Origin of the sequence: Streptomyces sp. NPDC001231 (assembly GCF_042896885.1) — a bacterium.
Lineage (GTDB): Bacteria > Actinomycetota > Actinomycetes > Streptomycetales > Streptomycetaceae > Streptomyces.
This window is the reverse complement of record NZ_JBIAXS010000028.1, coordinates 56,694-112,323: the sequence shown is the minus strand read 5'-3', so window position 1 is coordinate 112,323 and position 55,630 is coordinate 56,694. Positions and strand designations below refer to the sequence as shown.

The 55,630-nt window shown below is 70.9% G+C and carries 53 protein-coding genes and 6 pseudogenes (2 of these 59 only partly in view); 33 read left to right on the top strand and 26 right to left on the bottom strand.

The genetic code is table 11. The annotated features are described in order from the left end of the window. On the bottom strand, positions 1 to 718 hold the 5' portion of the coding sequence (locus tag ACFY3J_RS29600; protein ID WP_384185977.1) for an NAD(P)/FAD-dependent oxidoreductase. The gene continues 488 nt to the left of window position 1, outside the view; 718 of the gene's 1,206 nt are visible here — the first part of the coding sequence; the start codon lies at positions 716 to 718; the stop codon falls past the left edge of the window. Between the two features lie 299 nt (positions 719 to 1,017). Between ACFY3J_RS29600 and ACFY3J_RS29595 the strand changes: the two genes are divergently transcribed. Then, complete coding sequence (locus ACFY3J_RS29595) at positions 1,018 to 1,935, top strand: class I SAM-dependent methyltransferase (protein WP_384185974.1); 918 nt, start codon at positions 1,018 to 1,020, stop codon at positions 1,933 to 1,935. Between the two features lie 311 nt (positions 1,936 to 2,246). Here ACFY3J_RS29595 and ACFY3J_RS29590 read toward each other — a convergent pair whose 3' ends face one another. After that, a complete protein-coding gene (locus tag ACFY3J_RS29590) occupies positions 2,247 to 3,146 on the bottom strand; it encodes an oxygenase MpaB family protein (RefSeq protein WP_384185972.1) in 900 nt (299 codons plus the stop codon). Positions 3,147 to 3,341: 195 nt separating this feature from the next. Here ACFY3J_RS29590 and ACFY3J_RS29585 point away from each other — a divergent pair, with 195 nt between their 5' ends. Beyond that, positions 3,342 to 3,578, top strand: coding sequence for a hypothetical protein (locus tag ACFY3J_RS29585; RefSeq protein WP_384185969.1), 237 nt, complete (start codon positions 3,342 to 3,344; stop codon positions 3,576 to 3,578). A gap of 250 nt (positions 3,579 to 3,828) precedes the next feature. On the opposite strand, the gene ACFY3J_RS29580 is transcribed toward ACFY3J_RS29585, so the two are convergent. Continuing rightward, positions 3,829 to 5,151 (bottom strand): LuxR C-terminal-related transcriptional regulator, encoded by a 1,323-nt coding sequence (locus ACFY3J_RS29580; RefSeq protein WP_390842089.1) that lies wholly within the window; start codon positions 5,149 to 5,151, stop codon positions 3,829 to 3,831. A gap of 98 nt (positions 5,152 to 5,249) precedes the next feature. Between ACFY3J_RS29580 and ACFY3J_RS29575 the strand changes: the two genes are divergently transcribed. Next, positions 5,250 to 6,335, top strand: coding sequence for an S-(hydroxymethyl)mycothiol dehydrogenase (locus tag ACFY3J_RS29575; RefSeq protein WP_384185963.1), 1,086 nt, complete (start codon positions 5,250 to 5,252; stop codon positions 6,333 to 6,335). Continuing rightward, on the top strand, positions 6,332 to 6,964 hold the full coding sequence (locus ACFY3J_RS29570) for an MBL fold metallo-hydrolase (protein WP_384185960.1): 633 nt from the start codon (positions 6,332 to 6,334) through the stop codon (positions 6,962 to 6,964). Before ACFY3J_RS29575 ends, ACFY3J_RS29570 begins: the two co-directional genes overlap by 4 nt. A gap of 256 nt (positions 6,965 to 7,220) precedes the next feature. Here the strand turns inward: ACFY3J_RS29570 and ACFY3J_RS29565 are convergent, their stop codons facing one another. The 8 genes and pseudogenes from ACFY3J_RS29565 to ACFY3J_RS29530 all read right to left on the bottom strand — a co-directional run bounded on the left by ACFY3J_RS29565 (position 7,221) and on the right by ACFY3J_RS29530 (position 13,974). Next, positions 7,221 to 8,501, bottom strand: a complete 1,281-nt coding sequence (locus ACFY3J_RS29565; protein WP_384185957.1) for a M14 family metallocarboxypeptidase — start codon at positions 8,499 to 8,501, stop codon at positions 7,221 to 7,223. Continuing rightward, a complete protein-coding gene (locus ACFY3J_RS29560) occupies positions 8,498 to 10,558 on the bottom strand; it encodes a Xaa-Pro dipeptidyl-peptidase (protein ID WP_390842088.1) in 2,061 nt (686 codons plus the stop codon). The genes ACFY3J_RS29565 and ACFY3J_RS29560 overlap by 4 nt, the downstream gene beginning before the upstream one ends. 247 nt (positions 10,559 to 10,805) lie before the next feature. After that, positions 10,806 to 11,429, bottom strand: coding sequence for a GyrI-like domain-containing protein (locus ACFY3J_RS29555; protein WP_384185953.1), 624 nt, complete (start codon positions 11,427 to 11,429; stop codon positions 10,806 to 10,808). A 142-nt stretch (positions 11,430 to 11,571) separates the two neighbouring features. Further along, positions 11,572 to 11,817: pseudogene (locus ACFY3J_RS29550) on the bottom strand (MFS transporter); the annotation flags it as partial. A gap of 13 nt (positions 11,818 to 11,830) precedes the next feature. Further along, positions 11,831 to 11,974: a hypothetical protein gene (locus tag ACFY3J_RS29545; protein ID WP_384185951.1), complete on the bottom strand. Its 144-nt coding sequence runs from the start codon at positions 11,972 to 11,974 to the stop codon at positions 11,831 to 11,833. A 141-nt stretch (positions 11,975 to 12,115) separates the two neighbouring features. Beyond that, a complete protein-coding gene (locus tag ACFY3J_RS29540; RefSeq protein WP_384185949.1) occupies positions 12,116 to 12,448 on the bottom strand; it encodes an oxidoreductase C-terminal domain-containing protein in 333 nt (110 codons plus the stop codon). Then, complete coding sequence (locus tag ACFY3J_RS29535) at positions 12,445 to 12,870, bottom strand: FAD-dependent oxidoreductase (protein WP_390842087.1); 426 nt, start codon at positions 12,868 to 12,870, stop codon at positions 12,445 to 12,447. The genes ACFY3J_RS29540 and ACFY3J_RS29535 overlap by 4 nt, the downstream gene beginning before the upstream one ends. Before the next feature lie 186 nt (positions 12,871 to 13,056). Beyond that, positions 13,057 to 13,974, bottom strand: a complete 918-nt coding sequence (locus ACFY3J_RS29530; protein ID WP_390842086.1) for a cytochrome P450 — start codon at positions 13,972 to 13,974, stop codon at positions 13,057 to 13,059. On the opposite strand from ACFY3J_RS29530, the gene ACFY3J_RS29525 reads away from it, so the two are divergent. From ACFY3J_RS29525 to ACFY3J_RS29505, 5 genes are all read left to right on the top strand, one after another. Continuing rightward, positions 13,973 to 14,215 carry an ATP-binding protein gene (locus ACFY3J_RS29525; protein ID WP_390842085.1) on the top strand — a complete coding sequence of 81 codons (243 nt, stop codon included), beginning with the start codon at positions 13,973 to 13,975 and terminating at the stop codon, positions 14,213 to 14,215. The genes ACFY3J_RS29530 and ACFY3J_RS29525 overlap by 2 nt on opposite strands. Positions 14,216 to 14,339: 124 nt before the next feature. After that, positions 14,340 to 14,663, top strand: a complete 324-nt coding sequence (locus tag ACFY3J_RS29520) for a recombinase family protein (protein ID WP_390842084.1) — start codon at positions 14,340 to 14,342, stop codon at positions 14,661 to 14,663. A gap of 22 nt (positions 14,664 to 14,685) precedes the next feature. Next, the gene (locus ACFY3J_RS29515) at positions 14,686 to 14,895 is read left to right on the top strand and encodes a ferredoxin (RefSeq protein ID WP_384185934.1); all 210 of its coding nucleotides are present in this window, start codon (positions 14,686 to 14,688) and stop codon (positions 14,893 to 14,895) included. Then, on the top strand, positions 14,885 to 16,240 hold the full coding sequence (locus ACFY3J_RS29510) for an NAD(P)/FAD-dependent oxidoreductase (protein WP_384185931.1): 1,356 nt from the start codon (positions 14,885 to 14,887) through the stop codon (positions 16,238 to 16,240). The genes ACFY3J_RS29515 and ACFY3J_RS29510 overlap by 11 nt, the downstream gene beginning before the upstream one ends. 42 nt (positions 16,241 to 16,282) lie before the next feature. Further along, positions 16,283 to 17,467: a cytochrome P450 gene (locus tag ACFY3J_RS29505; RefSeq protein WP_390842083.1), complete on the top strand. Its 1,185-nt coding sequence runs from the start codon at positions 16,283 to 16,285 to the stop codon at positions 17,465 to 17,467. Positions 17,468 to 17,621: 154 nt separating this feature from the next. Here the strand turns inward: ACFY3J_RS29505 and ACFY3J_RS29500 are convergent, their stop codons facing one another. Genes ACFY3J_RS29500 through ACFY3J_RS29485 form a run of 4 tightly spaced genes read right to left on the bottom strand, consistent with a single transcriptional unit; the run spans position 17,622 to position 21,335 of the window. After that, on the bottom strand, positions 17,622 to 19,088 hold the full coding sequence (locus ACFY3J_RS29500; RefSeq protein WP_390842082.1) for a glycosyltransferase 87 family protein: 1,467 nt from the start codon (positions 19,086 to 19,088) through the stop codon (positions 17,622 to 17,624). Beyond that, entirely contained in the window at positions 19,085 to 19,957 is an 873-nt protein-coding gene (locus ACFY3J_RS29495) for a class I SAM-dependent methyltransferase (protein WP_390842081.1), read from the bottom strand. The genes ACFY3J_RS29500 and ACFY3J_RS29495 overlap by 4 nt, the downstream gene beginning before the upstream one ends. Then, on the bottom strand, positions 19,954 to 20,610 hold the full coding sequence (locus ACFY3J_RS29490) for a DUF2064 domain-containing protein (protein ID WP_390842080.1): 657 nt from the start codon (positions 20,608 to 20,610) through the stop codon (positions 19,954 to 19,956). The genes ACFY3J_RS29495 and ACFY3J_RS29490 overlap by 4 nt, the downstream gene beginning before the upstream one ends. Next, positions 20,607 to 21,335, bottom strand: coding sequence for a glycosyltransferase family 2 protein (locus ACFY3J_RS29485; protein ID WP_390842079.1), 729 nt, complete (start codon positions 21,333 to 21,335; stop codon positions 20,607 to 20,609). Before ACFY3J_RS29485 ends, ACFY3J_RS29490 begins: the two co-directional genes overlap by 4 nt. 113 nt (positions 21,336 to 21,448) lie before the next feature. On the opposite strand from ACFY3J_RS29485, the pseudogene ACFY3J_RS29480 reads away from it, so the two are divergent. Together ACFY3J_RS29480 and ACFY3J_RS29475 are read left to right on the top strand one after the other, a co-directional pair. After that, positions 21,449 to 21,985 (top strand): annotated as a pseudogene (locus ACFY3J_RS29480) (winged helix-turn-helix domain-containing protein); the annotation flags it as partial. Next, positions 21,983 to 22,133 (top strand): annotated as a pseudogene (locus ACFY3J_RS29475) (two-component sensor histidine kinase); the annotation flags it as partial. The pseudogenes ACFY3J_RS29480 and ACFY3J_RS29475, both read left to right, overlap by 3 nt. Before the next feature lie 89 nt (positions 22,134 to 22,222). Here ACFY3J_RS29475 and ACFY3J_RS29470 read toward each other — a convergent pair. From ACFY3J_RS29470 to ACFY3J_RS29435, 8 genes are all read right to left on the bottom strand, one after another. After that, the gene (locus ACFY3J_RS29470; protein WP_390842078.1) at positions 22,223 to 23,275 is read right to left on the bottom strand and encodes an NAD-dependent epimerase/dehydratase family protein; all 1,053 of its coding nucleotides are present in this window, start codon (positions 23,273 to 23,275) and stop codon (positions 22,223 to 22,225) included. 285 nt (positions 23,276 to 23,560) lie between these two features. Then, a complete protein-coding gene (locus ACFY3J_RS29465) occupies positions 23,561 to 23,818 on the bottom strand; it encodes a hypothetical protein (protein ID WP_390842077.1) in 258 nt (85 codons plus the stop codon). A gap of 58 nt (positions 23,819 to 23,876) precedes the next feature. After that, positions 23,877 to 24,287, bottom strand: a complete 411-nt coding sequence (locus ACFY3J_RS29460; RefSeq protein WP_390842076.1) for a hypothetical protein — start codon at positions 24,285 to 24,287, stop codon at positions 23,877 to 23,879. After that, complete coding sequence (locus tag ACFY3J_RS29455) at positions 24,284 to 25,420, bottom strand: molybdopterin-dependent oxidoreductase (protein WP_390842075.1); 1,137 nt, start codon at positions 25,418 to 25,420, stop codon at positions 24,284 to 24,286. Before ACFY3J_RS29455 ends, ACFY3J_RS29460 begins: the two co-directional genes overlap by 4 nt. Positions 25,421 to 25,794: 374 nt before the next feature. Further along, positions 25,795 to 27,618, bottom strand: a complete 1,824-nt coding sequence (locus ACFY3J_RS29450; RefSeq protein ID WP_384185905.1) for a glycoside hydrolase family 15 protein — start codon at positions 27,616 to 27,618, stop codon at positions 25,795 to 25,797. Between the two features lie 279 nt (positions 27,619 to 27,897). Next, positions 27,898 to 28,578 carry a class I SAM-dependent methyltransferase gene (locus ACFY3J_RS29445; RefSeq protein ID WP_384185903.1) on the bottom strand — a complete coding sequence of 227 codons (681 nt, stop codon included), beginning with the start codon at positions 28,576 to 28,578 and terminating at the stop codon, positions 27,898 to 27,900. After that, positions 28,575 to 29,078, bottom strand: coding sequence for a hypothetical protein (locus tag ACFY3J_RS29440; protein ID WP_390842074.1), 504 nt, complete (start codon positions 29,076 to 29,078; stop codon positions 28,575 to 28,577). The genes ACFY3J_RS29445 and ACFY3J_RS29440 overlap by 4 nt, the downstream gene beginning before the upstream one ends. A gap of 2 nt (positions 29,079 to 29,080) precedes the next feature. After that, positions 29,081 to 30,514, bottom strand: coding sequence for a molybdopterin-dependent oxidoreductase (locus ACFY3J_RS29435; protein WP_384185898.1), 1,434 nt, complete (start codon positions 30,512 to 30,514; stop codon positions 29,081 to 29,083). Positions 30,515 to 30,719: 205 nt separating this feature from the next. Here ACFY3J_RS29435 and ACFY3J_RS29430 point away from each other — a divergent pair, with 205 nt between their 5' ends. Continuing rightward, a complete protein-coding gene (locus ACFY3J_RS29430; RefSeq protein ID WP_384185895.1) occupies positions 30,720 to 31,160 on the top strand; it encodes a GtrA family protein in 441 nt (146 codons plus the stop codon). A 320-nt stretch (positions 31,161 to 31,480) separates the two neighbouring features. On the opposite strand, the gene ACFY3J_RS29425 is transcribed toward ACFY3J_RS29430, so the two are convergent. Beyond that, positions 31,481 to 32,113, bottom strand: a complete 633-nt coding sequence (locus ACFY3J_RS29425; protein ID WP_390842073.1) for an SGNH/GDSL hydrolase family protein — start codon at positions 32,111 to 32,113, stop codon at positions 31,481 to 31,483. On the opposite strand from ACFY3J_RS29425, the pseudogene ACFY3J_RS29420 reads away from it, so the two are divergent. Beyond that, positions 32,103 to 32,947, top strand: a pseudogene (locus ACFY3J_RS29420) (alpha-galactosidase); the annotation flags it as partial. The gene ACFY3J_RS29425 and the pseudogene ACFY3J_RS29420 overlap by 11 nt on opposite strands. A gap of 18 nt (positions 32,948 to 32,965) precedes the next feature. Further along, on the top strand, positions 32,966 to 33,328 hold the full coding sequence (locus ACFY3J_RS29415) for a GH36 C-terminal domain-containing protein (protein ID WP_390842099.1): 363 nt from the start codon (positions 32,966 to 32,968) through the stop codon (positions 33,326 to 33,328). 15 nt (positions 33,329 to 33,343) lie between these two features. Here ACFY3J_RS29415 and ACFY3J_RS29410 read toward each other — a convergent pair. Both ACFY3J_RS29410 and ACFY3J_RS29405 read right to left on the bottom strand, forming a co-directional pair. Continuing rightward, positions 33,344 to 33,487: pseudogene (locus ACFY3J_RS29410) on the bottom strand (IS5/IS1182 family transposase); the annotation flags it as partial. 317 nt (positions 33,488 to 33,804) lie between these two features. Next, positions 33,805 to 36,057, bottom strand: a complete 2,253-nt coding sequence (locus ACFY3J_RS29405) for a carbohydrate-binding protein (RefSeq protein WP_390842072.1) — start codon at positions 36,055 to 36,057, stop codon at positions 33,805 to 33,807. Between the two features lie 777 nt (positions 36,058 to 36,834). On the opposite strand from ACFY3J_RS29405, the gene ACFY3J_RS29400 reads away from it, so the two are divergent. The 19 genes and pseudogenes from ACFY3J_RS29400 to ACFY3J_RS29310 form a co-directional block, all read left to right on the top strand. Next, on the top strand, positions 36,835 to 37,167 hold the full coding sequence (locus ACFY3J_RS29400; RefSeq protein ID WP_384185892.1) for an NAD(P)H-binding protein: 333 nt from the start codon (positions 36,835 to 36,837) through the stop codon (positions 37,165 to 37,167). Next, positions 37,164 to 37,556: a hypothetical protein gene (locus tag ACFY3J_RS29395; RefSeq protein ID WP_384185890.1), complete on the top strand. Its 393-nt coding sequence runs from the start codon at positions 37,164 to 37,166 to the stop codon at positions 37,554 to 37,556. The genes ACFY3J_RS29400 and ACFY3J_RS29395 overlap by 4 nt, the downstream gene beginning before the upstream one ends. A 44-nt stretch (positions 37,557 to 37,600) precedes the next feature. Beyond that, a complete protein-coding gene (locus ACFY3J_RS29390) occupies positions 37,601 to 38,605 on the top strand; it encodes a zinc-binding dehydrogenase (protein ID WP_384185887.1) in 1,005 nt (334 codons plus the stop codon). A 246-nt stretch (positions 38,606 to 38,851) separates the two neighbouring features. After that, a complete protein-coding gene (locus ACFY3J_RS29385; protein ID WP_384185884.1) occupies positions 38,852 to 39,610 on the top strand; it encodes a hypothetical protein in 759 nt (252 codons plus the stop codon). Continuing rightward, positions 39,607 to 40,113: a DUF302 domain-containing protein gene (locus ACFY3J_RS29380; RefSeq protein ID WP_384185882.1), complete on the top strand. Its 507-nt coding sequence runs from the start codon at positions 39,607 to 39,609 to the stop codon at positions 40,111 to 40,113. The genes ACFY3J_RS29385 and ACFY3J_RS29380 overlap by 4 nt, the downstream gene beginning before the upstream one ends. Positions 40,114 to 40,184: 71 nt before the next feature. After that, positions 40,185 to 40,985 (top strand): DUF427 domain-containing protein, encoded by an 801-nt coding sequence (locus tag ACFY3J_RS29375; protein ID WP_390842071.1) that lies wholly within the window; start codon positions 40,185 to 40,187, stop codon positions 40,983 to 40,985. 677 nt (positions 40,986 to 41,662) lie between these two features. Then, positions 41,663 to 43,717, top strand: coding sequence for a glycoside hydrolase family 27 protein (locus ACFY3J_RS29370; RefSeq protein WP_390842098.1), 2,055 nt, complete (start codon positions 41,663 to 41,665; stop codon positions 43,715 to 43,717). Between the two features lie 233 nt (positions 43,718 to 43,950). Continuing rightward, a complete protein-coding gene (locus ACFY3J_RS29365; RefSeq protein WP_390842069.1) occupies positions 43,951 to 45,243 on the top strand; it encodes an ABC transporter substrate-binding protein in 1,293 nt (430 codons plus the stop codon). A 2-nt stretch (positions 45,244 to 45,245) separates the two neighbouring features. Beyond that, entirely contained in the window at positions 45,246 to 46,142 is an 897-nt protein-coding gene (locus ACFY3J_RS29360) for a carbohydrate ABC transporter permease (protein WP_390842097.1), read from the top strand. Then, positions 46,142 to 47,065: a carbohydrate ABC transporter permease gene (locus ACFY3J_RS29355; protein ID WP_390842067.1), complete on the top strand. Its 924-nt coding sequence runs from the start codon at positions 46,142 to 46,144 to the stop codon at positions 47,063 to 47,065. The genes ACFY3J_RS29360 and ACFY3J_RS29355 overlap by 1 nt, the downstream gene beginning before the upstream one ends. Continuing rightward, positions 47,062 to 49,185, top strand: coding sequence for an alpha-galactosidase (locus ACFY3J_RS29350; protein ID WP_390842065.1), 2,124 nt, complete (start codon positions 47,062 to 47,064; stop codon positions 49,183 to 49,185). Before ACFY3J_RS29355 ends, ACFY3J_RS29350 begins: the two co-directional genes overlap by 4 nt. Before the next feature lie 82 nt (positions 49,186 to 49,267). Next, on the top strand, positions 49,268 to 50,026 hold the full coding sequence (locus ACFY3J_RS29345; protein ID WP_384185869.1) for an SDR family NAD(P)-dependent oxidoreductase: 759 nt from the start codon (positions 49,268 to 49,270) through the stop codon (positions 50,024 to 50,026). 49 nt (positions 50,027 to 50,075) lie between these two features. After that, a complete protein-coding gene (locus ACFY3J_RS29340) occupies positions 50,076 to 50,837 on the top strand; it encodes a FadR/GntR family transcriptional regulator (RefSeq protein WP_384185866.1) in 762 nt (253 codons plus the stop codon). Beyond that, complete coding sequence (gene dgoD / locus ACFY3J_RS29335; RefSeq protein WP_384185863.1) at positions 50,834 to 51,985, top strand: galactonate dehydratase; 1,152 nt, start codon at positions 50,834 to 50,836, stop codon at positions 51,983 to 51,985. The genes ACFY3J_RS29340 and dgoD overlap by 4 nt, the downstream gene beginning before the upstream one ends. Next, on the top strand, positions 51,979 to 52,776 hold the full coding sequence (locus ACFY3J_RS29330) for a hypothetical protein (RefSeq protein ID WP_384185860.1): 798 nt from the start codon (positions 51,979 to 51,981) through the stop codon (positions 52,774 to 52,776). Before dgoD ends, ACFY3J_RS29330 begins: the two co-directional genes overlap by 7 nt. A 26-nt stretch (positions 52,777 to 52,802) precedes the next feature. Continuing rightward, complete coding sequence (locus tag ACFY3J_RS29325) at positions 52,803 to 53,438, top strand: bifunctional 4-hydroxy-2-oxoglutarate aldolase/2-dehydro-3-deoxy-phosphogluconate aldolase (protein ID WP_390842063.1); 636 nt, start codon at positions 52,803 to 52,805, stop codon at positions 53,436 to 53,438. Then, complete coding sequence (locus tag ACFY3J_RS29320; RefSeq protein WP_384185855.1) at positions 53,435 to 54,349, top strand: SMP-30/gluconolactonase/LRE family protein; 915 nt, start codon at positions 53,435 to 53,437, stop codon at positions 54,347 to 54,349. Before ACFY3J_RS29325 ends, ACFY3J_RS29320 begins: the two co-directional genes overlap by 4 nt. Before the next feature lie 10 nt (positions 54,350 to 54,359). Beyond that, positions 54,360 to 55,337, top strand: a complete 978-nt coding sequence (locus ACFY3J_RS29315) for a sugar kinase (protein WP_384185852.1) — start codon at positions 54,360 to 54,362, stop codon at positions 55,335 to 55,337. A 274-nt stretch (positions 55,338 to 55,611) separates the two neighbouring features. Further along, positions 55,612 to 55,630 (top strand): annotated as a pseudogene (locus ACFY3J_RS29310) (RNA polymerase subunit sigma-24); its annotated part runs 518 nt beyond the window's last position; the annotation flags it as partial.

Genomic DNA, 55,630 nt, shown 5'->3' with positions numbered 1-55,630 from the left:
ACAGGACCGCGTCGGCGGCGATGCTCTCCCCGCCCGCCAGCTCGACCGCGTCGGGCAGCACCTTCACCACCTCGACGCCGACGCGCACCCGGACGCCCAGCCGGTCGAGCGCGGCGTGCACGTACGCCTTGGCCTTCGGGTTCATGGCCGCACCAGGCTCGGTCCGGCCCAGCAGCACGACGTTCAACTCCGGGTACCGCTCGGCGATTTCCGCGGCCGACTCGATGCCGGCCAGCCCGCTGCCGACGACCACCACCGTGCCGCTGCCGAGCCGCCCCAGCCGGTCGGCCAGCAACTCGGCATCCTGGGCACTGCTCAGGGTGTACGCGTGGTCCTCGGCCCCCGGTACCGCCGAGGTGTCGGCCACGCTACCCAACCCGTACACCAGCGTGTCGTAGGGCAGCACCCGGTCGTCGTCGATCCGCACGGTCTTCGCGTCCGCGTCCACCGCCGTCACCCAGCCCCGTACGAACCGCGCACCCGTACCGTCCAGCAGCTGAGGGATTCTCAGCTCGGCGAGCCGCTGCCCGGTCGCCGTCATCTGCAGCCGCATGCGCTCGGTGAACCGCTCCTGCGCGTTCACCACCGTCACCTCCACACCCCCGCGCCGCTTCACCCGGGCCGCAAGCTGGACGGCCGCGGCCATGCCCGCATACCCCGCCCCCAGAATCACCACGCGCCACGCGGTCGCCGTGCCGGTCTCCTGCTGTGCACTCATCGTTCCGTCCTCCTCGGCTCGCCTGCTGACGCCCACCAGATGGGTGCAGGCGTCCTGGACGTGACACGGGCCGGATGTGACGCGCGACACAGCTCGGATCGAGGGCTCGCCGGAAGGCGGCCGAAGGGGGCGAAGGAGCCCGCAATGACTCCCGAACTCATCGACATCGATCAAGCAGCGGTACCTCCGCGCGACTCCCGAAGGCACGTACAAACGCTTCCCGTTTCTCAGGGGCGGTTCGTGAGCTCCGCTTCTCGTTGAGGTTGAGGCCGGGTGGGGGTGGTGTTGAATATGGCTCCATGAGCGAGAGCGGGCGTGCGGCGAGCCGGACGGCGGTGCTGGTCTGCCAGGGGCGTGCGGCCGCGAATGGGAGGGCTGCTGCAGGTCAGTTCGCGGATCCGGTGGCGGTAGCGCTGCTGCGCGTCGCGGAACGTACGCCCGTGGACGAGGTACGCGCGAACACTCCGCCGAAGGGCTGGCAGGAGCGCACCGTGTACGAGAGTGTGCGGGCGTGCGCCGAGGTGGTCGTGCCACGGACGGTCGCGATCGACGAGGCACTGCGCGCCCACGTGACCGGCCAACTCGTGATCCTCGGTGCCGGCCTGGACACGCGCGCGTGGCGTCTGCCCGAACTCGCGCGGACAGATGTGTGGGAGGTGGACCATCCGGCCTCCCAGCAAGACAAGCGAGCCCGCCTCGCCGAGGCCGCGCCACTGCTCCGAGGACCGGATGAGGGCGATCTCCTCGCCGCCGGGCTACCGGCCATCGCCCGTTCCGTGCGGTTCACGCCGGTCGATTTCGCCGTCGATGATCTCGGTGCGGCGTTGGACGCCGCCGGGCACGACCCAGCCGCGCCGACGACATGGTTGTGGGAGGGTGTCGTCCCGTACCTCACGCGCGACGAGGTGCGCGCCACAGTGGCCGCACTCGCCGCCCGGACGGTCCCGGGCAGCGCACTCGTCGTCAACTACCAGGCGCCGTCGGCGAGGGCGGCCGCAGGGCGGCTGCTGACCCGCGTGCTCGGCAGTTCCGTCACTTCGGGCGAGCCGTGGCGCTCGCTGTGGAGGCCGCAGCGGATGGCCGCACTGCTCGCGGAGTACGGCCTGCGGGTGGTGTCGGACGACGACCTCCTCACCCTCGCACATACCCTCGGCAGCCCGGCACGCGGGCGGACATCGTTGCAGTCGGGTCGCGTAGCCGTCGCAGAGAGCCATTGACGTGAGGATCGCCCTTCAGCTTTTTCTCCGTAGCCGTTCGCCGAACGGCTGCGCGTCTTTATCGCCCACCCTCAGGCCATCATGAATGTGCGGCGCAACTGCGGGATCGGGGTGGAGCTTGGTGTGGCTCCCTATACCGGGAGTCGGTTCGAGCGTCTGGCCGGTGGGGGAGATCGGCCTGAGACCGTCGACCGGATCATGGCGGAGCTGGGGCAGGGGGGAGTGGCGTAAAGGGGGCCGTTGGGGTTCGCGGCACGCGAGGCGGTCGAGGAGATCATTGGCTTTACGGGCAAACGATGCCTGCCGCGGCACTAGACATCCACCGGCGGCACCGAGGCCAAGCGGCGCTGCGCAGCGGCTTGGATCTCGGAAGGACCGCGTGCCCATTCGATCGTGCGGCCGGCCACCGTCGCCACCGGCCGGTCCCAGCAGGAGCGAACCGCCGCCGGACGGCACATGCCGAGTTCGGCCCGCGCCCAGTCCGGAAGGAGCCCGACCGCGGCATTCATCAACAGACGCACGACCAGCCGCTCACGTCCGGTCCGGCCGAAGCCCCGGAGAAACCGCACGGAGTCCGACGCGGCTCGGGTTGCACGGAGTTGGGGGCGTATTCGGTCCAGGTAGCACCCGACCTCCCGAGCGTTGCATGGCACCTTCTCCGCGCCCAGCAACTCGGCGACCGGGGCGACCTGGCGGTAGTACGCGTCGCACTCGGCAGGCGTCAGCCGCAACCGCTGCGGCGCGTACGTCTGGTAACCCGCCAGGAAACTGCGCACCTCCGCGATGTGCACCCAGGCCAGCAGTTCGGGGTCGTCCGCGCGGTAGGGTCGGCCGTCCGGGGCGGTGCCGCGCACCCGGGTGTGAATCCGGCGCACCAGGGCGATGGCCTCGTGCGCGGCCGGCGCGGAGCCGAAGGTCGTCGTGGTGACGAACCGCGCGGTGCCGATGAGCCGGCCGACCGGGTCGGACCGGAAATCCGAGTGCTGCTCGACCCCGGCCATGGCCAGAGGGTGCAGTGACTGGAGCATCAGCGCCGCGAACCCGCCGATGAGCATGCCGGTCGCATGTCCGTGCACCCGCCAGGCAGGATCGCCCGGGACGATCCCGAGCAGCCCGGGATCACCGGCCGGACCCTCGTACCGTTCCAGTTTGAGGTCCCCACCATGCACGGTCGCCTTGAGCTCCTCGGCGATCCGGGTTCTCAGCCCCACAAACACCTCCGTGATCCGACGCAAACCGCCACTGCACCGCCATTCTCTCCGGTCGACCCGACGACGGGCCGGGGGTGGCCACGACCCCGACCATGCCCCCGCCCGCGCCGCGTGCAGCCCCGACCATGCGTGGTCAGCCTGGGCGGCAGCGTGTCCGAAGTGACAGAAAAATCGAACACACGATCTAATGCTGGTGTGGATGCGACCGACTTCCCCGATGACCTTGTCCAGGTGCAGTACGCCTGGAACGCCACCTACGATGCGCTCGCCGCGCCCCGGCCCCGTGACACCACGGCCCTGCGCCGCCGCCTGCTGCGCCTGTCCGTACGTCTGTGGTGGCACCCCTACTGGAAGACCGTCCCCTCGGTGCCGGCGGCGCGCATCGGGCTGCGGCAGCTGGCCCGCACCCGGGGAGCCGTCCGGACCGCATGACGAACCGGCGGGTGCCCTCGGTCGACCAGGAGCAGTGTCGCGACACGGGTTGCGCCTACGGTTGCGTCACCTGTTGCGGCTAGGGGGTGCGCCCGGCCCCGGACATCCCCGTCGCGGTCGTTTTCGCCCATGCCCTGGCCGGAGCCGAGGGAGAGGGACGGGCGGGATGGGCGGCGCGGACGCAGCCAGGGATCGGCGTGCACTCGCCGTGGCTGCGCGTCGGCCGGGGCCGTGCGGCGTCCGGGCCGGTCTAATGCGGTGCACCCAGGTTGGTGCCCGCGGCGAGCGCGGCTGCTTCTCCGCGTGAGGTCACGTCCAGTTTTCGTAGCAGGCCTGCGACGTGGAACTTGACGGTGCTTTCCGTGATGCCGAGCTCGGCCGCGATCGCCTTGTTGCGTCTGCCCTGGGCGACCAGGTGGAGCACCTCGCGCTCGCGGCGGTTGAGGGCTGCCAGACGTGTCTCATCGCTCCGATTGGCGGGAGGCTCGAGAGGGAGCCCGATTGTCGCGTGGCTGCCCCATCCCGGGACCGCGTCCAGGGTGACCGTGGCACCCAACGTCCGTGCACGGCCCTCAAGTTGCCGCTGCAGGGCCGGCACGTCGAGTTTCCCGGACTCCTGGTCACGTACGTCGACCATCAGCGAGGTGCCCGGGCAGCTCCAGGCGATGCGCAGGCGCGTCAGGTCAGGCTGGGCGATGAAGGCCAGCACGGTGGCGCGCGTCATCGCGCGTGCCGCGTAGGCGATCTCGCCCGGCAGCGGGCGTCCGTCCTTCGGCGGGGCCACGAACTCGATGTGCGCCTCGTGATGGCGCAGCGTCTGCCGGAGGTCCTTGCGCAGCGTCGCGAAGGCCGCATGGGCAGTCTCCTGCGACAACTCCTGATCGGACTTCTGCAGGGAACGCAACGCGATCAACGCGGCGGACGCCGTATCGGTGGCAGCCAGCCGTGCCCTGGCGTCATCGAGCTCGGACGAGCGCAGCGTGGACAGGATGGCCACGAGCGAGGTTTCGTGTGCGGCCACCATCTCCGTGATGGTGCGTGCCCGTTCGCTGGACGCGGCACGGGACTCCGCCAGGTAGTCGGGACTGGCCTGGGCGACCTGCTGCCGGATCGATATTGCCACGATGCCGAAGACTGCCGACAACTCGGTGGGGTACGGGACCGGCCTCTGAGAACTCTGCGGAACGAGCAGGAGCAGCGTGTCCCCCCGGTCCCGCACCGTCCACACCGGGCGCTGGGCACCACCGATCCTGGCAGTGGTGCTCAGCGCCCGGCCGGGCTCGACGACCCGCTTGAGGTCTTCGAGCTCATCGATGGTGACCTTGTGGATCAGATCGGCGGCTCCGGCGACCTTGCGTGGACGTCCCGTGCACTCGCGAGTGAAGATCACGAGCACTGCGTGCGGCCACCGGTGGGACAGGAGCCGTGAGAAACGGGGAGCGATGTCGTGCAACGGGCCGTCGATGACTTCCCGCAGCATGAGAAGACCATCGGTCGAGGCCTGCGGATCTGGCATTCCGCCGACCCTACACTCTCCACCCCACTGTTCGAAGGTCGAGGATTTCCTCTCCACAAGACCAGGCTCCCGGTGATCTCCACGGGGTTAGGTTCGCTGAGGCATGCACCGGATTGCATGCGCCTTTATCCACGAACGACGAAGGAACAGATCCGATGCCTCAGCAGGTCCGCGGCGTGATCGCCCGTTCGAAGGGAGCTCCGGCCGAGCTCACCGACATCGTCATCCCGGACCCGGGTCCCGGAGAGGTCGTCGTTGCCGTGGCGGCGTGCGGGGTCTGCCACACCGACCTCACCTACCGGGACGGGGGGATCAGCGACGACTATCCCTTCCTGCTCGGCCACGAGGCGGCCGGCACCGTCGAGAGCGTCGGAGCGGGCGTCGACTCCATCAAACCCGGCGACTTCGTCGTCCTGAACTGGCGGGCGGTGTGCGGGCAGTGCCGCGCCTGCAAGCGCGGCCGCCCGCAGTACTGCTTCGACACGTTCAACGCCGCCCAGAAGATGACGCTGCTCGACGGCACAGAACTCAACCCCGCCCTGGGCATCGGCGCGTTCGCCGACAAGACCCTCGTCCACGCAGGGCAGTGCACCAAGGTGGACCCCTCCGCGGACCCCGCGGTCGTCGGCCTCCTGGGGTGCGGTGTCATGGCCGGACTCGGGGCGGCGGTCAACACCGGAGCCGTGAGCCGGGGCGACTCGGTGGCGGTGATCGGCTGCGGCGGCGTGGGCGACGCCGCGATCGTCGGGGCCCGCCTGGCCGGCGCCTCGAAGATCATCGCTGTCGATCGGGACGACCAGAAGCTCACATGGGCCCGAGAGCTCGGCGCCACCCACACGGTCAACGCCACCGACCAGAACATCGTCACCGCGGTCACGGAACTGACCGGCGGCTTCGGCGCCGATGTCGTCATCGACGCCGTGGGCCGTCCCGAAACGTGGAAGCAGGCGTTCTACGCCCGCGACCTCGCCGGGACCGTCGTCCTCGTCGGCGTCCCAACCCCGGACATGCGCCTGGACATGCCGCTTCTCGACTTCTTCTCCCGCGGCGGCAGCCTCAAGTCGTCCTGGTACGGCGACTGCCTGCCCGAACGGGACTTCCCCATGCTCGTCGACCTGTACCAGCAAGGCCGGCTGCCGCTGGACAAATTCGTCACCGAACGCATCAGCCTCGACGCGGTCGAGGAAGCCTTCCACACCATGCACACCGGCAACGTGCTGCGTTCGGTGGTGGTCTGGTGAGCGGCGCCCTGCGTATTGAACGCGTTGTCACCAGCGGGGTCTTCGAACTCGACGGGGGCACGTGGAACGTCGACAACAACATCTGGCTCGTCGGCGACGACCACGACGTCGTCGTCGTGGACGCGGCCCACGACGACGCCCCGATCGTGGAAGCGGTGGGCAACCGCCGCGTAGCAGCGATCGTGTGTACCCACGGGCACAACGACCACATCTCGGTCGCGCCCCAACTTGGTGACCGCCTCGACGCGCCGGTCCTGCTGCACCCGGCAGACCGACAACTGTGGGAGATGACCCACCCGAGCCGAACGTTCCAGGAGACGGTCGACGGCGAACGAATCGCCGTGGCGGGGACGACCCTCGAAGTGATCCACACCCCCGGACACTCGCCCGGCTCGGTCTGCCTCCACCTGTCCGAGGCCCACGCTCTGTTCTCCGGCGACACTCTGTTCGCCGGTGGACCAGGTGCAACAGGCCGATCGTTCTCGGACTTCCCGACGATCATCACGTCCATCCGCGACCTGCTGTTCCCCCTGGCCGAGAACACCCACGTCCACACCGGACACGGAGACACCACGACCATCCAGAACGAAGCACCCCACCTGGATGAATGGATCCGCCGCGGCCACTGAGCCCTCGGCCCAGGCGGCAATCACTTTCCGGTGCGGGACGCCCTATGGCTGGAGCGGGTAGAGCCGCCCGGCTGGTGGGGTGCCGGTGCACAACTTCGGCCACGGCGGCGCCGGGGCGCCGTGGCGTGGGGTTGCGCCCGGGAGGCGGCCCGGCTGGTGCCCGGGTGCCGGGCCGCCTCGGTCTGGTCGAGCAGGCCCCTGTCCGCGTCGTGCGCCCGAAGGGCAGGCACGACGCGGACCCAGCTGCGGTCGGACGTCAGCACTTGTCCACGGGCGTGCCCGCCACGAGCTCGTACTGCGCACGCGCGTCGAGCAGCAGCGGCACCAGCGCGCGCATCGACTGCCGCAGTGGCACGAACGCGCCGTCGCCCTCGGGCCGCACCGTCACGCCGTGCAGGGCGAGTTCGTCCTTGACGTCGGTGTACTGGGCTGCGGTGAGTCGGTAGCCGCAGGGTGCGTTGTTCAGTACCTCGGACGGCTGTGCGGGTTCGTTGTCCGCGCCGCCGAGGTAGACCGGGCCGCGGTCGCTGTAGCCCGCCGCCCTGGCGGAGTGGGTGGCCGACACGATCTGGCCGTGCCGCTCCCTGGTGAAGTCGAACAGGCCGCCGAGAGGGGCGAGTTGGGATTGCACGCGACGACGGTGGTTCAGTGCCGGGTCGGCCTTCTCGGCGTCACTGAGCGCGTCGACGCGGCTCTCGATGAGAAGGCCGACGGAGTGTTTGACCCCCGCCATATTGCGCAGGATGCGTTCCTGCCCGTCGCCGGCGGTCTGCTTGAGGGGCTCATCGGTGACCGGGTCGGTCCAGATGCCGTACGTGCCGGTCGAGTACCCGGCACCGTTCGCGGCCGGCCGTACATACGAACCCGACAGGGCTTCGCCCGCCTCGTGCACCTTGGGGTCGGTGTTGAGATTGCGCGGCCACAGGTCGAAGAGGTCCTTGTCGTAGTACTGGGGTGTGGCGCCGTACTCGTGCAGGTCGTAGATGACGTCGGGCTTCTGGTCGCGGATCACGGCGGCCATGGCCCGCCCTTCGGCGGTCTGCAGGGCAAGGTGGTCGCGGTTGATGTCGACGCCGTCGGAGTTGCCCCGGGTGTTGGCGGCGCGGCCGTCCGGGTTGGCGGTGGGCACGACGAGGAGGGTGCTGTGGGCGAGCCAGTTACGGGTCCGCGCGTCCTGCGCGAAGGAGAGGTCGCGGATGGTGGTCAGACAGGCCTCGCGTCCTGAGGGCTCGTTGCCGTGCTGGGAACAGATCAGCAACACCGTTTCGGCGGTGCGGTGTTCGCCGATTCGTACGAGCTGGAGCGGGCGCCCCTGCCTGGTGGTGCCGATCCGGGACACGGACATTCGGGCGCTGGCCTTGTCGACGGCGGCGAGGAAGTCCTGCTCCTCGGGCTGGCTCGTCCAGCGCGCACCGCCGGAGGTCTCGAATCCGGTACGGGGCGCCGAGTCGACGGCCTGCGCGGGCGTCGTCACCAGGGGTGCGGCAAGCGCGGCCGTCGCGATGGCCAGGGCGAGGGTGCGGGTACGGGGTGTCATCTGAGGCTACCTCCCGGGATGCGGTGGGCCGGGCGCGGCGGGGCCAGGCCCTCGGAACGGGACGCGTGGGGGGTGACGGACGCGGACGAGCCAGAGGTGCCCCCTGCTCGAGCGGAGCCGAGAGCTTGGGGGACCTCGGTGGCGCGTACGAAGGCCTCGCCGCCGCCGGTGAACGGCACCCGGGCCGAGGTACGGGCCAGGTCGAGGGTGAGGGTCGGGGTGCTGGGCGGCGGGTCGATGAGGTCCTGGTCGGTGCCGGCGACGATCAGGGCGAGGCGGTGTCCGGCCGGGACGACGTGGTCGCTCGCCGCGAGGGACAGGGTGATCGTGCAGGGCTTGCCGGGGGTGAGGGGCCGGCCCTTCCCGGGGTCGGCGTAGGTGCCGAGGTCGGCCCAGCCGCGGCTGAAGACGACGTGGTTGACGTCGGTGGTCTTCGCCTTGGTCTCCTTGAAGCAGGAGCTGTCGTCGCTGGTGCTCGCGCCCCAGCAGGTCCGGTCGGTGAGGGTCGTGATGCCCTCGCCGGTGCCCGCGTAGTCGCGGATGGTGGCGGGTCCGAGGTCGACGAGGACGGCCGACAGGTGAGCGGTCGTGGTCGTGGGGGTCGCGGTCACGGTCACCGTGGACGAGCCGGACAGGCGCAGGTCGTGGGCGAGCGGCGGCGTCACGAATCCGGCCTTGGCGGTGGTCTGTTGGTCGATCCCGGCGGCCCAGTCGTCCTCGCTCAGCTTCGGGTCGTCGGTGAAGGTCTCGGTGGCGCCTGCGGGGGCGCGGTGCAGGCCGAGGGTGCCGACGCCCGGTGTGCTGCCGTTGCTGGGACGCAGGGTGGCCGCGGTGGTGGAGCGGGGCGGCCAGACACGGTCGGTGGACCAGTGGTCCGGGGTGCGCTCGATGTCGGCCATGGGTTCGCGGTCGACGCCGTTGTCGTAGCCGAGGAGTTCATGGTCGAACCAGCGGTGCAGGGTGCGGACCCACTCCGCGCGCCGGAAGTCGAAGGGGTCGACATGGCCGGTCTGCGACAGCCAGATCTTGCGCTCGACGCCTGCCTTCGCGAGGGCGTCCCACCACTGTCCGAAGTGCTTGGTGCGCACGTTCAGGTCCTGCATGCCGTGGATGACGAAGACGCTGGCCTTCACCTTGTGTGCGTCCTTGACGTAGTCGCGCTCGTTCCACAGCCGGGTCCAGTCGCCGGTGCGCGGTGCCTCGTCGACCAGGCGCTTCTGCACGGCGGCGCAGCGGGCGCGGGCGGCCGGGCTCTCCACGTAGTCGGACAGCCAGTCGGGTCCTGAGTCGTAGAGCGGGGCGCCCTGCGCGAAGTAGTAGTCGTACCAGGAGGAGATGCCGCCGATCGGGACGATCGTCCTGAGGCCCTTGACGCCGGTCGCGGCGACGCCGTTGGCGATGGTGCCGTCGTAGCTCTTGCCGATCATTCCGGTGGCGCCGTTGGTCCAGGAGGCGCGGACGCGGTCGCCGCCGGTGCGGGTGGCGTAGCCGCGGGCGCGGCCGCCGAGCCAGTCGACGACGGCCTTCGCGGACTGGATGTCGGAGCGGCCGCCGACGTCGACGCAGCCGTCGGAACGGTTCGTGCCGGCCAGGTCCACGGCGACGAAGGCGTAGCCGCGGGGCACGAAGTAGTTGTCGTAGAAGAGCGGGAACTGGACCGGGTCGCCGTGCGCGTCGTAGGTCTTCTTCTGGCTTTCGTTGCCGCGCCCGCAGCAGGAGTAGTAGGGGCTCGCATCCATGATCACGGGTATCTTGCGGCCCTGGGCGGCGGGTTCGCGGGGCCGGACGATGTCGACGGCGACGCGGTCGGTGCGGCCGTCGCCGTCACCGTCGAGCCCGGTGTCGACCCAGACGGTTTCGCGGATCGCGTCGGCGTACGAGTGGACAGGCCGGCTCTCGCGCGGAGTCGGGGCAGCGGCTGCTGCGACTCGCTCGGTACCGGGGGCGCCGTGTGCGGCACCCGGAGACAGGAACACGGTCATTAAGGCGGCGGTGGCCGCGGACGCGGACGCCAGTGAGCTGCGTCTGAGGCGCGTGCGGCGGGCGGATACCGGCATGCGTGGAAGGTACATCGGTCAACTGCTGTGCAAAAGAGGGCAGTATGCGATTGAGAAGTGTCCGGCCGCGGGGAGCCGGCTCGCGCGGTTCTCTCGCATGCTCTCGGTGGAGCGGCACCCAACTGGCCTCGCAGCCTGTGGCACTTGCCATGGCAACGGCTGGCTGACGGCACTGAACCCCGGGTACGAGGAGTACCTCCCGGCCTGTTCACCACCGCCCCCGGGACCACCGACGACGGCCGTGGAGCTACCTGTCGAGGTGTTCGACTGGCTGACGCAGGATGGTCTTCAGCTTCTTGGGGGCGGTCTTGCGGGGGTCGCTGAGGTAGATCTCATGGTGCAAGCCCGATGGCCTCAGGCCGTTGGCGTCGAGGTAACTGTGGTGGAGTTCGTGCAGCACTGGTGCCTCGTCGTCGTAAGAGCCGATGTGCAGCATCTGGGCGCTGGGGCCTTCGTGGAGGGTGAAGTGCCGGAGTTGGGAGATCGTGGGGAGCTTCTTCTTGGCCAGCGCGGTCTGCTTGGCTTCGTTGATCATCTCCTTGGCGATCCAGGAGGGCATGTTGATGAGCATGGTCCAGTTCCAGCTGTCCTTGGCGCCACTGGTGAAGGCTTCGGGCCGGTCCGCCCACCACAGCCCTTCCAGTGGAGCGACGACGAAGTCGCCGCCCGCCCTGCGCTTGCTGGCGAACTTGAGGGTGTAGGCGACCGCGTAGAGGGCCTCGACCGCGCTGGCGTAGGCGGGCGCCGTGTTGGGGTTACCCGCACCGTCGATGGCGATGAACTGCTGTTCCGGAACGTCCACAATGGCCCACGCCGTGTTCTTGGGCGCGTAGAACTCTTTCTGCTCTCGCTTGACGTCGTACGGCGCCATGGGTGCCTCACTTCCTGGAAGGTGCGTATCGCCCAGCGATGCCCGGTGACGGGCCCCGATATGGCCCTGCAAACGCCATTCTCCGCCTCATCTTCACCACTCGCGGCCACTCCGCTGACAGGCTGTCAGAGGTGAGCGACGTGATCGAGAACTGCAGTCCACCGCGGGCGATCGCGTCCAGCAGGGTGGCCGCGTTGCCGCCGGTGAAGGCGGCGTTGCGGAACAGCCGCAGCGAGAACATCGGTTCGGCGACTTTCGTCCCCATGATGCAGAAGACGGCCAGGGTGAGCGTGCCGCCAATGAGGTCGGCGAGCACCCAGGGGTTGGTCCAGCCCATGGTGTGTCCGCCGTACCGCTGGATGTCGTAGGTCATGGCGGCCAGCAGTGCAGCAGGTTGCCCGTCAGCATTCACGGCAGGTAGCTGACGTTGCCCGGTCGCAGGGGGCAACGCGGCTGCCGGTGAAGATTCCCGGCAGTGAGATCAGCGCGATCGAGCCGTTGATGGTCGCGATCAGCACGCCGAGCGTGATGTTGGTCGGCGCCACCCATTTGTAGCGGGGGTGGTCGGCGCCGATCCAGGCACGACTGCCACGGGGCCGAATGCCGGGGGCGCTGCCTGCCGGGAGGGGTTTGGTCGGTGGTCACCGGCAGTCCTCCCTCCTTGCTTCCTGTGTGGGACGAGCGGGTCAGTTCACGGTTGCCGGGCTGAGTGCTCGTGTGGCCGCGAAAGCCGTCCAGGGAGCGCGGTCGACGACCAGGTGGCGCAGCTTGCCCGCCTGGCGCGGTGCGGTCCAGCCGAGTACGCCGACCACCCTCCCGCGGTGCCCGTAGGCGGCGGCGAAGTGGCCGTCCGACCTGTCGCCGTGGACGATCCGCAACTGCGTGTCCGGCGGGAAGATCCCGTACGCCTGGATCCTGGTCTTGTACTGATCGGTCCAGAAGTAGGGCACGGGAGCGAACGGAGTCGCGTCGCCGAGCAGGTTGCCTGCCGCGGCCATGGCCTGTTCGGTGGCGTTCATCCGATGCTCCAGCCGCATGCGGGTGCCGAAGTGCGCATCGGGCCAGGAGGCGGCGTCGCCGGCTGCGTAGATCCCGACGCATCGCACCCCACTCCGTCTCCCAGCCGCAGGCCCGAACCTTCCAGCCAGCCGGTCGCGGGTGCGGCGCCGAGGGCCAGGACGACGACGTCGGCCGGCAGCGTGGTGCCACCGCCGAGGTCCACTCCGGTCACCCGGCCGCCGGCGCCGCGCAGCCGGTGTACCGGCACTCCGCAGCGCAGGCGTGTTCCGTGGTCCCTGTGCAACTCGGCGACGAGCGCACCGATCCGGTCCCCGAACGGGCGCCGCACCGGGACCGGCTCCGGCTCGATCACGGTCACCTCCAGGCCCATGGGCCGGGCGGCGGCGGCCAGCTCGGTGCCGAGGAATCCGGCACCGACCACGAGCACCCGGGGCCCGGCTCGCGGTGCGCAGGGCGATCGCGTCGTCGAGCGTGCGCAGGACGTGGACTCCGGCCAGATCGCTGTCGGGCAGGCGCCGGGGGGCCACGCCGGTGGCGATGACCAGAGCGTCGAAGCCGATGCTCTCGCCGTTGTCCAGGCCTACCCGGCGGCCCGGGACGTCGAGGGCTACGGCGCGTTGTCCGAGCCGCAGGTCGGCCCGCAGCCGCGCGAGATCCTCGGGGAGCGCAGGGTGGCGCGTTCGGGCCCCAGGCGCCGGTCAGGGTCTTGGCGCAGGAGTTCCCCGACCGCCGAGGCGACCGTCTTCGGGTCGTCGCTCTCGCGTAGCCGGGCCAGCTGGTCCGGGTTCTGCAGCAGGGCCAGGGTGCCCAGTGCGATCATGTTCGCGGTGGTCTCATGCCCGGCGGTCAGCAGCAGCATCCCCATGCCGGCCGCTTCATGCCGGGAGAGCTCACCGGACCTCACCCGCTCGGCCGGCGCGGAGAGCACGTCGTCGGCCGGGTGGGCGAGTTTCACGCCGATCTGCCGGTCCAGGTGATCGAGCAGCTGCTGTGTGGCCACCCGCGCCTGCTCCACGGTGCTGGTGCGCTTGATCAGGATCATGCTGTTGGCCTGGAAGAAGTCGTGGCCGGCGTACGCGACGCCGGGCAGCTCGCAGATCACCAGTGACGGCACCGGCAACGCGAACGCCTGGACCAGGTCCACCGGCTCGGACCCGGAGAGCGTGGTGTCGATCAGGCTGTCGACGATCTTCTGAATGGCAGGCCGCAGCGCCTCCACCTGCCTGATGGAGAAGGTCGCGGTCACCATTCGGCGAAGCCGGGCGTGCTCCGGATCGTCCATGTTGATGAAGGTCCGCGACTGCCTCCGGTGCTCCTTTTGGGCCGGGCTGAGATGGAGGTAGTGCGGGAGGGCGCTGTCCGAGCTGATCCGCGGATCGGTGAGCAGAGCCCGTACGTCCTCGTAGCGCGTGACCAGCCACGGGCTGCTGCCGTCCCACAGTCGCACCCGGCTGATCGGGACCTGGTCCTGCAGGTCGCGCAGGGTCGGCGGGGGGTCGAACGGGCAGCCGGCCGCCCGGGGCATGGGGAAGTCCGGTACCTCTGCCGATCTGAACTTCGCACTGAGCCGCGACCCGGGCACCCGGAGAGTGCACATCGAGGTGTCCGACGGAGGCACTGCCGCCATGGACGGCGACTGGGCAGCCAGCTGCACCCCTGACGCGCGCCGCGGACCGGAGATTGTCGATCAGCTCACCGCCGCGCACGGCGACCGTGAGGAACCGGGACGCGCTGTCCACTGGGCCGACGTCACCAGCGTGCCCTGACTCGACCGCGCGGCAGCAGGCTGCGCCGGATGGCGGCACCAGCTGTCGCATGGAGCAGACTGCTTCCGAGGGCGGCGATTCTCATGATGACCCGTTGCGAGAGTTCTGCGAGAGGGGTGGCCCGTTGACCCACGCCGGCCGTCGAGACGGCCAGGCGATCCGGATCGGGCACGCCCGTTGCTCGACCGCGCAGCAGAAGTTGCAGAGCCGGCTCGATCCGCTCGAACCGGTCTGCAAGCTGATCTTCTCCGAGAAGATCAGCACGCGCATGAGGACCCGGCCGGAGCTGGAGAAGGCGCTGAAGCCGGCGTATGACATCAAGGAGGCGGCCCTCGACCAGGAGGTCATCCTCACCGTCCACAAGCTCAAGCGCCTGGCCCGCAACGCCGCCGGGCTGGTCCCCGTGCGAGCCTCCGATTCTCGGCTCATGCTGGAAGGGACGGGGTGAGGCGACTGAGGGAGTGGTGGGGATGCGCACCGTTGTGGACCTCACGCGCTGCCAGGGCTATGCGCAGTGTGTGTTCCTCGCACCCGAGGTGTTCGAGCTGCACGGGGAGGAGGGATTGCTGTACGCCACGGCCGTGCCCGACGACCAGGTGGAGCGCGTGCGGCAGGCCGCGGCGGCGTGCCCGGTCCAGGCCATCCTCGTCGGCGAGGAGGTGGGCGGCGGTGCCCGATGATCTCATGGACGGCCGTATCGTCATCGTGGGCGCGTCGCTGGCCGGGCTGCGGGCCGCGGAGGCGCTGCGTGAGGAGGGCTTCACCGGCTCACTGACCGTGGTCGGGGACGAGCCCCACGCTCCGTACGACCGACCGCCGCTGTCCAAGCAGGTGCTGCTCGGCCAGGCGACGGCGGACACCACCGAGCTGCCCATGCGCCGGGACCCGGATGCCGACTGGCGGCTGGGAGTACGCGCCACCGGCCTGGACCCTCTCGCGAAACGAGTGGTGCTCGAAGACGGCGAGTCGCTGCCGTACGACCGGCTCCTGATCGCCACCGGGACACGCGCGCGGCCCTGGCCCAACCCGAAGGAGGCCGCCCTGGACGGGGTGTTCACCCTCCGCACGCGTGAGGACGCCGCGGGGCTGGCCGAGCGGCTGGCCGCCGGGCCGCGGCGGGTGCTGGTGATCGGCGGCGGCTTCACCGGCTCGGAGATCGCCTCGGCCTGCCGGGAATTGGGGCTGGACGTCACGGTCACCGAACGCGGCCCCGCACCTCTGGTGGGCGCCCTCGGCGGCACCCTGTCGAAGCTCGCGGCCGTCATGCAGCGCAACCATGGCGTGGACCTGCGCACCGGGGTGACGGTCACCGCCCTGCGCGGGAACGGCAGTTTCACCGGCGCGGAGCTGTCCGACGGCAGTCGCGTCGACGCGGACGTGTGCGTCGCGGCATTGGGGGCACTCCGCAATGTCGAATGGCTTGCGGACTCCGGACTGGCAGCGGGTCCGCGCGGAATCGCCTGCGACGCCGGATGCCGCGCGTTCAACATGTACGGAATCGTCACCGACGACATCTTCGTGGCCGGCGACGTCTCCCGCTTCCCCCACCCTCTGTTCGGCTACCAGATGCTCTCCCTGGAGCACTGGGGGAACGCGGTCGAGCAGGCCGAGGTGGCGGCCCACAACATGGTCAGCCCGGGCCCCCTGCGACGCCCGCACCTGGCCATCCCGACGTTCTGGTCGACCCAGTTCGGCCTCAACATCAAGTCCGTGGGCGTGCCCACCTTCTCCGACTACGTGGTCATCGCCCAGGGCTCTCTGGAGGCGCGCCGTTTGGCGATGGTCTACGGCTACCAGGGGCGGGTCACGGCCGCGGTCACCGTCGACATGGCCAAGTCGCTCGACTACTACCGGCACTTGATCGAGACGGCAGCTCCGTTCCCGCCTCCGCCCGGTGCGGCGGACCGTGCGATCGCGGCCGACGTCCCGATTCCGTCCGACGTGCCGGATCCGAAGGGGCTCTCCCACGGCCCCACCGTGGCGCTCACCGGATACCTCCCCGACCGCCGACTGACCGTGGTGTAGCCGCGGGCCGACGCACGTCTCGTCCAACGACGAGGAGCCATCATGGACTCCGAGACCCTGCTGGCACGGATCACCGACTATGCCAACCGCCCCAACCCCTACCCGTTGTACGCGGAACTCCGCGAGGCCGGTCCCGTGGTGCGGCAGGCGGACGGTAGCTACCTGGTCGGCACGTACCACGAGATCGCCGCTCTGCTCCACGACCCGCGGATGAGTGCCGATCCCCGTACCCGTGGTGAGGTGACCCACAAACCGCCGTTCCTGAGGCTCGACGACCCTGAGCACCACAGGCTGCGCACCCTGACCATGCGGCCGTTCGGACCGCCGCACAGCCCGGGTAGGGTCGACGCCATGCGCGGCGAGATCGACCGGATCACCAAGGAACTGCTGGGATCCTTCGAGGCGGGCCGGCAGATCGACGTCGTCGACGATTTCGCCTACCCGCTGCCCGTCACGGTGATCTGCCGCCTGCTCGGCGTGCCACGCGAGGACGAGCCACTGTTCCGCGCCTGGTCCGACACGATCGTCACGTCCGCCGACGTCAGGCCCGCGGGCGACTCCGCCGAGACGGACAAGGCCGGCAACCAGGCGCGGACCGAGATGGGCCAGTACCTGGTGAACCTCGCCGAACAGCGCGTCGGCCGCCCGGGCGACGACATGCTCTCAGCCTTCGCGAACGAGCCGGACCCGGCCCTGCGGCTCACGCAGGAGGAACTCGCGGAAACCGCCGTCCTGCTGCTCATCGCGGGACACGAGACCACGGTCAACCTGATCACCAACGGGGTGCTCACCCTACTGCGCCACCCGGAACATCTGGACCACCTGCGCCGCGAGCCCGACCTGCTGCCGCGAGCGGTGGAGGAACTACTGCGCTACGAACCCCCGGTCCACATGCGCGAGCGCATTCCGCACGACGACATCGACGTCGCCGGCGCCAAGATTCCCCAAGGCGCGTCCGTCATTGTGGTGCTGGCCTCGGGGAACCGTGATCCCATGCGGTTCCACGACCCCGACCGGTTCGACCCCACCCGTCCGGACAACCAGCACCTCGGCTTCGGCAGCGGCATCCACCTGTGCTACGGCGCACCACTGGCCCGCATCGAGGCCCAAGCCGCCCTCGGTGCACTGCTCCCTCACCTCGGCTCGGCACGCCTGGTCCAGGACCCGCCCCCCTATCGGCAGAACGCCATGCTCCGCGGACCCCGCCACCTGCCCATCCAACTGTGAGGCCGCCTGGTGACACACAGGACAGCCGGCAGGAGTGACGGGCCACCAGACCGCGAGAACCCGTGCTCACTGGCCGCCGCACCCATGTGCGGCGCCCGGGCCCGCGGCGGCGGCGAGGGGCTCCGGGCCCCTGGACCGGCGTCCTCGATCCGCGTCAGGTGCGGGGCCGGCACCGGCCGCGGCGTCGGTCCAGAAGGTGCCGTGCCGGAGCGGCGCGCAGGCAGGCCCCGAGCGCGACGCACACGGCGGCCGTGCCGTACGCCCACGCCTGGAGGGGGAAGTCGGGCAGCAGCCGGCCGCCGAGGTAGAGGACGGTGCCGGCGACGGTGACGGTCAGCCACTCCCAGCGGCCGTCGAGGGCGACGAGACCGACGACGATCAGCGAGTACCAGGGGTAGTTGGGTGAGACCAGCAGCAAGGCCGTGCCGGTCAGCAACAGGGCACCGCGCCAGGGGCGAGCCGGGTCGCCGCGCCACCACACATGGAGGGCAGTCAGCGCGAGCAGCACGATGACGGTCACTTCCGCGGCGGTGTCCGGCAGCAGCAGCCGCAGCAGGGCGAAACGGTGCACGTCCCCGGGTTCGTAGCCCTCCTCCTGGAGGTAGCCCGGTAGGTAGCCCAGGACGCCCGCGCCGGAGGCGATGACGTAGGGCAGGTAGGCGAGCACGACTACAGCGAGCACCGCCGACACCAGGCGCAGCACCCGCGCCGGACTGCGCTGCCCGGACAGAGCGCCGGGCAACGTCAGAACAGGCAGCAGTTTCACGGCGATCGCGGCGCCGAGGAGTGCGCCGCGGCGGGCCCCGGCGGTGGCGGTGCCGAGGGCGAGCACGGTGAGCAGGACGCCGAGGGTGTCGATGTGGGCGTTGTTGACCGCTTCGAAGGGGACGGCCGGACACCACCCCCACAGAGCGGTGCGGGCCGGGGCCCGGCGCGGGTCGCCGCGTCGGCGGCCCACGGTGAGCAGGGCGACGGTGGTGCCGAACGCCAGGACGGCGCCGCCTGCTTGGAGTGGCTTGTGGCGGCTGTCGGGTGGTGAGAGGACATGGACGGCGAAGAACCAGCCCTCCGCGACAGGCGGGTAGATGGTGGGGACGGTCGGGCGGTTGATGCGGACGCACAGGCCGCTGTCCGTACGGGTCAGTCCCCAGCCCTGGCAGGAGCCTTTGGTGGGGAACAGCCACTGGTCGCGCAGCTCGGCGAGTTCGGGTGCGGCGGGCGGGTGGGCGTACGGGGAGATCCCGGCGGCCTGGACGCGGCCGTCCCAGGCGTAGCGGTACATGTCGTTGCTGGTGCGGGGTGGTGCGGCGAGCGCGGCCAGCGCCACGGCGGCCGCACCGGCCAGGACCAGTCCCGTCGCGGCTCGCTCCGGGGCCTTGCGCACGGCCCACACCGCGGCGGCGAACAGCGCCCAGGCGACGGCGTATCCGGCCAGAAGGCGGCCGGGGTCGCTCTGGTTGTCGCCCGCCCGAACGGTGTCGAAGACGACGAGGGTGAGTGTGGCCAGAAGAACCGCGGTGACGATGATGCTGATACGGGCCGAGGCGCGGTTCATGGGTGTGGCGGGCTGACCGGGCATCGGCTCGGGAGATTGATGCTGCGAGGCGGCGGTGTCACTCATGGGCGTTCGGGCCTTCCGGTGGCCGTGTCGTGCCCGCCGTGACGCCCCGGCCGCGGGCGGTGCAGTTCCACGAACGGGCGGCCCTCGGCCGTCCACCGGCCCGTCAGGATCCACCCCGCGGCCTCGGCTGCACGCAGCAGGGCGGCGGTGCCGACGCGGGCCCAGGGGAAGGGGCGGCCGTGCCGGCCGTGGGCGTCCTCGACCCGGACGGTGAGGCGCTCGTCCACGTCGTGCGGCACGGCCTCCGCGAGCAGGCGCCCGCCGGGCGGGACCACGGCACGGAGGCGGACCAGGAGGGCGACTGGGTCGCCGCCGATGCCGGCGTTGCCGTCCATCAACAAGACGGTGCCCCAGCGGCCTTCCCCCGGCAGGCGGTCGAACACGGACCGGCGCACGGCGGCACCCCCGCGCTGGCGGGTACGGGCCACGGCGGACGGGCTGACGTCCACGCCGAGCGCCCGCACGCCCCTGGCAGCCAGAGCCGCCACCAGACGTCCCGGCCCGCAGCCGACGTCGAGAACGGGGCCGGTGCAACGGTGCAGAACGCCGGTGTCGGCGGCGTCGGGGGCAGCGCACCAGCGCTCGACGTCCAGCGGCAGCAGTTCCCCTTCTCCTCCGGCGCCGTCCGCATGGGCCGGTGGCGACAGGCGGCGCAGGAAGAGCGGGCCGCGTCCGGTGCGCAGGGCGTCGGCGTAGGGTTCGTCCGTCCACGGCTCGCCCGGTTCCGCTGAACCAGGCCGATCCCCGGGATACGACCGCGCGGGAAGCCGGGCAGGCCACGCCACCACGGTCTGCGGATGCTGTCGGGCCGCGGTCTGCGTCGTCCAGTCGGTGAGGGCAGGGTCCGTACCGCTCGCAGTGCCGCTCACCGACCGGCCTCCGCGAGCGAGTTCACCGTGGCGGCGAAGCGCGAGCCGGGTGGGCAGCAAGCGGCGACCGCGGCGGCGTCGGCGGCGGTGTCCACATCGCGCAGTTTCGGCAGGTCGCTCACGCTCAGCCCCGCCTCGACGAGTCGGCACCGCTGCATCGCCCCGGTGCGGTCGGTGGACATCGGCACGCCCCGCACGAGAGCCGCGGCGTGCGCCGGGACGGCGAAACCCAGCGCCCAGAACCCACCGTCCGCGGCCGGACCGAACCAGGCGTCGTGGCCCTCGCGTCCGATGCCACCGAGAAGTTCCGTGGTCAGTTGGGGGGTGTCCATGCCGACAAGGAGGGCCGGTCCGCGGTCGCAGTGGCCGAAGGCGGCCGCGATCCGCTCGTCCAGGCCGCCGGCCTCTTGGGGTACGACGTCGAAGCCGGGCGGCAACCAGGGACCGGGAGCACCGTCGAGAACGAGGACACGGCGCCGTGCGGGGGCCTCGAGCACCGTGTGCAGGGTGTCGGCGAGGGCGGCCTCGGCCAGAGCGGCCGCCTCCTGGGGCGTGTAGGGCGGGGTGAGCCGCGTCTTGACCCGCCCCGGGACGGGTTCCTTGGCGATGACCAGCAGCGTGGCCGGCCCCGTGACCGGGAGCCGGGCGCTCATCGTCCGGTTCCCCGGGTGGTCACCGCGGACACCGGGTCGGTGGCGGGACGCTCGGCGAGGACGGCTCGCATGTCCCGTACGGCCTGCCAGGTACCGCGCCAGGTGCCGGTGACCTTCGAGCGGCCCGTACGGGGCCGGTACGGCACATCCGTCTCCACCACCCGCCAGCCTGCGTCGGCGGCGCGAACCACCATCTGCAGCGGGTAGCCGGAGCGCCGGTCGGTCAGGCCCAGGGCGAGCAGGGACTCGCGGCGGGCGGCGCGCATCGGGCCCAGGTCGTGCAGCCGCAGTCCGGTGCGCCGGCGGATCAGGCGGGCCAGCTCCACATTGGCCAGACGGGCATGCAGGGGCCAGGCACGGCGCGTGACAGGCCTGCGGCGACCCAGTACGAGGTCTGCGGAACCGTCGAGAACGGGCCCCGCGACGGCGGATAGAAGCGCCGGGTCGAGGGAGGCGTCGCAGTCGCAGAAGCAGACGACGTCGGCCGTGGCGGCGGCGAGGCCGGCGTGGCAGGCGGCGCCGAAGCCGCGGCGCGGTTCGTGGACCACATGCGCCCCGAGGGCGCGGGCAATGTCCGCCGAGCCGTCGGCGGAGCCGTTGTCGACGACGATCGCGCGCCAGTCGGACGGGACGCGGTCCAGGACCCACGGCAGGGCCTCCGCCTCGTCGAGGCAGGGAAGCACCACGTCCACAGGAGCAGGCGAAGAGGGGGATGTCTCGATCACCCCACTCACCCTACGAGGACAGAAGGGGCAAAAGGGATTTGACGATCTTACGGATCGCTGACGTCCACCGACGCCCCCGCCGACGGCCGAAAGCCGGTGCGAGACTCGGTGGCGTGAAACGCGTACTCGTCGTGGACGACGCCCCCACCGTCTCCGAGGTCGTCGCCGGCTACCTGGACCGGGCGGGCTTCGCCGTCGACGCTGCCGGTGACGGACCCGCCGCCGTGGCCCGCTCCGCCGCCCAGCCACCGACCTTGTGGTGCCGGACCTGATGCTGCCCGGCATGGACGGGCTTGAGGTCTGCCGCCGCATCCGCGAGAACGGTCCCGTCCCTGTGATCATGCTGACGGCGCGCCGGACCCCTCGCCCTGGACCCCAACGCTCGCCGCGCCACCCGCCACGGCACCGAACTGCCCCTGATCATCGAAGAGTTCGACCTGCTGGAGTACTTCCCGCGCAAGCCCGGGCAGGCGACGAGCCGAGAGGAGTTGATGCGCCGGGTTTGGGGAGGGGAGTTCGGCGACCAGTACACCATCACCGTCCACGTACGACGCCTGCGGGAGAAGATCGAGGACGACCCGGCACGGCCACGGCTGATCAGCACCGTGTGGGGCGTGGGCCACCGCTTCGACCCTCTCCCGACAGGGCGCGGCACCGGCGCACGAACCCCACCGGCCGGAGCAGGGCGGGGCACCAGCGATCGTGCGCGGCAGCGTCGAGGCCCACCAGCGGCGCACGGTGGTGTGCAACGCCCCCGGCGGCTGCCGCTTCGAGGTCCGCCTGTCCGCCGCTGTCTGAGGAGCCCACGGGAGCAGAACCCGCCCCGCGGGAGAAACGGGGCCGGCCCTTCCGCCTTCGTCGGGGCCGACGCCGGCCGGTGGGAAGCGTCAGCCCGCTCGCAGCGGGGCCGTCGCGAACTCCGTCATTCCGTCCACGAAGGCGACCTGCGGCTTCCAGCCCAGTTCGTCGCGCAGCCTGCGTGACGAGGCGGTGATGTGGCGGACGTCGCCGAGCCGGTACTCGCCCGTGACCACCGGCGCCCGCCCGCCATGCGCCTCGGCCAGGACGGCGGCCGTCTCTCCCACCGTGTGCGGTTCGCCGCTGCCGACGTTGTACGCCCGCGCGGTCCCCTCCGGCAGACCGGACAGGCCGTCCAGGGCCGTGAGGTTGGCACCGGACACGTCCCGTACATGGACGAAGTCCCGCCGCTGGCCGCCGTCTTCGAACACGCGCGGTGCCTCGCCGTGCTCCAGCGCGGACCGGAACAGTGACGCGACGCCCGCGTACGGGGTGTCACGCGGCATCCCGGGCCCGTACACGTTGTGGTAGCGCAGCGCGGCCACCCGCCCGCCGACGGCGCGCGCCCACGCGCAGGCCAGGTGCTCTTGCGCGAGCTTGGTGGCTGCGTAGACGTTGCGTGGATCAAGCGGGGCGTCCTCGGCCACCAGGCCGGGGGCGAGCGGCTCACCGCACCTCGGGCAGGGCGGATCGAAACGGCCCGCTTCGAGATCCGCCACCTTGCGCGGCCCCGGCCGTACGACGCCATGCGACGGGCACTCGTAGCGGCCCTCTCCGTAGACCACCATCGAACTCGCCAGCACCAGACGACGCACCCCGGCCTCGGCCATGCCGGCCAGCACCACCGCGGTGCCCAGGTCGTTGCAGCCCACGTACGCGGGAGCATCGCCGAAGTCCTTGCCGAGCCCGACCATCGCCGCCTGATGGCAGACGACGTCCACACCCTGAAGGGCCTCGGCCACAGCCGCCGCGTCGCGCACGTCCGCGTGCTTCCAGTCCACCCCGTCGGGGATGGGCGGGGACGTGCGGTGCGCGGCGGGCAACAGCGCGTCGAGCACGCGCACGCCGTGCCCGGCGCCGGTAAGGGTGGTGACGACGTGCGAGCCGATGAAGCCCGCGCCTCCGGTGACCAGGATCAACATGCCACCGACCGTACGGCCACGGGCCCTCCCGGCGACCGTACGACGCCGGATCGTCAGGGGTTCGTAAGCCTTCCCGCCGCAGACCGAGCGTCGTCGGGTTGTGAGGCAGCCGGCGCCGGCGGGCCGTAGCCCACGGCGAAGCCGGCATGGTCGACACACCCCGCGGCCAGAAGATGTGGCTGTCGACGAACGACCAGCACGCCGCCGGATCCACGGCGGCACCTGGCAGCACCCGCGGACTGCGCCGCCGCAGAAGAACGGCGCAGGTGGCAAGGGCGGCGACCGTCAGCGCGTACACCCCTGCCCGGCCCAGCTCGTCGCCGCCGCGAACGGTCGCCCCACGACCGCGTGCACATCGCCGCCCGCCACCGTCCCGGCGCAGATGCCCGCCAGCGTGTCCAGCCCGGTGTGACAGGCGGCCCAGCAGAAGCGGCCCGTCCAGGCGAGTACGGTCAGGGCACCTTCGGCGTCGCGGCGCGGCCTGCCCGACAGCGGCACCAGCAGTCCGAGGGCCACGAGCCCGCCAAGCCCGACACCGCTCACTTCCGCAGGTGCGTAAGACACCCGTGGGACGGCCCGACGCCGGAGCATGGAGGCAGACCTAAGAAGGTGGCCGCCGTCGGCTGCGGCGGATTCCCCGCGCGGCCAGCAGGAAGGCCGTGACCGTCGCCACCGCCACCATCGTGATCAGCCAGTTGCGCGGGTAGTCCAGCGGCAGGACCGAGGAGTTGGCGGGCTTCCCCGGGCTGAGGAGCACCGGCAGGGCGACCGCCGTCAGAGCGCCCGCCACCAGCAGTGCCCCGCGGACCGGCCCACGCACACCGCCGTGTACCAGCACCCACCCGATGAACAGCACCAGAGGTGCGATCAGCACGTCGTGCAGCACCACCGCCCCGCCCAGCCAGACCAGGACACCCGGCAGGTCACGCACGTCCAGCAGCAGGGAGGCGCCGACGCCCATCAGCGACAGGCCGATCCCACCCGTGAGGAGCCGCGCCACGCTCGTCCTCATGACAGCACCTCCAGTCGGCCGACCCACTTGGTCTGCAGCACACCAGGCCGGTTCGGAGCGATCAAACGCACCGGGTAGCCGTGGTCGGGGGAGAGTTCCTCGCCGTTGAGGCGCAGAGCGAGCAGGGTCAGCGGGTCGCGGGCGTGCTCGTGCCCCATCTCGGAGACCCGGTATGCGCCCCGACTCTGCAGGGACACCACGCGAACGCGGGCGTGCGGATGGGCGCCGGCAAGCTCGAGGAGGTCGATGACCCGAACGCCCGTCCAGCGGGCGGACTTGCTCCATCCCTCCACGCAGGCGATCGGCAGTTCCACCTCGTGCTGCGGCAGGCCCCGAAGCTCATCCAGAGTCAGCGTGCAGGGCCGCGGTCCGGCGACCGTCAAACGGTAGCGCTCGGCGGGTATCAGGCCGACTCCAGCCGCGGCGGCGGTGCGGTTGACCGGCAGGCCCTGGGGGCCGTGATCCGGATGGCGGGGTGCGAGCAGGACGAGGTCCTTCAGGGGCGTGAAGGACTGGCCCACGGTGGTAACGGTGACGGCACCGACTGCCGCTGCCACCGCAACCAGCAGCGAACGCCGGTCGGGCCCGTCCTCCTCCGGCAGAGCCAGGGTCCCCGGCGATCGCCGGCTCCAGTGGGCCCGGATCTTGGGGGCCTTGACCGCGACGTGCAGCACCAGCACTCCGGTCACCAGCCAGGCCACGGCGTAGTGCACCGGCACGAAGGAGAACGGCCACGGATACCACTGGGCGGTGTTCAGCAATCCCGTGGCCACTTCGAAGACGGCCGCCGCCACCAGCACGGCCGCCGACAACCGCTCCAGGGCGTGCCGCACCGACTGCACCGGCGGCCAGGCGAACAGCCGCGGGTACACCGTCCACAATTTGGCCAGCAGCAGCGGAATCGCCGCGATGCCCGAGGCGACGTGCAGCCCCTGCGTGAGCCGGTAGCCCCACACCGGGCGGCTCGGCAGATCATCGGCCGGCCACCCCGGCGGATGCTGCAGCACATGGCTGATCAGACCGGTGACGAAACACACCACGAAGGCGAGGCCGAGCCACCGCCCGATCGAGGTCGCCGTGCGGGCATCGTGCAACCTGCCCTTGAACGCCGGCGGAAACAATCGCGAACGCATACCCCCATCACAGCTCTCGCAAGGCCGTCGCGGAACGCCCGGACCCCTTACGGAACAGGGACATCCAGGCCTTGGGGCGACCTGCTGTGACGGCCGCCGCTCGCCTGATATGGTCCGGCCCCTGCCGTCGGAGAACGAGGGCGATCGAAACGGCGAGTGCGCGGGCAGCAGGTGGTCGGCTTTGACCGCGAAGCCGCGGGCGCCCAAGGGATGTGCCGGGAGGATGACGAGCATCCGGCCGTCGTCAGCAGCGCGGCTGCGGCAATCGCGTCTGAGACAAGGAATCGACGCATCATGCTGGAGCCGTATGTCAGGCGGACGCCCCTCATCGACCGTACCGGCTTACGGCTTCGGAGCGTACACAGGTGGTTCGCCTACTGGGGCTGCCTTGCTTGTCGCTCGGCATCGCGGATGGCGCGAGCGGCGTTGATGAGTCCGATGTGGCTGAAGGCTTGGGGGAAGTTGCCGAGGGCCTCTGCTGTGGTGGAGTCGGTCTCCTCGGCCAGCAGGCCGAGGTCGTTGGCGTGTGCGAGGGTGGCTTGGAAGACGTGCCGTGCACGGGTGGTCTGGCCGGTGAGGGCGAGGGCTTGGGCAAGCCAGAAGGTGCACAGCAAGAAGGCGCCTTCTTCTTCCTGCAACTCGTCGGTGAGGTAGCGGCGGACCAGGCCGTTGCGGTCGGTCAGTCGGGTGGCTATGGCCAGCACGGTGGACTGTACACGGGGGTCGTGCGGCGGCAAGAAGCCGACGATGGGCAGCATCAGCGCGGAGGCGTCGAGGTCGTCACTGTCGAATGCCTGGGTGAAGGAGCCCAGGCCGGGGTTCCAACCATGCTGTTCGATGGCTTGGCGGATCTGGTCGCGCTCGTGCTCCCAGTGGGGCAGGCGTTCGTCGGCTTGCAGGGCGGGGGCCATGGCGATGGCGCGGTCCAGGGCGACCCAGCACATCAGTTTCGAGTGGAGGAAGTGCCTGCTGGGTCCGCGTCTTTCCCAGATGCCCTGATCCGGTTGGGTCCACCGTCGGGCGGCTGTATCGGCTGCCTGGAGAAGGAAGACGCGGAGGGCCGGAGCAAGGGGCTCACCGGGCGGAAGGGTCTGGTGAGCGGCGTCGAGGAGTTCGCCGTAGACGTCGAGTTGGCGTTGGCGCCAGGCGTCGTTGCCGATCCGAACGGGGCTGCTGTTACGCCAGCCGGTCAGGTGCGGCAGGAGCCGCTCGCTCAGGTCGTGTTCGCCGCCGATGCCGTACATGATCTGCAGGTCGACGCCGCGGTCGAGTTGGGTTGCCCCGGTGCGGGCGAGGAAGTCGAAGAACCGGTTCTTCTCCTTCTCGCAGGCGGCCGTGGCAAGCGCCTGAAGGGTGAAGCTCGCGTCGCGGACCCAGGTGTAGCGGTAATCCCAGTTGCGCATCCCGCCCGTTGTCTCGGGCAGGGAGGTGGTGGCAGCGGCGACGATGGCCCCCGTGGGAGCGAAGGTCAGGGCTCGCAGCACGCGTCCGCTGTGGCCCACCTCGTCCTGCCAGGGGCCGACGTAGCCGCGGTGGAGCTTCGACCAGGAGCGCCAACCTTCGATGGTGTCGGACATGCGGCGCCGGATCCGCCCCGCCCGCCAGCCCACCGGCTCCCTTTCCCACGCCGGCCTGACGTGCAGGGCGAATCCGAGGCGGTGCCCCGCCGAGAGCGGGATTCGGCCGTGTGCTGTGGAGCCGCTCACCCGCAGGTCGACGGGGCTCGACAGCAGCAGAACGTGGGCTCCCCCGTGCGCCGCGATCCCGCCTCGCACGGCTGAGAGCAAGGGGTGGACGAGTCCGAACTCCGGGCGCGGCGCGTAGGCGATCTCGATGTCCACCCGCCCTTCGGTGCAGGTGATCTGACGCAAGAGCGTCCCGGGGGAAGCGGTGCCGAGCGCGTGCCCGCGTTCGCGCCGCCCCAGGGCGAGGGCATCCCGCAGGACCGCCGTACCCCCGGTCGTGCGGAAGACCGTCTCCAGAACAAGGGTGTCCTCGACATAGCGGCGGCTGATGTCGACCGGGCCGGTAGGGCGGATGGACCAGTGGCCGGCGTCCTCGTCGAGGAGTCGAGCGAAGATCGCCGGGCTGTCGAACCGGGGCAGGCACAGCCAGTCCACCGAGCCGTCGGAGGTCACCAGCGCGGCCGAGCGGCAGTCGGACAGCAGAGCGTGGTCACCGATCGGTCGCGCACTCATGTGTCGCAGCCCGTCCACCTTGGGCCGGACGTGGCCCGGCCAGGACGACGTGAGCAGTCGCCTGCGCCGCAGGTCTCTCCGGGTGTCCGACGAGTGTCATTGATCCCAGCCTCCCTGCACAGCGGATTCACCCCTACCCAATCAGCACGATCGGTGGATCGCACGTGCCGGCCCTCGGCGGTTGCCCCGAGCGGGTGGCGCGACGACCTGGTGTCGCACCCCGCGCCTGGCGTCTGGGCGGCGTACGTCGTGTCTCGCCACCGCGTCGTCAGCCCCGCCTCAGTAACGACGTTCCGCGGTCGGGTCCTGGCGGCCGAGGGCGAGGAAGCATCGGTGGCCGCATCTCCACTGGTCGGTGACGCTGAGGGCAAGGTCCTCGGCGACCCTGTGGAGCGCTGGTGCACCCAGACGCGCCCAGGGGAACGGCGGCCCTTCGTGGCCATGGATGTCTTCGAACCGGGCGCTGCAGAGCTCCTCGACATCGTCGGGATCGACCTCGACGAGGAGAACACCCGTCGGGGCGGTGAGCTGGATACAGCGGTACAGCAGGGCATGCGGGTCACCGCCGATTCCGATGTTGGCGTCGATGAGCAGGACGGTGTGCCAGCCTCCCTCGGCCGGTAGCCGGTCGAACACCGATCGGCACAGTGCGATTCCGCCGAGAGCGATGGTGTGGGCCACCGCGCGGGGAGCCACATCGACGCCGAGCGCGAAGACTCCGCGACTCAGGAGTGCCCCGCACAGCCGGCCCGGTCCGCAGCCGACGTCGAGAACGGGGCCGACGCAGCGATTGAGTACGGATTCGTCGGCCGGGGTGGGCTGCGCGTACCAACGATGCACAGGCATCCGGATCCGGTGCCCGTCCCCCAAGCGTAGATACACCGGTCCGTGGCCGGTTCGCAGGGCGAGCGCATAGGGGTCTCCCCCTGCGCAGGGCGAGCCGTCCTCGTCGGTCGTCACGACGCAGCGCCGTGACCTGGTGCAGGTCGTTCCTCGTCGGCGCGGGCGGCCCGTCGGACGCGGCGGAGCTTGAGAGCGAAGGCCACGGCGGAGGCGGCGAAGAGCACGGCAGTGACGGCCAGCCACCGGCCGAGGTAGACGTCCATGGACAACCGGGTGGCACCCGGGTAGGGGGTCGACAGGGCGAAGACGAGGGGGAACCAGACGAGCAGGAGCACACCGGAGAGAAAGGTGGGCACGCGCAGGTAGTTGATCCACGATGGTTGTGGCATGCGGGTGGCGCGATGCCGCAGGACAGCCTGTGTCGACAGATCGGCGAGCGAGTACAGGGGCAGCAGGATGAGGTCGTGGAGGATCGCCGCGCCGACGAACCAGATCGCGACCTCGAGCGGGCGGACGGCGAACAGGCGCACCAGGGCGTAGCCGGTGATTGCGAACGAGGCGATCAGGACGAGCAGATGGAGGGGGCCGGAGCCGTACCAGCGGACGAAGCGTGCCATGGTCACGTCCTGAAGGTGAGCCGGTGCACCCACTTGGTGTTGTTCACGCCGGGGTTGGCCGGGACGATGACGCGGGCCGGGTAGCCGTGGTCGAGTGAGAGGTCCGCGCCGTTGACGTGCAGGGCGAGCAGCGATCGAGGATCGTGGATCTGGTTGCCCCGCAGGACCACCGAGGTGTAGGGGCCCGGTGGTTGGACGGATTGCACCAGGACGCTTCCGGCGTCGGGGAGGCCCGCCAGGGCGGCGAGGTCGGCCAGCCGAAGGCCGCTCCACTGCTGGTTGGCGGTGGACCACCCTTCCACGCAGGCGATCGGCAGCGCGGCGGCATGCTGGGGCATCGCGAGGAGCTGTGCGCGGGTGAAGACGAGCGTCGGACCGGGGCCGTGGATCTCCAGCCGCCAGCCGGGGCCTACGTGCGCGGGGGTGACGCCGACGGAAGCGGCCGTCTTGTTGATCTGGAAGCCGCTCGGGCCGCTGCCCGGAGTACGGTTGTGCGGCGCGAGAAGGGCGGTGCTCCGCAGCCAGCCGCCGATGCTCTGTCCCGCGGTGACCACCAGGAGGAGGAGCGACCCGCCCCCCACCATGGCGAGCGCGCCGCGCCGGGTCATCGTCGGCGGCGCGGGAGCGGTCGCGACCAGGCCGTCGGGGTCGAGGGGCTCGGGCCGTGTGTGGGCGAGGTCGGTGCGCAGTTCGGCTGCCAGGCTGCGGGAGCGCAGGGCGCGGGTCATCCGGCCGAGTCTGAGGCACACGTGGACGACGAAGGCGGCGATGAACACCCAGGCGCCGTAGAAGTGCAGGGTGTAGAAGGAGCCGGGGAAGACGTAGAAGAGCTGGATGTTGAAGATCCCGGTGACGAACTCGAAGATCACCCCGCCGACCAGCATGAGCAGGGACAACCGCTCCAGCCCGTGGGCGACGGAGCGGACCGGCAGCCACTCGAACAGCTTCGGGATCACTGACCACAACTTGGCCAGCAGCACCGGCACGAGGACCACGCCGAGCGTCACGTGCACGCCCTGGGTCAGCCGGTACAGCCAGTACGGTTGGGTGGGCCAGGCGAAGAGGTAGAAGCCCAGCAGGCCCTTGCCCGGGGTCTGGTCGTTGATACGGCCAAGTCCCGGGTTGTAGGCGGCGTAGGAGAGCATCCCAGTGACGAAGAGCAGCGGGATGCCGATCAGCAGCACCAGTCCGAACACGGACGTCAGCCAGGGCCCGCGGAGGGGACTGCGCCAGAAGCCGGGACGGAACGGCCCCGGGGGCGGAGGAGTCTGCTCGACCCGCCGCCCGAGGGCCCGGGTACGAGCGGCCCACTTGGCGGCCCGCGCCGCCGCGGCAGTGCGAGCGCGCTCAAGGCGCCTCTGCGTGTGCCCCTTGTCCGAACTCGGGTGCTGCGGCCCGCCGGAGCCCGGGGCCGGCGGCCGTCCGCCGCTGTCCATCGGCTACCTCCTCTGCCCCGGGCCGACTCCCAGAACGGGGATCGCCCCCGCGCCGTCGTTGCCTGTCAGGCCTCCGCTACAAACTTCCACAGATCGGATCGGCTTTCCGTGTCTGTCGTGCATGCGGGTGTCCGTCGCCACCTGAACGGTCGCACCGGCGCTCCGCACGGCTCGACGGGTCGCACGATGGCCTCATGATGGTGGGGTGCGACGCCTCAGCGCACGGCGCGGCGCCGCCGCCCGGCTTGGCCGCACCGCGCTGACCAGGGAAGTGATCTGGTTCGTCGTGATCGGCGTCGCCTCCACGGTGGCCCAGGCCTTGCTGTACTGGGTTCTGCGCCACTGGTCTCCGCCCATCCTGGCCAATTTCGCCTCCCTCCTTGTCGTCACCGTCCTCAACACGGAGGCCAACCGCCGGCTGACCTTTCGCGGGTCCGCGGTCCGGGTCCTCCGGGCGCATCTGGCCGCCGGTGGCCTGTTCGCCCTGGCGTACCTGGTCACCTCAGGAGCTGTGCTGCTCTTCCGCCACTACCGGCCCACCGCCTCACCAGCAGCGGAGACCCTGGTGCTCGCACCGAGCTTCGCCCTGGTGACCGTGGTGCGCTTCACCGTCCTGCGGATGGTCGTCTTCGGACGACGCCGATGACCCCCTCGCTCCCGGTGCGGCCGACAGGCCTGCCCTCACGCGCCGCCCCGCCGCCACCCGCCCGCGCCCGGACCTCCCACCGGGGGTCCGGGCCCGTGGCGTGACCGGCGCTGCCCTTGCCGAAAACTCATCCGCCCTGGTGGTAGCCGGTGTGGGGGATGTCGACCGCGGTCGCTCGCGCCGGCATCCTCACGTGGCTGTCGATCACCGCGGCATGATGATCGACCGTGCTGCTACGACTTGCCTACCTGGGCGTGACGAACGCGAGCCGTTCCGAGCTCGTGGGCGCCACCTCGGAGGGAGGCCGGTGCCTGCGTGTGTCAAGTGCGCAGTAGCCGCAGGTCGATGGCGTCGGCCATCGTCTTCATGCCCGCGTCGTTGGGGTGGATGTGGTCACCTGAGTCGTAGGCGGGTTCGAGGGCGGCCGGGTTCGCGGGGTCGCGCATGGTCCGGTCGAAGTCGATGACGCCGTCGAAGGCGCCGCCGGTGCGGATCCACTGGTTGACGTTCTGGCGGATCGCCTCGGCGGCAGGCGTGAAGTACCCGTTGCCCTCGTCGGGCATCAGGGTTGCACCGACGACGTTGACGTGGGCGGCATGAGCCTCGTCGATCAGGGTGCGGTAGCCGTTGATGAGGTCCTGGGCGGTCAGTGGCCGGCCGTCGGGGCCGGCGTTGTTGCCGATGTCGTTGATGCCTTCGAAGAGGATCACGTCCTTGACGCCTGGCTGGCCGAGGGCGTCGTGCCCGAAGCGCTTGAGGGCGCTGACCCCCTGCCACAGGTTGGGGACGTCGGTGAGGACCCGGTTGCCACCGATGCCGGCGTCGACGACACTCAGCTTCCGCGGGCCGCGGTAGGCGCCCAGCCGGCGTCCGAGGAATTCCGGCCACCGGGTGTAGGTGCCTGTGGAGGAGTGGTAGCCGTTCCCGGAGGAAACCCGCCCCGTGCTGTTCAACTCCTGGGAGGCCACCGGCTTCGATGTCGACGAGGCCAGTCAGAAGGCGCTGGCGGCCCAGGCAGCGAAGCTGGGCGTGGAGCTCTACGTCGTCGACGACGGCTGGTTCCGAGGCCGCCGCGACGACACCGCCGGTCTCGGCGACTGGGCACCGGACTCCAAGCGGCTCCCGCGGGGGCTGGGGCCGCTGGTCGAGGAGGTCCACCGGCTCGGGATGCAGTTCGGCCTGTGGGTGGAACCCGAGATGGTCAACCCGGACAGCGACCTCTACCGCGCGCACTCCGACTGGGTGTTGCACTTCCCGCACCGCACCCGCACGGAACTGCGCAACCAACTGGTGCTCAACTTCGCGCGTGACGACATCGCCGAGTGGGCGTACGGATGCTGACCCGGTTGGTGGCGGACAACGGAATCGACTTCCTCAAGTGGGACATGAACCGCGCCTTCAGCGAGGCCGGCTGGCCCGCCCGTGAAGACGGCCAAGACCTCCTGTGGACGCGGTACGTACACAACCTCTACGGCGTCGTCGACCGCCTGCGTGCGGACCACCCCGGGCTGCGGATCGAAACGTGCAGCGGTGGCGGCGGCCGCGTCGACCTCGGCATCCTCTCCCGTACGGACCAGGCGTGGCCGTCCGACAACACCGACGCGGTGGACCGGGTCTCCATCCAGCACGGCTTCAGCCAGATCTACCCGGCACGGGTGATGGCGGCCTGGGTGACGGATGTGCCCAACCAGCTCACCGGCCGCTCGGTGCCGCTGCGTTACCGCTTCCATGTCGCGATGGCGGGGATCCTGGCGGTAGGCGGCGCACACTGGACACCCGCGGAAATCGCCCAAGGCGCGGAGCTGGTGGCGCAGTACAAGAAGGTCCGTCACATCGTGCAGCAAGGCACCCAGCACCGGCTGCGCGGCCCCGTCGACGACGGTCCGACCGCGGTGCAGTACACCACCCCGGACCGCCGGGAGGTCTTCGTGCTGGTGTGGCAGCGGGCACCCCGCCACGGCACGCCGCGTCCCGTCCTCAGGCTCGCCGGCCTGGATCCCGCCGCGCGCTACCGGGACGCCGCTACCGGCGCCGTGCACCACGCGTCCGTACTGACCGGATACGGGATCACGTCCGAACTGCCGGTCGGCGACTGGTCCAGTACCTCCCTGCACTTGATCAGGGTGGACGACGTGGCGGCCGACGGCACCGGCCCCTGGACGTCATGAGTCTCTGTCAGGACTGATTCCGTAACCATCCGTCATGCCGAAGCGTTTCAGGCCCTTGGCGATGGAGCCGTCGACGGCGATCTGGTCGAGCACGAGCCCGACGATCCGGTCGTGGGATTCCAGCGCGATCTGCTTGAGCCGGGCGAAGATGCCGAGCCTGGGGGCGGCGGCGTGGGTCTGCCGCCGCCCAGCGGTTCATCGCTACCTTCGCCGCCAGGATGCAGGACGGCATTCGGCAGTGGACACTCGCGTTCGGCCGGTGTGCCGGGACTGCCCCGCCGCGGAAAGTGCCCTACCTCCCGGACCGGACGGAACCCGGGGCCGTACCGGGCTTGGCCCCGACGCGACGATCGCCGTCCGCGACGCGAAGCACCCTCCTCAGGCGTCGGGTGCTGCGATCGTCCCAGGCGCCGAAGTGGGAAGACGCAGCGGGTGTGGGACCATCGCAGGGCACCTGGCTGTCGGAAGACGGACGGCTACTCGGTGAAGCGTAGGAAGTCCAGGTTGAAGCCGCCCGTTTCGCAGTGGACGGTGATCGTCTGTTCCCCGGCTGCGAGCGTCACGGGCACGTGCACGGACTGGTAATTCCCCCAGCCATCCGTGGCAGGCACCGAAACGGTTGCCAGCGTGGCTCCGCCCTGGTCACGCAGGGACAGGGCGTTCGGTGCGGTGGTCCCGGTGCCGTTGGCGACGCGCAACTCGAGATCGTAGGTGCCTGCCTGCGCCACGTCGATGCGGTACTTGAGCCAGTTGCCGGCGGCCGTCCAGCCCACGTTCTTGCCTCCGCTGGCCGCGGCGTTGCTCTCGATGAAGTTGCTGCCGTCTGCGGACCAGCCGTGCTGTTCGATGTAGCCCTCCGCCTCGATCTTCTCGCCCATCGGGACGGCGTGCGGCCGCACAGTCAGGTGGACGCTCACCTGGTCGCGCGCCCTGCCGTCGGTGGCGTAGAAGGTCATGTCCTGCTCACCGGCTGTGGTCGGGTGGATGGTGACCAGGCCGGTGGCCGGGTCGACGGTGACGCCGTCGGGCAGTTCGGTGGCGTAGTAGGCCAGCCGGTCCCGGTCGCGGTCGGTGGCCCGCAACTGCAGGCGCACGGTGCTGTACTGGTCGACGACCACATCGGCGATCGGGCCGAGGTCGGGGGCGTGGTTGTGGCGGCCGGAGGGAGCGCTGCCCTGCCACCGGTAGGTGGCGAAGGAGCCGGCCGGGACGGTCACCACGAACGACTGTCCGGCGACGACGATGCGGACCTTGCTGTCGGTGCTGTTCCTGTTGCCGAGGACGGCGACGAACTTGTCGGCACCGGAGCGGAAGACCACGTTGCTGACGCCGTGTTCCGCGGCGCTGGACTCGACGCGCACGTCACCGGGGGAAAGGTACTTGGCGAACTGCCCCATGTCGTACAACTCGTCGCGGACGGTGAAATCCTTGGTCGTCGTGTTCACCGTGACCAGCCGGTTCGGCCACTTGGTGGTGGCGGCGACCTTCTCCCAGTCGATGTTGTTGTCCCGTGCGGGTGTCCAGTGCAGTGTCCCGCCGTCCTGATCCGTGGTTTGGGCCCACAGGATGTAGGAGCCGGCATCCAGGCGGAAGTCGGCGAGGAGCGTCGAGGGTGAGAGGTCGCTCGTCTCCGTGAGGTGGACCGGCTTCCCGGTCTGTTCGTAAGCGTCGCGCATCACACGCGGGTCCCCCCAGTAGGGGTGGAAGGCGATGGCGTCCGCCGCGTTCCGGACCTGCTTGCCGGTCACCGAGCCGTCGGGGGCGTCGTCGAAGACGCGGTGGTAGTTCTTGGTCGCGGTGCTGTTGGGATCACGCCAGTCCCAGAAGTTGAAGTCGTGGACGTAGAGCTGGGTGTTCAGCCGCGCGGCCCGGACTTCACGTTTGATCGCCAGGGCCAGCCTCTGCTGCTGGGCGACGCTGATGTCCATGGCCGGGTAGACCACGTCCATGCCCGGCTCGTTCAGCAGGGTCAGGGCGTCGACGCGGATTCCGTGCTTCGCGTAGGCCTGGACGAACTTGACGTAGTAGCGCGCGAACACATCGACGCAGTCGTCGCGCAACTTGCCGACCTGGTAGTAGTCCGTGGTGCTTCCGGGCCTCAGCGCGACCTCACCGGTGAACCGGTTGTTCGTCTTCATCCACGCCGGTGCGCTCCACGCGGAGGCGAAGAACGTGGCCTTCGGGTTGTAGCGCTGAATGAGCTTGATGGTGTCGACGATGTGAAGGTCGATGTCCCGCTGGATGGAGAAGTGCTTGAGGCCGAAGTCCTCCGTGACGCCGGCGGGGAGGTCGTCCTCCGACCAGAACGGGAGATGTTCGATGAGGTCGGGGCTGCCGATCGTCAACCGGAACCGGTCGAGACCCGCGCCGCTCTTGGGGTCGACCAGAAGCCGGATGGCCTCATCACGCTGGGCGGGGGTGAGCTTCCACAGGTTGGAGACGCTCGTCTCGTCCACGGAGAAGCCGATGCCTGAGTATTTCTGCCGGGTGGTGCTCGGATCGACGACCACGGTGGCATCGGCAGGGGAGCCCGTGTCGTCACCCATCCGGACACTCGGCAGCGGCCGCCATGCCTGCGCGCCGCCGGTGGAGTAGGTGCCGGTCACGACTCGGCCCTTCCCGGTCGGTTCGCGCCCGGCCCGGTCCGCGTGCGCGGTGGGACTCGTGCCCACAAGTGCGGTCAGTGCCGTGACCGCGACGGCGGCGATCGCGGTGCGAGGACGTCTCACAGCTTCTCCTGGAGTGTGGGGGAGTACCGGGGTTCGGTGCCGTGCCGGGGCGGTGGCTCGGCTCGCTGCCGGTTTCGGCGGCAACGGCACGCGTGCTCAAGGGGCTTGAGACCGCTGGCCGTTCCGGCGGCAACCTCCCTCGCGGACGTCGCACGGCTCCGCTTCGGAACCGGAGTCGGCGAGGCTGTTGCCGTGGTACGGGCGCCCGGAAAGGGTCTGAGAGCTACGTGTCCTGACGTAACGACAGCCACCGCATTGCCCCCTCCCGCCTCGCCGATGGGTTGGATCCAAGCAATGTCATTGGCATTAAGTCAAGGCATGAAATAAGTAAGCTTCAGTCAAGTCCCGCCGGATAACATGGAGTTCGAACCGGGGCCGTCGCCGCTGGCGTCAGCGTGCCCGGCCGAAGCGTTGAGGCGGCGCCTCTTCCCTGGGCGTACGCGCCAGCCGGCTTGTGCTCATTGCCGCGGACAACCTGTGGGCACCAGGCGTGCCGTCAACGTGTTGACCGCTGGGCCCCGCCGGGCGGGTTCGCGGTGCGATGTCCCGCCCCTTGGTCCTCACGTCCCGGCTGATCGGCCTGCGCGCGCGGGTGACGGCACGCTGCGCGTCGGTCTCCCCCTGGATACCGGGCGCGGCCGCGGTCCTGTGCTGCTACAAGCGCCTCGTCCGTGCGACGGCCAGAACGCAAGTGGACGGGGCGGTCACGCCCCGTGTGGGCGGTCATCTCGTCGGGTTCCAGTTGCGCCCTGGCTCGGCGCACCGCAGGCTGCCCCTATGGACCGCACCCCGGCACCCAGCGCGCTGCCCATTCTGGTGACTGGCGCGGCGGGCAGCGTCGGCGCCGTCGGACGATCCGTGGTCGAAGGCCTTCAGCAACGGGACCTGCCCGTCCGGGCCATGGTGCTTCGCGATGACGAGCGGGTCCAGGCGCTGCGCGCGACGGGCGCCGGGGCCGTCGTCGGAGACCTGACGCGCGCGGGCGACGTCGTCGACGCCCTGGCCGGTTGCGGACGCAGGTACTTCGGCATGGGCGTGTCAGCGCAGTATCCGGAGGCTGCCGTGACCGCGGCGGCCGTCGCACGTGCGGCCGCCTGGAAGTGTTCGTGAACATGGCGCAGCCGACGGTCTCCGAGGTGGACCTCGGAAGCATCAGCCTGCCCTTCGGCCGGGCGAAGACCTCCCCTGTGGCGGCCGGAGGCGTCGCCGCGGTCGTGGAGGAGATCCTGGCCGACCCTGCTCCGCACATCGGCAGGATCGATGAGCTGACCGGTCCGCGCTCGGAGGACATCGCCGCTCTGACGGCGGAGGTTTCCGTCCGGCCGCCACACGGGCACCGGATTGGTTCCCCACGCCGAATCCGCCCCGAACGGACCCGGTCCAATCGCCACGGCCGATGGCAAAAGACCGTCTGTACGACGCAGGCCGCGAGTACTGCGAAACCCTCGTTTCGCGGTGCACGCAGCGAAGATCAATCAATGCTGCGGGGCGTTTGCTGACGCCCGGCCAAGGCCCACACATACCTGCGTGCGGGAGGAGAATCGTGAACCGTCGTGTCGTCCACACCCGTGGAGGGTTGCCCGCCGATGTTCTGACCGTCATCGAGGAGCCGGAGCCGATGGCGCCCGAGCGCGGCCAGGTCCTCATCCGCACCACGGCCTTCACGGTGCACCCTGGTGATCTCCAGGCCATCGAGGCGTACCCCGGCAAAGCTGCCCAGCCGGTCCCGGCCGGCGTGGAGGCCACCGGCGTGGTGGAGGCGATCGGGCCGGGCACGCGCGTGGCGCCGGGGGTCGAGGTCGGCGGCCGTGTGACGGTCTTCCCTCAGCCGGGGGCGTGGTCGCAGTGGATCGTGGCGGAGGCCGAGGTGGTCGTCGCCGTACCGGACGAGCTGTCGGACGAGGTCGCCGCGCAGATGCTGGCGAACCCTTTGACCGCGGTGATGCTGCGCCGTGAGGCGCAGGAGCACCTGGCCTTCGGATATGACGGTTTTCTGGTGCAGACCGCCGCGGGCTCGTCGGTCGGGCGGCTGGTGACGGGCATGTCCCGGTTCCACAACTTGGCGCTCGTCAACGTCGTCCGCAGCGATCGCGGTGCCGCCGAGCTGCGCAAGCGGTTCCCGGACGTGCCGGTCGTGTCGACGGAGCATCCGGGCTGGGCCGACGAGGTCCGCGAGGCAGCCGGTGGCCGTCCGGTGAGTGTGGCCTTCGACCCGATCGGCGGGAAGCTGGCGGAGTGCCTTCTGGACCTGTTGACGCCGGGCGGGATGCTGGTCAGTTACGGGCTGATCGCCGAGGAGCCGCTCTCGGTGCATGCGTCGACGCTGCTGAACAAGTCGCTGACGCTGCGGGGCAAGAACATCGGCCGGTGGCTGTCCGAGGTCTCCGCCGAGAGGCGGGCATCCGACGTCGCCACCGCGAAGCAGATCGCGCTGAAGCTCAAGGACCAGTTCGAGGTGGCCGCTACGTACGGCCTTGGCGAGCTTGCCAACGCCGTGGAGCACGCGGTACGGCCCGGCAAGGTCGGCCTCGTCCTCGTCCGCCCGTGACAGCCGCCGCCTGGTGACCCCTGTCCGGTGACCGCCGGCGGATGCCGATGCGGAGGAGGTTCGCGAACTACCGCGGTCCGCGCCGTCGGCACGGTTCCCAACAGCGGCCGTACCGTGGCCGCCCAGGCAGAGCTCCGTGACTCCGATGACCGGCTGCCGGACCACGCACGCCACCAGCGGTTGCATGCTCTTCCCTCTCCCAGCACGCTGACCGCCATACGCATCGTGACGGAAAGTACCGGGCCCATGAGCGACGAACTCCTTGATCTGGCAATCGCCACCGCCGGCGGTCAAGCACTCTGGGACACCTTGCGCGGCTTGAAAGTCGACATCTCCATCGGCGGCCCGATCTGGGCGACGAAGGGTTGGCCGCCGGACAAGACGTTCGACCAAATCCTGACGCTCGACACGGTCGGAGAGCACATCGTATTCGACCCGTTCACCCGCCCCGACCGGCGGATGGTGTTCGACGCCGCCGCTGACGGCGTCACCATGCAGACCCTCGACGGCGAACCGGTCGAGACCCTCGCACCCGCACGCGCCGGCTTCAAGGGAATGCTGCGCGACAGTACCTGGGACGCTCTGCACCTCGGCTACTTCCTGGGCTACGCGTGCTGGAACTACTTCACCACCCCGTTCCTGTTCACCCATCCGGAAGTGCGGGTCCGCGAGATCGAACCGTGGCGTGAGGCCGGGCAGACCTGGCGGCGCCTGCAGGTGCGCTTCCCGCCCGAGATCGCCACGCACAGTCCCAACCAAGTGTTCTACTTCGATGCCCTCGGAACGCAACGCCGCATGGACTACATCGCTGAAGTCAACGGCAGCACTCTCGTCGGCCACTACACCAGCCGCTACCGGAGCTTCGGCGGGCTGCTCGTGGCGACGTGCCGACGAGTCTTTCGCCGGAACCCCGACAACAGCGTCAACCTCAACCTCCCTTCCATCACGCTCGACATCCACGATGTCGAGCTCGTCCACTCCGACGACGAACAGGCACAGCCATGACCACGGAAACCGCCTTCATCGACCACCCCGCCCGGCGGCTCGTCGTGGCGCTCCCCCGCCCCTACGACGCAGCGCGCGAGCACTACGAAGCCCTCGTGCCCGAGGCCGATCTGCCCCGCTTCTTCCAGATGGCCTCCTGGCAGGCCACGCTCGAGCTCGCCGAGATCAACGCCCCGCATGGTTTCATGCGCTACTACCGCAGCGACATCACCGCCGTCATGGCCGGCTCGCCGTCCTCCTGGAAGGCCACGCAGTACCTGATGGGCAACCACACCATCGCCGAACGCATGTTCCGCCACGACCCGTCGGTCATGATGCACGCACCACTGAGGACCCTGCTCTACGCGGACCCCGACGGCGACACCAAACTCGCCGTCGATCAGCCCAGCCTGCTGTTCGCCAGCTACGGCAATCCGCGGATCGCCGACGTCGGCCGCGAACTCGACGCCCTCCTCGCCCAGTTGATCACCCTTCTCGGCGGCGACGCACCTCCCCCGCTGTGACTCCATGTGGCGGCGGCCGACCGCCACGACCCCCGCAGCACTCGGCACCAACGTCATGAGGACAAAAGATCATGGAGCGCTTCACACCGGACTACCCGGAAATGATCGTCCCGGTCGGCCATGTCGAACCCGTACCGCGTCGAATCCGCGGCTATGCGGTGAACCTTCCCGTCTTCGACACCGTGCGGGCGCGATACGTGTGGCTCTGGCCGGGCTACCCGCAATACTGCGTTCCGCGCGAAGACATCCGCGACGGTGCTCTCCTCGACGAGGGCCGGGCTGTGGCGCTACGGGTCGGCAGGGCGCGTCGCCACACCCTCCGGCTGGGCTCGCTGACCCGCCCGGGCGCGGCCTGGGAGTGGGCCGATGACGTACCTGGTGTCGCCGGTTGTGTCAGCTTCCGCTGGGAGGCCATCGACGCATGGTTCGAAGAGGACGAGCAAGTGTTCGTCCACCCCAGGAATCCTTACACGCGCGTCGACGCACTTCGGTCGGGCCGCGGTGTGCGCGTCATGCTCGACGGAGCCGTGCTCGCGGACGCGCCTTCCTCGGTGATGGTGCTGGAGACGGGCCTCCCGACGCGCTACTACCTCGACCGCGTGTACATCGACTGGACCCGCATGCAGCCGACGGACACCGTCACCAGTTGCCCCTACAAGGGCAACACCAGCGGCTACTGGTCCGTCACAACGGACACGGCCACCTACCCCGACCTCGCCTGGGCATACGATTTCCCGACCCGGCAGGTAGCGCCCATCGCCGGACTGGTGGCCTTCTACAACGAGCGCGTGGACCTATACCTCGACGGCCACCTGTTGCCACGCCCCTCTGCCGTCACCAGAGCCATATGGGAGCAGCAACACCCCGTCTGACCTGCGCACTCCCAGCCGCTTCGGCGCCAGCGCACCGTGGGGGACGGGGGGCGGTTCATCGAGGGGCTCGGCGATGGCGTCGGCGATCACGCCGGTGGTCCGGATTGGTGCTGGTCGTGGCCCACCGCGGCCTCCTGCTGGGCCGAACAGGGTAAGCCCCCTGCCTGCCGACGACCTACCGCCGCACCCACGGCGCCCTGGCGGCTCATCTCGGTCATGTGCGGCCGGCAAGCCCTCCCTGAGGGGGTTGTGGCGGGGCACCGGCGCCCGCGACCTGCCCGAACCGGCCGTCCCTGCGGAACGATCCCCATACCCGCAGAGGTGGCCTCGGCGTCCCACCGGTCGTTCCACAGGGCGGGGCCGGGTCCAAGGCAGGCCGACGTCGGGCGTCGCGTTCGGCAGGTTGGCAGGCGACCGGTGCGGCCGCTGATGTCGTACAGCAACGCGCCGTTGCCGCATCACCGCGCGATCCCGTTTTTAAGTTAATTAGCAATTAATATTGACAGGCTTGGGGGGCCTGGGCACAGTTTCCGCCGTGGCACCGGCGCCCGGCGGACCGGAGCGGGGTGCCCCATACCCCCAACTCTCGGGAGAATTCAGTGGCTTCGCATCGTGCAGGGACGGCGCGACTGCGGCGGACCGCGACGGCGCTCGGCGCCGTGGCGCTGGTCGGGTCGATGGTCCCGGCGGCACACGCCGCGGAGGACCAGGGCGCGCCGCAGTACTACGACAGCGGCCTCGCCCCTAAGCCGTACATGGGATGGAACACCTACTACGGGCTCGGCGCCCCGACGGAGGCCCAGGTCAGGAAGGTCGCCGACCACCTCGTCAGCAGCGGGCTGCGCGACAGCGGCTACGACATCGTCTGGCTGGACGGAGGTTGGCAGGCCGACCAGCCGCGTGATCCGAAGACGGGCCGGCTCGTGGCCGACCCCACGCGCTTCCCGTCCGGCATCCCCGCGCTGGTGACGTACCTTCACCAGCGCGGCCTCAAGGCCGGCATCTACACCGACGCGGGCGAGTACGACGGCGGCACGTGGTGCGGGCTCGGCAGCCGCGGCCACTACGAGGAGGACGCCCGCCAGTTCGCCGGGTGGAAGGTCGACGCCATCAAGGTGGACTTCCTCTGCGGCATCGGTGCCGGGCTCGACCCGGGCCTGGCTTTCAAGGAGTTCAGCGACGCCGTCGCCAAGTCTGGGCGGAAGATGCTGCTCAACCTGTGCAACCCGCTCACCGACGACTGGGGCATGCCGCACACCCCCGAGCAGGACGCGCACAACACCTTCGTCCATGGCCCGACGACCGCCGACTCCTGGCGCACCGGCACGGACATCGCCTGGGGCACCCCGACGGCGGGGGAGTGGCCGAACGTCCTGCGCAACATGGACGCCAACGCCTGGCACCCCGAGGCCCAGGGCCCCGGGCACTGGAACGACCCGGACTACCTCATCCCGATGCGCAAGCTCGCCGAAGGCGGCTACGAGCTGACGGAGGAGGAGTCCACCACGCAGTTCGTGATGTGGGCCGAGATGGCCTCGCCGCTGGTGCTCGGCAGTGACCCGCGCACCCTGCCGAAATCGATGATCGACACCCTGCGCAACCCCGAGATCATCGCCGTCGACCAGGACCCGCTGGGCATCCAGGGCGTCCGCGTGGCGACGGACTCCGTCGGCGACGTCTACAGCAAGGTGCTCAAGGGCGCGGGCAAGCGGGCGGTCGTCCTGCTCAACCGCTCCGACCAGGCGCAAGATCGCACGGTGACCTTCGCCGACGCCGGGCTGACCGGCAAGGTCGAGGTGCGCGACCTGCGGGCCCGCACGCCACGCGGCACCTTCAGCGGCTCGTACACGGTCCGCGTCCCCGCGCACGGAACCGCCTTCCTCAAGCTGGCCGGCACGGACGACGCCCCGGGCGCGCAGCTGCCCGGCCGCTCCTCGGCGAGCCCGGCGCTGGTGCGGGACGGTGACACCCTGACCGTCCTCACCCGCGGCACGGACGGAACCCTGCGCACGCAGACCGCGCGCGGCGGTGACTGGTCCAAGGCCCGGACCACCGAGCTGGGCGGCCCGACGCAGGGCCGCGTCCTCGGCCAGCCCGCCGCGTACGCCTCCGCCGGCGGCCGGATCGACGTCTTCGTCCGTGGCACCGACGACACCGCCTACCGGCGCGTGTACGCGAACGGGCGCTGGGGCCGCTGGCAGAGCCTGGGCGGCACACTGACGGACGCGCCGACCGCGGCCTTCTCCGGGCCGGACGACTGGACGCTGTTCGCGCGCGGCGCGGACGGCAAGGTGTGGTCCCGCGGCCCGGCCTCCGGCTGGACCTCGCTGGGCGCGCCGCAGGACCGCCCGTTCTACGGGCGCCCGTCGGCCGTCGTGGACGACGCCGGGCGTTTGCACGTGGCCGTGCGTACTGCCGACGACGCGGTGTGGTGGCGGTCCCGTGACACCTCCGGCAGGTGGTCGGACTGGACGGCCCTGGGGGGCACGATCAGTGGCAGCCCGACGCTGGTGGCCTCCGGCGGCACGGTGCACCTGTACGCCCGTGCCGGTGACTACACGCTCTGGACGCGCAGTTGGACCGCGTCCGGCGGCTGGGCGGGCTGGAGCAAGAACAACGCCTTCGTCAGCGGTGTCTTCGACGGTGCTCTCGGCGGCGTCGCAGGATCCGACGGCGGCGTGCTCGTCGCCTTCCGCGGGGTGGACGGCCGCGTCCACCAGACCGCGCTCTGAGCACCGCGCGATCACCCCGCTCCACTCGGCTTCACCTGCGTCAACCCGTACCACCCGGAACCAACAGGTGTGCCTCCGGGCCTTGTTCGGCCGGAGGCACACCCTCCGAGAAATAAATTAGTAATTAATCTTGACGGTGTGCGGATCCCTGCGACAGGCTGTGCCTGCCGCGCCCGGGGCCGGGCCGTCAGGGGGCCTCAGCTCCGTTCCATGGGCACTTAGGGAGTGCACAGATGACCGCCTTCAACGCCACCCGCCGCAGATTCCTCGTAGGAGCGGGCGCAGTCGGCGCCGGCGCGCTGCTCAGCGGCTGCGTCACCCAGAGCCCGTCCGCCTCCGGAGGAACGTCCGGCGGCCCGGTGACCCTGCAGTCCAACCTCTCCTCCCCGCAGGCGAAGACCGCGATGCAGGCGATCGTCGCCGCCTTCGACAAGCGCGGCGACGCCAGGGCGGAGCTCAACACCGTCGCCTCGGAGACGTTCCGCACCCAGCTGCCGACCTACCTCACCTCGGCCAACCCGCCGGACGTGTACACCTGGTACCCCGGCTCCGTCGCCGAGTCGTACGCCAAGAAGGACCTGCTCCTCGGCCTCGACGACATATGGGAGAAGCCGGAGCTCTCCGGCTATTCCGACGCGCTGAAGAAGCTGTGCACCTCGGCTTCCAGCGGCAAGAAGGTTTTCGTGCCCACCAGTTACTACTGGTGGGGCATGTTCTACCGGAAGTCCAACTTCGCGAAGTGGGGCGTGCAGGAGCCCAAGACCTGGGACGAGTTCCTCGACCTGTGCGACAAGCTCAAGAGCAAGGGCGTCGCCCCGATCGGCCTCGGTGCCGGCGGCGACACCCCGTGGGTCGCCTCCGCCTGGTTCGACTACCTCGACATCCGCGTCAACGGCGCCACGTACCACCGCGAACTCCTCGCGGGCAAGCACCGATTCGACGACCCCGAGGTCCGCAAGGTCTTCGACAAGTGGGACGAGGCCCGTCCGTACTTCGACCCCAACGGCACGGCGATCCCCTTCCAGGACGCCACCACCGCCCTCCTCCAGGGCCGCACCGGCATGATGCTCATCGGCACCTTCTTCGCCGACGCCGCCCCCAAGGACGCCCTGGGCGACCTGGACTTCTTCCAGTTCCCCATCATCGACCCGAAGGTGCCGGTCGCCGAGGAGGCGCCCACCGACGGCTACTTCGCCAGCGCCCGCACCAAGCGCGGCGACGATGCCAAGGAACTGCTGCGTTACCTGGCCACCGCCGAGGCGCAGGAGCTCTACCTCAAGAGCTCGTCCGGCACGACGCTGCCCACGCACCCCGACGCCAAGGACGCCGGCACCCCGCTGGTCCTCAAGGGCCGCAAGCTCATCGAGGGCGCCGCCGACCTGACGCAGTTCTTCAACCGCGACTCCAGCGACGCCCTCCAGCCGACCGCCGACACGGCGCTCGTGCACTACCTGGCCAAGCCCAAGGAGATCGGCTCGATCCTCACCACGTGGCAGCGCAGCGCACAGAAGATCTGGAGCCAGTGACGATGGCGCTGATCGGCTCCGCACGACGGTCCAGGGCCACGCGGGTGCCCCCGGTGGTCCTGGCCTTCGTCCTCGTCCCGCTGCTCGCCGAGGCGTTCTGGGTCTTCTGGCCGGCCCTCCAGGGCTTCTACCTCTCCCTGACCTCCTGGGACGGCCTGGCGGCCCCGAAGTTCGTCGGCCTCGGCAACTTCAGCGAGATGCTGCACGACGCGGTCTTCCGCACCGCCGCGATCAACACGGTGCTGTGGCTGCTGCTCTTCGGCGGGCTGTCCGCCGCCCTCGGGCTCGGTGCCGCGCTGCTGCTCCAGCAGGAACGGCGCGGCATCGGGTTCTACCGGGCGGCGCTCTTCCTGCCAGTGGTCTTCTCACTGGTCGCCACGGCGCTGGTGTGGCAGGCCATGTACCAGCCGGACGGTCTGATCAACAACGTGCTGGAGGCCGTCGGTCTCGGCGGCTGGAAGCACGCCTGGCTCGCCGACCAGGACACCGCCTTCTATGCGGTGATCGTGCCCGCGCTGTGGCGCCAGGTCGGCTATGTGATGGTGCTGTACCTGGCCGGCCTCAAGGGCATCGACCTCGCGCTGTACGAGGCGGCCAAGGTCGACGGCGCGACCCGCTGGCAGCAGTTCCGGCACATCACGCTGCCGCAGCTGCGCAGTGTCAACGCGGTCGTCCTGTCGGTGATCGTCATCGACTCGCTGCGCTCGTTCGACGTGGTGTGGGCCCTCACCCGCGGCGGCCCGTACCACTCCTCCGAACTGCTGAGCACCTACATGTACTCCACCGCGTTCCAGTCCCTGCGCCTGGGATACGGCTCCGCGCTCGCCGTCGTCATCTTCGTGCTGGCCTTCGGCGTCATCGTGAGCTACCTCGTGCGCGCCTTCCGGGAGGCCGACTGATGACCGCCACCCACACCACAGCGCACGTCAAGGACACCGGGGGCGCGGCGGGTCAGGCCGGCTCCGCCAAGGCCGCGGGGCCTCGCCGCCCCGCGCTGCGCGGCCGCGCCCTGCGCACGACCGGCTTCCACCTGACCGCCGGCCTGCTGTCCGCGCTGTGGCTGCTGCCGATCGTCCTCGTGCTCGTCACCAGCACCCGGACGTTCGACGACATCGCCGCGCACGGCGTCGGCAGCCGGCCGCACTCGTTCACCTTCGACAGCTTCCGGCAGGCGTGGGTGGACGGCGGCCAGCAGCGCGCCCTCATCAACAGCATGCTGGTCACCGTCCCCACCGTCCTGCTCTCGCTCGGCCTCGCCTCCATGGCCGCCTTCGCGCTCAGCCGCTACGCCCTGCCCTTCCGGCGCGTCCTGCTGCTGCTCATGCTCGGCGGCAACCTGCTGCCGCCGCAGATCCTGCTGATCCCGGTCTCCAGACTCAGCGAACTGCTGGGCATCTACGACCAGTTGTACGCCCTGATCGGCGTGCAGGCCGGCTTCGGCGTCGGCTTCTACGTCTTCGTCCTGCACGGCTTCATGAGGGCGATCCCCGCAGAGATCCAGCAGGCCGCCGTCATCGACGGCGCGAACCCGTGGCAGATCTACTGGCGGGTCATCCTGCCGCTGGCCCGCCCGGCGTTGGCCGCGCTGAGCGCGCTGTCCTTCACCTGGATCTTCAACGACCTGCTGTGGGCCATCACGGTGCTGCGCACCGACACCCGGATGCCCGTCACCGCCTCGCTGATCGGACTGCAGGGCCAGTACGTGTCCATGTGGAACGTCATCGCGGCCGGTTCGGTGATCGCCGCCGCCCCGACGGTGGCCGTCTTCCTCCGCTTCCAGCGCCACTTCGTGGCCGGACTGAACCTCGGAGCCGTCAAGTGACCGCGCACGACGACCGGTGGCTGCTGCGCACCGACACCACCACCTACGCCGTCACCCTCGGCGGCGACGGCCGCTGGGCCGAGCTCGCCGCCTGGGGACCGCACGGCGCCGAGGACGGGCCGTCACCCCTGGACTGGTCCCGCCGCACCCACTTCATCACCCCCGCCGACGCCGCCCCGGCCGAGTACATCCCTTACGGACTGCGGCCGTTCACCGGCGCCGACCTGATCGCCTCCCGCCCCGGTGGCGACCGCGGCAGCTGGTGGCGCTTCACCGGCGCCACGCAGGACGCGGACCGGGCACTGCGCCTGGAGTTCGCCGACGACCTCCTCGGCCTGCGTACGACGCTCCACTACGAGACGGTGCCCGGCACCGACGTCGTCCTGCGCTGGACGGAGCTCACCTGCACCGGCGAGACCGAGGTGCGCCTGGAGCGCTTCGACTCCGCGGCCGTCAACGTGCGCGTCCAGGGCGGCGCGCGGCTGACGTACCTGGCCGGACAGTGGTCGCAGGAGTTCCAGCTCAAGGACGTGCGCCTGGAGCGCGGCCGCTTCGAGATGGAGAGCACCCAGGGCTCGGCCGGGCACGCGTACCACCCCTGGCTCGCGATCCAGGACGCCGCCGCCCCCGCCGAGGGTGCCACCCCCACCTACGGCATCGCCCTGGAGTGGTCCGGCAACTGGCGGATCACGGCCGACGCCGAGCCCGGCGGCGCCGTACGGGTGCGGGCCGGCCGGGTGCCCCACGAGGGCGCGGTCCGCCTCGCCCCCGGCGCCACCCTCGTCACGCCCCGGCTGGCCTGCGCTTTCAGCCCCGACGGGCTCGACGGGCTGGCCCGCGTGTGGCACCGCTACGAGCGGCACCTCACCGGCGAGCGCGTCGACCGGCCCCGCAAGGTCCTCTACAACTCGTGGGAGGCCACCGGCTTCGACGTCGACGCCGCCGGTCAGCTGGAGCTCGCCGAAGTCGCCGCCGAGCTGGGCGCCGAACTCTTCGTCGTCGACGACGGCTGGTTCACCGGACGTCCCGACGACACCGGAGGCCTCGGCGACTGGGACCCGGACCCGGCCGAGTTCCCCGGCGGCTTCGACCGCTTCGTCGAGGACGTCCGCGCCCTCGGCCTGGACTTCGGCCTGTGGGTGGAGCCCGAGGGCATCAGCCCCCGCTCCAGGCTCTACGCCGAGCACCCCGAGTGGGTGTACCGGATCGACGGCCGCCCCGCCACGCTGGTGCGCAACCAGCTCCTGCTCGACCTCGGCCGCGAGGACGTCCAGGACTTCGTGATCGGCACCCTCGACCGGCTGCTGGGCTCCCACGCCATCAGCTACCTCAAGTGGGACATGAACCGGCCGCCCACCGAGCGCGGCCGCTCCGGTCACCCGGCCGGGCCCGACCCCGAGCTCCACGATCTCGACGCGGCCCACGTCGCCGGCTATCTCCGCGTCCTGGACCACCTGCGCACCGCCCACCCGCACGTCACCGTCGAGGGCTGCGCCGGCGGCGGCGCCCGCGTCGAGCACGCCACCCTCGCCCGCACCGACGTGGTGTGGCCCAGCGACAACACCGCGCCCATGGACCGGCTGCGCATCCAGTACGGCTACCTCCACGCCCACGCACCGCACACCATGAGCTCCTGGGTCACCGACGCCCCCGGCGTCTTCGACTCCCGGCCCCGTTCGCTGGCCTTCCGCTTCGTCAACTCCATCGCGGGCGTCCTCGGCATCGGCGCCGACATCCGCCACTGGACGCCTGAGCAGCGCGCCGAGGCGGCGGAGTGGATCGCCCGCTACAAGGAGATCCGCGACGTCGTCCACCATGGCGAAGTCCACCTGCTGGGCAGCCCCGCAGACCCGACGTGCGGCATCCAGTACGAGGAACGTGGGAAACACAGCGGCGCTCGACTGGTGGTGACCGCATGGAACACCGGCCCGCTCGACGGCGCGCCCCTGGTGCCCGGCCGCGCCGCCCGGCTGCGTCTGCGCGGCCTGCGGCCGGACGCCGTCTACACCGACACCGCCACCGGCACCCGCTACAGCGGCGCGTACCTGATCCACTCAGGGCTACCGCTCGCCTGGACCGCCGGACACGACGCGGAGTTGACCGTCCTGGCCCGGCAGTGACGACAGCGGAAGAATCGGCACCCCATCCGCCTGTCGAACATCCGCACCCCACCTTCCCCTCGAACAGGAGACGAGACACCCCATGAACCCAGCCGCCCGCTTCACCAACCGCGTCGCCGTCGTCACCGGCGCCGCATCGGGCATCGGCGCGGCCACCGCAGCACGCCTCGCCACGGAGGGCGCGGCCGTCGTCCTGGCCGACCTCGACGCCGAGCACGGCGAGGAGACCGCCGAGCGACTGCGCCAGGACGGCGCCCGCGCCCTGTTCGTCGCCGCCGACGTCGCGAGCGAGGACGACTGGCAGCGCGTGATCACCGCCGCCCACAGCTTCGGACCCGTGGGCGTTCTGGTCAGCAACGCGTACACGGTGGCAGTCGCCCCGGCCCACGAGACCAGCCTCGCCTCCTGGGAACGGCAGCTCTCGGTCAACCTCACCGGCGCCTTCCTGGGCGTCAAGGCGACACTGCCCGACCTGCGCGAGCACCAGGGGGCCGTGGTACTCGTCTCCTCCGTCCACGCCCACCGGGGCATCCCCGGCCACCCGGCGTACGCGGCGAGCAAGGGCGCCCTGCTGTCGCTGTGCGGCCAGCTCGCCGTCGACTACGGACCGTCCGTCCGCGTCAACGCGGTGCTGCCGGGACCGATCCTGACCGCCGCCTGGGACCGGGTACCGCCGGCCGACCGCGAGCTCAGCGTCGCCGGGACCGCGGCGCGCCGCTTCGGCACTCCCGAGGAAGTCGCCGCCGCCGTCGCCTTCCTCGCCGCCGACGAAGCCTCCTACATCACCGGATCGAGCCTGCTCGTGGACGGCGGCTGGAGCGTCGCCAAGGATTCCGCCTGACGGAACCGACCGCTCCCGCCACCGACCGACCAGCAAGAAAGGCAAACACATGACGCCATACGCGCGCCGCGGAGTGCACGGCCAGACCGTGGAGACCCTCGCCCGCCGGGTGCTCAGCGGCGAGATCCCCGAGGGAGCGACGCTCGACATGGCGGCCCTGCAGAGCGAACTGGACGTCAGCCTGACGGCCCTGCGCGAATCGCTCAAGGTGCTCGCGGCCAAGGGCATGGTCGACGCCCGGCAGAAGCGCGGCACTTTCGTCCGGCCCCGCTCCGACTGGAACCTGCTCGACGCCGACGTGCTGCGCTGGCAGTTCTCCGAGCCGAGCGGCACCGGCGCCGACCCCGCGCTGCTCCGTAACCTCGGCGAGGTCCGCGGCATCGTCGAACCGGCCGCCGTGCGGCTGGCCGCGGTCCGCCGCACCGACGCCGACCTCGACGCGCTGGAGGCGGCACTGACCGCCATGGGCCAGGAGGGCGGCGCGAGCGACGCCGTCCAGGCCGACCTCGCCTTCCATCGGGCGCTGCTCGCGGCCACCCACAACGAACTGCTGGAACGCATGGAGATGGTCATCGAGTCGGGCCTGGCCCATCGCGACCAGCTCGTGCACAGCGCCCCCCACAGCGAGGACCCGGTCCCCAGCCACCGAGCCGTCCTCGACGCCGTGCGCGACCGGGACCCGGACGCCGCGGAACACGCCATGCGCGCCCTGCTCGACCAGGCGACGCGCGACCTCGACAAGCTCGGCGGCCCGTCCGCGCCCGAGGGCGCGGACGACTCCGCCGAGGAGAAGGACGGCCAGGCACAGTGAAGATCGAGCGCGTCGAGACCTTCCTCGTCCCGCCCCGTTGGCTGTTCTGCCGCATCGAGACCGACGACGGTGTCGTCGGCTGGGGCGAGCCGGTGGTGGAGGGCCGAGCCGAGGTGGTCCGGTCAGCCGTCGAGGTACTGGCGGAGTACCTGGTGGGCCAGGACCCGCTGCGCATCCAGGATCACTGGCAGGTGCTGAGCAAGGGCGGCTTCTACCGGGGCGGCCCGGTCCTCTCCAGCGCCGTCGCCGGCATCGACCAGGCCCTGTGGGACATCGCGGGCCGCGCGCTCGGGGTGCCGGTGCACACCTTGCTCGGTGGCCCGGTCCGCGACACCGTCCGGGTGTACGCCTGGGTCGGCGGCGACGAACCCGAGCGGCTCAAGGAGGAGGTCACCGCCCAGGTGGAGGCCGGCTTCACCGCCGTGAAGATGAACGCCGCCGGGCGCACTCCGCCGATCGGCAGCCCCGCCGAGACGGCTGCCGTCGTCGAGCGTGTGGCGGCCGCCCGCGAAGCCCTGGGACCGCACCGCGACGTCGCCGTCGACTTCCACGGCCGCTTCAGCGCCGCCAACACGCGACGCGTGCTCCACGAGATAGCCCCGCTGCACCCGCTGTTCGTCGAGGAACCCGTTCTGCCCGACCAGGCACACCTGCTGCCCGGGCTGGTCGCCGTCTCGTCCGTGCCGCTGGCCACCGGCGAACGGCTTTACGGGCGGGGGGACTTCCTCCCGGTGCTCACCGCGGGCGTCGCCGTGGCCCAGCCGGACCTGTCGCACGCCGGCGGGATATCCGAGGTCACCCGGATCGCCTCGCTCGCCGAGACCTTCGGGGCCCACCTGGCGCCGCACTGCCCGCTCGGTCCCATCGCGCTGGCCGCCAGCCTCCAGGTCGCCTTCGCCACATCCAACTTCCTGATCCAGGAGCAGAGCCGGGGCATCCACTACAACAAGGACGCCGACCTGCTGTCCTACCTGGTCGACACCGAGCCCTTCCGCTTCGTCGACGGCCAGGCGCACCGCACCGCACTGGCGCTGCCCGGACTCGGCATCGCCGTCGACGAGGACGCGGTTCGCGCCGCCGACCGGTCCGGACACGCCTGGCGCAACCCCGTGTGGCGGCACGCCGACGGCTCCTTCGCCGAATGGTGACCGGCTCCCGGCTCCCGGTCTCCGTGGTCGCCGATCCGGACCACGGCGGACGCTGGACCTCGCTGACCGCGGGCGGCCGCGAATGGCTGTGGCACCGCGACGAGCCCCGCCGCCCCCTGGTCCGGCCCGGCGACCCCTTTGCCGACGCCGGCGGACTGGAGGAGTGCGTACCCACCGTGCGCGGGCTGCCCGACCACGGGGATGCCTGGTCACGGCGCTGGCGCAGGGACGGGCAGGCGGACGTCGTGGAGTGCCCCGACTTCCGCCTGACCCGGCGCCTCGGCACGGAGGCGGGAGCCGCCGTCGCCGACTACACGCTCACCGCAGAGCCCGGCTACCGCTTCGTGTGGGCCGCCCACGCCCTCCTGGACCTCTCCCCGGATGCGTGGATCGGCATCGAAGCACCTGCGGAGACCCGGCTCTACCCGGACGAGGGCGCGGGCTGGATCACCGGGTGCTGGCCGCGTGTTGACGGCATCCCTCTCGACCGGCTCGGCCCGGACGACGGGACCGCCGTCGGAGCGGTCGTCCTCACCCCACGGGTTGCTGTGCACGACGGCCCCCACACGCTGCACCTGTCCGTCGAAGCCGCCGGACAGCCGGTCGCGGTCGCCCTGTGGCGCAACCTCGGAGGCTTCCCCCAGGACGCGCCGTACCGCTCGATCGGCGTCGAGCCCATGCTCGGCCGCGTCTTCGACCGCACCGGGGCGGCAGACGGCGACACGGCCGTCGTCCCGCCCTCCGGCGAGGTCGTCTGGCGGCTCACAGTCACCGCGACCCGCCGCCCCTGAACCTCCATCACCAGAAGGGATGCCGGATGAACCTGCTCGCCGCGCTGCGCGCCCACCGGCTGCTCGCCATCGTCCGTGGCAGCGACCCGGACGCCGCGCTGACCACCGTGCTCACCCTCGCCGAGGAGGGTGTCCCCCTCATCGAGGTCTCCCTCAGCGGACGCGACGCCCTGGACGTCATCGCGCGCGCCCGCGCCGCGCTCGGCCCGGACGCGACGCTCGGAGCCGGGACCGTCCTCGGCGCCGAAGACGCACGGGCCGCCCACAAGGCCGGGGCCGCCTTCCTCGTCACCCCGGCGGTCAGCGACGGGATCGCCACCGGACGGGAACTCGGACTCCCCGTGCTCGCCGGGGTGATGACCCCCACCGACATCCTCCAGGCGCTGCGGCTCCGCGCCGACGCCCTCAAGCTCTTCCCGGCCGGCAGCGCCGGTGGACCCGGCTACCTGCGCGACCTGCGCGGTCCCTTCCCCGACCTGCCCTTCGTGCCCGTCGGGGGAGTGGACGCGGAGGCCGCCGCCGCATACCTGCGGGGCGGCGCCACCGCTGTCGGCGTCGGATCGCCCCTGATCGGCGACGCCGCCGAGGGCGGCAGCATCACCGCCCTGCGCGAACGAGCCCGCACCTTCCTGGACGTCGTCCGCGCGGAGGCCCGCCCGTGACCGCCACAATGCCCCCGGCGGTCCTCGGGACCGACCGCCTCGAACTCGGCGAGGGCATCCGCTGGACGGACGACCGCGCCGTACTCACCGACATCCTCAGCGGCCGGCTCCTCGCCGCCCCCGACGACCCTGCCGCGCCGCACACCCTGATCGCCCGACTGCCGTGCCCGCTGGGCGCGGTGGCACCGGTCGAGGGCCACCCCGGCCACTGGATCGCGGCCGCGGGCACCGGCATCTGCCGCATCGACCCCGCGGGCCGGGTCGCATGGATCGCGCGACCCGAGGACGACGCCCCGGTGCCGATGCGGATGAACGACGGCGTCGCCGACCCCCACGGCCGCTTCTGGGCCGGCAGCATGGCCTACGACACGACCGAGGACGCCGGCTCCCTCTACCGCCTGGACCGCGACGGCCGCGTCACCCGCGTCCTGCGGGACATCACGATCCCCAACGGTCCGGCCTTCAACGCCGACGGCACCGTCATGTACCTCGCCGACAGCGCCCGGGGCGTCATCCTGCGCTGTCCGGTCGACCCCGCGAGCGGCGACCCGGGCACGCCCGAACCCTTCGTCACGCTCGCCTCCGGCAGCCCCGACGGGATGACCACCGACATCGAGGGCGGGCTGTGGACCGCCGTCTGGGGCATCGGGCAGGTCCATCGCTACCACCCCGACGGCACTCTCGACCGGATCGTCGACCTGCTCGCCGAACAGCCCGCCGGACTCTGCCTCGGCGCCTCCGACGGCCGCACGCTTCTCGTCACCAGCGCACACATCGGCCTGCCCGCCCCGGGACCGCTCGACGGCGCCGTCTTCGCTGTCCGGGTCGACGTGCCCGGCGCCCCGGCCGCCCCGTATCGCCCGGCGATCCCCTCCGCCCCGGACCCGGCGGACCGCGCCGACACACTCTAGGAAGCCCACCATGAGCACCCACCGGCCACTGCGCCCCGGCCCCGTGGTCTGCGTCGGCGAGACCATGGCCGCCCTCGCCCCCGACCCCCTCGGACCGTTGGACGGCGCCGACCTGCTGCGCGTCGACATCGCGGGCGCCGAGTCGAACGTCGCCCTCTACCTCGCCGACCACGGCATCCCCGCCCGCTGGGTCTCCGCCGTCGGCGACGACCCCTTCGGCCGCCGCGTCCGCGCCCGGATCGCCGCGGGCGGCGTCGACGTCAGCGGCGTCCGCACCGACCCGGAGCGGTCCACTGGACTACTGCTCAAGGACCCGGGCGCGCACGGCACCCGCGTGCACTACCACCGCGCCGGATCCGCCGCCTCGGCCCTCACCCCCGACGTGCTCGACGATCCGGCGGTGGAGGGCGCCGCGCTCGTCCACCTCAGCGGCATCACCCCCGCCCTGTCGCCCGGTTGCCGCGCCCTCGTCGAACGCGCGCTGCGCCCCGACCGTCCGTGGCCCGTCAGCTTCGACGTCAACCACCGGCCCGCCCTCTGGGCCGGCCGCTCGGCCGCCAACGTGCTGCGGCCGCTCGCGGACCGGGCCGACATAGTCCTCGTAGGCCTCGACGAGGCCCAGGCCCTGTGGGGGGACCGGATCACTGACGCCGTACGGGTCCGCGACCTCCTGCCCGGCCCGCGGGTCCTCGTCGTGAAGGACGGGGGCCGCGCCGCGACCGCCTTTGTCGGCGCCGCCGCCCACAGTGTGTCCGCCCTTACCGTGCGTGTTGCCGAACAGGTCGGCGCCGGCGATGCCTTCGCCGCAGGATTCCTCAGCGGGCTGTTGCGGCAGTTGCCCGTGGACCGCGCCCTGCGGCTGGGCCATCTGGCCGCGGCCTCGGCCTTGCGGACCGCCGCCGACCACGGCCCGCTGCCGGACCCCGCGCTCGTCGCGGCGCTGCTGGACGCCGACGAGGAGACCTGGCGGGCCACCGTGATCGACTGATCCCTCGGGATGGGACCGTCCGGGGCGCCTCCCTCCGCAGAGCGACGTGTCGCTGGAGGTGAAGGCGACCTCTCACCACACCTGGCTATCGACCAGCTGGCTCATCGGCCACGCTCCCCAGCAGCCGGTAGGCCACCCCGAAGACCGCGGGCCGGTGCATTCCCCACTTGGCCCCGAGCATGTCCTCCTGTGGCTGAACAGCCGCACGCATCACGCCACCGTCCGCACCGACCGTTGTTCACCGGCAGGAACGGCCTCAGCCGCGCGGCCGGACAGCTCCTCCGAGGACGTGG

Bases quoted from the DNA above. Each gene is read 5' to 3' on its own strand.
- ACFY3J_RS29595 (WP_384185974.1), top strand. From the start codon at position 1,018: ATGAGCGAGAGCGGGCGTGCGGCGAGCCGGACGGCGGTGCTGGTCTGC.
- ACFY3J_RS29575 (WP_384185963.1), top strand. From the start codon at position 5,250: ATGCCTCAGCAGGTCCGCGGCGTGATCGCCCGTTCGAAGGGAGCTCCG.
- ACFY3J_RS29565 (WP_384185957.1), bottom strand. From the start codon at position 8,501: ATGACACCCCGTACCCGCACCCTCGCCCTGGCCATCGCGACGGCCGCG.
- ACFY3J_RS29560 (WP_390842088.1), bottom strand. From the start codon at position 10,558: ATGCCGGTATCCGCCCGCCGCACGCGCCTCAGACGCAGCTCACTGGCG.
- ACFY3J_RS29555 (WP_384185953.1), bottom strand. From the start codon at position 11,429: ATGGCGCCGTACGACGTCAAGCGAGAGCAGAAAGAGTTCTACGCGCCC.
- ACFY3J_RS29540 (WP_384185949.1), bottom strand. From the start codon at position 12,448: ATGAACGCCACCGAACAGGCCATGGCCGCGGCAGGCAACCTGCTCGGC.
- ACFY3J_RS29525 (WP_390842085.1), top strand. From the start codon at position 13,973: ATGGGGAAGTCCGGTACCTCTGCCGATCTGAACTTCGCACTGAGCCGC.
- ACFY3J_RS29530 (WP_390842086.1), bottom strand. From the start codon at position 13,974: ATGCCCCGGGCGGCCGGCTGCCCGTTCGACCCCCCGCCGACCCTGCGC.
- ACFY3J_RS29515 (WP_384185934.1), top strand. From the start codon at position 14,686: ATGCGCACCGTTGTGGACCTCACGCGCTGCCAGGGCTATGCGCAGTGT.
- ACFY3J_RS29505 (WP_390842083.1), top strand. From the start codon at position 16,283: ATGGACTCCGAGACCCTGCTGGCACGGATCACCGACTATGCCAACCGC.
- ACFY3J_RS29500 (WP_390842082.1), bottom strand. From the start codon at position 19,088: ATGAGTGACACCGCCGCCTCGCAGCATCAATCTCCCGAGCCGATGCCC.
- ACFY3J_RS29490 (WP_390842080.1), bottom strand. From the start codon at position 20,610: ATGAGCGCCCGGCTCCCGGTCACGGGGCCGGCCACGCTGCTGGTCATC.
- ACFY3J_RS29470 (WP_390842078.1), bottom strand. From the start codon at position 23,275: ATGTTGATCCTGGTCACCGGAGGCGCGGGCTTCATCGGCTCGCACGTC.
- ACFY3J_RS29460 (WP_390842076.1), bottom strand. From the start codon at position 24,287: ATGAGGACGAGCGTGGCGCGGCTCCTCACGGGTGGGATCGGCCTGTCG.
- ACFY3J_RS29455 (WP_390842075.1), bottom strand. From the start codon at position 25,420: ATGCGTTCGCGATTGTTTCCGCCGGCGTTCAAGGGCAGGTTGCACGAT.
- ACFY3J_RS29450 (WP_384185905.1), bottom strand. From the start codon at position 27,618: ATGAGTGCGCGACCGATCGGTGACCACGCTCTGCTGTCCGACTGCCGC.
- ACFY3J_RS29440 (WP_390842074.1), bottom strand. From the start codon at position 29,078: ATGGCACGCTTCGTCCGCTGGTACGGCTCCGGCCCCCTCCATCTGCTC.
- ACFY3J_RS29435 (WP_384185898.1), bottom strand. From the start codon at position 30,514: ATGGACAGCGGCGGACGGCCGCCGGCCCCGGGCTCCGGCGGGCCGCAG.
- ACFY3J_RS29400 (WP_384185892.1), top strand. From the start codon at position 36,835: ATGGACCGCACCCCGGCACCCAGCGCGCTGCCCATTCTGGTGACTGGC.
- ACFY3J_RS29385 (WP_384185884.1), top strand. From the start codon at position 38,852: ATGAGCGACGAACTCCTTGATCTGGCAATCGCCACCGCCGGCGGTCAA.
- ACFY3J_RS29380 (WP_384185882.1), top strand. From the start codon at position 39,607: ATGACCACGGAAACCGCCTTCATCGACCACCCCGCCCGGCGGCTCGTC.
- ACFY3J_RS29375 (WP_390842071.1), top strand. From the start codon at position 40,185: ATGGAGCGCTTCACACCGGACTACCCGGAAATGATCGTCCCGGTCGGC.
- ACFY3J_RS29370 (WP_390842098.1), top strand. From the start codon at position 41,663: ATGGTCCCGGCGGCACACGCCGCGGAGGACCAGGGCGCGCCGCAGTAC.
- ACFY3J_RS29365 (WP_390842069.1), top strand. From the start codon at position 43,951: ATGACCGCCTTCAACGCCACCCGCCGCAGATTCCTCGTAGGAGCGGGC.
- ACFY3J_RS29360 (WP_390842097.1), top strand. From the start codon at position 45,246: ATGGCGCTGATCGGCTCCGCACGACGGTCCAGGGCCACGCGGGTGCCC.
- ACFY3J_RS29355 (WP_390842067.1), top strand. From the start codon at position 46,142: ATGACCGCCACCCACACCACAGCGCACGTCAAGGACACCGGGGGCGCG.
- ACFY3J_RS29345 (WP_384185869.1), top strand. From the start codon at position 49,268: ATGAACCCAGCCGCCCGCTTCACCAACCGCGTCGCCGTCGTCACCGGC.
- ACFY3J_RS29340 (WP_384185866.1), top strand. From the start codon at position 50,076: ATGACGCCATACGCGCGCCGCGGAGTGCACGGCCAGACCGTGGAGACC.
- ACFY3J_RS29330 (WP_384185860.1), top strand. From the start codon at position 51,979: ATGGTGACCGGCTCCCGGCTCCCGGTCTCCGTGGTCGCCGATCCGGAC.
- ACFY3J_RS29325 (WP_390842063.1), top strand. From the start codon at position 52,803: ATGAACCTGCTCGCCGCGCTGCGCGCCCACCGGCTGCTCGCCATCGTC.
- ACFY3J_RS29315 (WP_384185852.1), top strand. From the start codon at position 54,360: ATGAGCACCCACCGGCCACTGCGCCCCGGCCCCGTGGTCTGCGTCGGC.